Genomic DNA, 57671 nt, shown 5'->3' with positions numbered 1-57671 from the left:
TAAAAGCAATTCATGATTTGTTAAACAATCAATTAATTTATGACCACTTCCAAGCAATTCCGGCATAACCAACATAAGAAATCCTGCCATTATAAATGGTATCATTACTTTTGTGATTTCATTTAAATATTTTGCCTGTTTATACCATGACTGCATTTTTAATGTAAACCAATTGTATACACAGCCTAAAACACCTAAAACGACACCCAAAACTATAATCAACCAATAATAATTTTGAGGTAATGCATGTCCAATTTTAAATTGAAATACTGGTTCAATCCCCATAACTTGCGAAGATAAATAATCAGCCGAAATAGATGCTGTCATTACTGATACAAGAACGGATACCGAAAAATTTTTATGTACTTCCTCAAGTGAAAACATCACTCCTGCAAGAGGTGCATGAAATGCGGCCGATAACCCAGCACTCGCTCCACAAGTTAAAAGAAATTTTTCTTCTGTCTTCCCTCTGTCTAGCATTTTGGAAATTCCTTTACCAGTCATTGCTCCCAATTGGATAGATGGACCTTCACGTCCTAAAGACAAACCTGCCAGCAAAGATAAAAATCCACCAATAAATTTACTTGGTAAAACTTTCCACCATGTTTGGTTTAATTTTCCTACCATTTCTCCTTCTAATTGTGGTATTCCACTTCCCGAAATCATAGGTTCCCATTTAATGAGAAGTCCAACTACAATGGCCATAAGAACTAGTATCCCAAACCATCCTATGATTTTCATCGGAGAATGTCCAATATACTCACGAATTGCGTCACTCCATTGTCCCGCATATTTCAACGCAATTCGATAGGCCAATACAACAAGGCCAGCTATACTCCCTACTAATAATCCTTCTCCTATAAGAATAACATTAAAGTATTGTGCACGTTTTAACGTGTATGATATATCTTTTTTCATTTTCCCCCTCTTTCCTATTTAGTTGCTTTTATCATTATAACATATTTCTCTTTTTTTCCCATATCTTATAACTAAGAAAGATTATTTCGAGGTATTCTCTTGAAAAAATGTAAAAAAATTATCGCTTTAGTTCTTTTATTTACTTTTTCTTTCTTTATAGGAAATTTTACTGCACAAACTGTCCAAACTTTTTCCGATAAGACTGTCACAGCATCTTCTTCAGAAAATTGGGGACTTAGTTTTCAAGAAAATGGTAAAGTTCCTGTGGGGAACGCATCTTTTGATGAGTTAAAGCAATACGATGCCTATTATGCTGAACCGACTAAAGAAAAAGTTTTATATTTGACTTTTGATGCAGGATTTGAAAATGGGAATACTTCCACTATACTAGATGCCTTAAAAAAGCATAATGCCCCTGCCACTTTCTTTGTTGTTGGAAATTTTTTAAAAACAAGTCCTGATTTAGTAAAACGAATGGTAAAGGAAGGGCACATAGTTGGAAACCATACATTACACCATTTAGATGCATCAAAATTTTCTTCAAAAGAAGAATTTCAAAAAGAACTTTCTGGGGTAGAAGATTTATATAAAGATATTATTAAAAAACCAATGAAAAAATTATATCGTGCTCCACAAGGAAAATATAGTATCCAAAATTTACAAATGGCAAAGGATTTAGGCTATAAAACTTTTTTTTGGAGTCTTGCTTATGTAGATTGGTATCAAAATAATCAGCCAACAAAAGAAGAGGCTTTTAACAAATTATTAAATCGAATACATCCTGGTGCAATTGTTCTTCTTCACAGCACCTCTTCTACCAACGCAAAAATTCTAGATGAACTTTTAACAAAATGGGAAGAAATGGGATATACATTTAAATCGTTAAACTCATTTTTATAACTTACACTTATAATATCAATTTAAAAATATTCATAAGCATTTCTTTGATTTTCCTCAAAAATCATGATAAACTTATTCTGTTAAAGACACAAATTTCTTATCAGAAAAAGGAGGATTTCTCATGGGCGGATTTTTTGGTGTCGCCGGAAAATCAAACTGTACACTTGATTTATTTTATGGCGTTGACTACCACTCACATTTAGGAACACGTAGAGGCGGTATGGCTACTTACGGTCCAAATGGCTTCAGCAGAGCCATTCACAATATAGAAAATTCTCCATTCCGTACAAAATTTGAACGGGATGTGGAAGAATTAAAAGGAAATATTGGCATCGGTTGTATTTCTGATTTTGAACCTCAGCCATTATTAATCCAATCACATCTTGGAAGTTTTGCTATTACTACTGTTGGTAAAATTAATAATATGGATGAACTATTAGATAAAGTTTATGGCCATGGACATACACATTTTCAGGAAATGAGTGGAGGGCAGATTAACGCCACTGAATTAATCGCTTCTCTAATTTGCCATAAAGACTCTCTTGTAGAAGGAATACAGTTTGTGCAAGAAATTGTTGATGGATCAATGACACTTCTTGTTATGACAGAAGATGGTCTTTATGCTGCAAGGGATCGTTTAGGAAGAACTCCTCTTGTAATAGGAAAGAAAGAGGATGCTTTTTGTGTATCTTTTGAAGATTTTGCTTATATTAATTTAGGATATTCAACTTATAAAGAACTTGGACCTGCTGAAATTGTATATATTACACCTGATGCAGTTGAAACAGTGAGCCCAGCTAGAGAAGATATGAAAATTTGTTCATTCCTTTGGGTATATTATGGATATCCAACGTCTTCTTATGAAGGAGTTAATGTGGAAGAAATGCGTTATAAGTGTGGAAGTATGCTTGCTAAACGCGATGCTGAGGACAATGTAAAACCAGATATTATCGCAGGTGTACCTGATTCAGGAATCGCTCATGCTATCGGATATTCAAATGAATCTAGCATTCCATTTGCAAGACCATTTATTAAATACACTCCTACATGGCCTCGTTCTTTCATGCCACAAAATCAAGAACAAAGAAATTTGATCGCACGTATGAAATTAATTCCAGTACAATCATTAATTCAAGACAAAAGTCTTTTATTAATTGACGACTCAATTGTTCGTGGTACACAATTACGAGAAACAACTGAATTTTTATATAATAGCGGTGCTAAAGAAGTTCATGTAAGACCTGCTTGTCCTCCTTTATTATATGGTTGTAAATACTTAAACTTTTCTCGTTCTAAATCAGAATTAGATTTAATCACACGACAGGTAATTCAAAAATTAGAAGGAGACAACGCAGAAAATGTGCTTCATGAATACGCTGATCCTACAACTGAACGATATGCCAATATGCTTGAAGAAATTCGTAAACAACAAAACTTTACTACATTACGTTACCATCGCTTAGATGATTTAATCGCTTCTATCGGATTAGAACCATGTAAAGTTTGTACATATTGTTTTAACGGAAAAGAATAATTATATAGAAATAAAAAAGGAGAGAAATTTCAAATTGAAGTTTCTCTCCTTTTTACTATTCTACATCATTTGTTAAATGAAATTTATCTAATATGTAGAATAATAAACTTAATCCCATACCAACCACACAGGCTAATACCATTCCTTTTAATTCTACATTTCCAAATTTCACTGCAATTCCAGATAACCCTGTCACGAAAATAACGGAACTCAATACCAGATTTTTCGATTTTCCATAATCTACTTTCCCATCTACTAAAATTCGTATCCCTGATGTTCCTATCATTCCATATAATAAAAATGAAATACCACCAATTACTGCTCCTGGTATCGTTTGAATAAGAACGGTAAGCTTTCCAATAAATGAACATATGATAGAAAGAATACCTGCTCCTGCAATAACATACACACTATAGACTCTCGTTACAGCCATAACTCCAATATTTTCTCCATAAGTTGTTGTTGGAACAGAGCCAATAAATCCTGATAACATTGTAGAAAAGTTATCACCAAATAACGAGCGGTGTAATCCCGGATTCTTCAATAAATTCCTTCCAATAATTTTTCCTGTCACAATCTGATGCCCTATATGTTCTGAAGTAATAACAAGAATGACTGGTAAAATAATTAAAATCGCTTCTAAATTAAATTTAGGCGAAGAAAAATTAGGTATTGCAAATAAGGATGCTTGTGCTACTTTTTCAAAATCAACCATACCACAAGCAATAGCAGCAACATATCCCGAAACTACCGCTATTAAAATAGGGATAACTGATAAAAATCCTCTAAAAACTACAGATCCAAAAACTGCCATTCCTAAAGTAACAAGAAATACAATTAAATTTTCTGGTTTAATATACTCTTCCAATAACCCAGCTTGATTGGCTGCTGTTCCGGCTAATTCTAAACCAATCAATGCAACTACTGGTCCCATCGCCGCTGGCGGTAATACAATATCTATCCAATTCGAACCAAATTTGTAAATAATAAATGATAATATGCAACCACAAAATCCTACTGCAATAAAACCACCCAAAGCATATTCATATCCAAATTTACTAATAACTACTCCTGCTGGCGCCAAAAAAGCAAAACTTGAACCTAGATACGCCGGTGCCTTTCCTTTCGTTATGAAAATAAATAAAAGTGTCCCCACCCCATTCATAAATAATACAATCGCTGGATTGATTCCAAATAAAAATGGCACAAGTACTGAGGCTCCAAACATTGCAAACATATGTTGAATACTCAACGGCACTAACAGCTTAAATGGTACTTTCTCTTCTACTTGAATAATTTTTCTCTTTTCCACTCACTTTCCTCTCTTTCGTTTTTTCTATTCAGTATAACAAAAGAAGAGTAGATTTTCTACTCTTCTTTCAAAATAACTATTTATTTAAACCCATTTCTTCTCTAACTTCGATAAAGCATTTTACAATGAAATCGATATCTTCTTTTGTATGACTTGCACATACTTGTGTACGAATTCTTGCTTTTCCTTTTGGAACAACTGGATAAGAAAATGCTACAACATAGACACCTTTTTCCATCATGCGCTTTGCGAATTCTGCTGCTGTTACCTCATCATATAACATCACTGGTACACATGGATGTGTTCCCATAATAATATCAAATCCATTATCTACAAGTAATTTACGATAATAAGTAGTTGTTTCCTCTAAGTGATCACGAAGTTCTGTACTTTCACTTAACATATCAAACAACTCGATACTTGCACCTGCAATTGCTGGTGCCAATGAATTAGAGAATAAGTACGGACGACTTCTCTGACGAAGTAAATCAACAATTTCTTTGCGAGCAGATGTATATCCGCCTGACGCTCCACCAAGCGCTTTTCCCAAAGTTCCTGTAATAATATCTACACGTCCTTCTACACCACAGTGTTCTGCAGTTCCTCGTCCGTGTGCTCCAACAAATCCAACAGCATGGCTATCATCTACCATGACTAATGCATTGTATTTATCCGCTAAGTCACAAACTCCTTTTAAGTTACAAATGATTCCATCCATAGAAAATACACCATCTGTTGCAATCAATTTAATTCTTGCTCCTGCTTCATCTGCTTCTTTTAATTTGGTTTCCAAATCTTCCATATCATTGTTTTTGTAACGAAAACGTTTTGCTTTGCACAAACGAACTCCATCAATAATAGATGCATGGTTTAATTCATCACTGATAACAGCATCATCTGCTGTTAAAATTGTTTCAAATAATCCCCCATTAGCATCAAAGCAAGAAGAATATAAAATCGTATCATCCATTCCTAAAAACTCAGAAATTTTCTTTTCTAATTGTTTATGAATATCTTGTGTTCCGCAAATAAAACGAACAGATGCAACTCCATATCCTCTTTCATCATACGTTCTTTTTGCTGCATCAATTAATCTCTGATTATCTCCGAGGCCTAAATAATTATTTGCACACATGTTAATTACTTCTCTGCCATCCTCTAGTTTTACTCTGGCTCCTTGAGCTGATGCAATCGGTGCTTCACCTTTAAATAATCCTGCTGCCTTGATATCTTCTACTTCTTTTGTGTAAATACTTAAAATATCATTTTTACGTGCCATTTCTTTTCACCTTTTCTTTCTAATTTAAAATTTCTGTGATTGTTCTTCTAATTTATCTAAATCTTCCCAATTTAATATAACTTTTCCTGATTGTCCCGAAATCATTGCATCAAAACCAGCTTTATAATCTTTAATATTCATTCTGTGTGTAATAATATCAGAAATATCAAGCCCTGCCTGAAGCATTGTTGTCATCTTATACCATGTATCCCAAACTTTTCTTCCATAAATACCACGAATATTTAAACCATTCCAAATAACTGTCTCCCAATTAATCTGCGCATCTGGTCTTTGTAACCCTAAAACAGCAATTTTACCTCCATGCTTCATGTTTTCAATCATGTCTCGGAATCCCGCAGCCGCTCCTGACATTTCCATACCCACGTCAAATCCTTCTGTCATTCCGATTTCTTTCATTACATCTTCTAATTTCTCATTTGCAAGATTAACTGTTCTTGTTGCACCAAGTTTTTTTGCAAGATCTAAGCGATACTGGTTAAAATCTGTAATAACAACGTGTCTTGCTCCTGCAAATTTAGCAATAGCTGCCGCCATAATTCCAATTGGTCCAGCTCCTGTAATTAACACATCTTCTCCTAACACTTCATAAGAAAGTGCTGTATGTGTTGCATTTCCAAATGGATCAAAAATTGCATACATTTCTTCTGGAATTGCAGGATTTGTTGGCCATACGTTCTCTGCTGGAATTACAAGATATTCTGCAAAAGCACCGTCACGATTTACTCCTACACCCTTGGCATCTTTACAATTTTCCTTATGTCCTTCTAAACAATTACGACATTTTCCACATACAATGTGCCCTTCACCTGATACAAGATCTCCGATTTTATAACCACGTACACCCGAACCCATCTCTACAATCTCACCTACATATTCGTGTCCTGCTGTTTGTCCAAGAGAAATTGTATGCTGTGCCCATTCATTCCACTGATAAATATGCACATCTGTTCCACAAATTGCTGTTTTATGAATTTTAATTTTCACATCATTTGTACCGACTTCTGGAATTTCTACTCTTTTAAGTGCTAATCCAGGAGCTGCTTCTTCTTTTACCAATGCCCACATTTTGTTATCGTTCATCATTTTTTCTCCTATTCTTTTTAGGTATTTTTCTCATTTCTTTAAAAATATCATAGACTATTTTCACGAAAATATCAAGCAAATTTCATCCGTTATAGGCGAACATTTTATATGAATCGTTTTTGTTTCACGAACATGAGCAAATGTTTTTCTAGGACAGACAAAAAGAAAGCAACCCTGTTATGAGTTGCTTTCTTAACATATAATTAATTTTGTTTGAATCGTTTTCGTACTACTATTGTAACCATACTAAGTATACAAATTCCAACCCAAAGCATCCAATTAAATGTGTCTGCTGTTTTCGGAACACTCGCATTTTGATTTGGTTTTTTCAAACCACCTTCTGTATGCTCTCCTGTATTTGCATCTAATTTCTTTCCTTTTTCAACACCTACCATGAACGTTCCCAACGTATTATTTTTCACTAATACATTGTTTTCTTTAACAATTCCTTTATGTGATACTACATCTCCATCTCCACATAATTGTTTTACTATTACATTTCTTCCGTTGTAACCATCTTCAACCGGAATGTTTATATTGATTTCTCCAATATATCCTCCATCATATGAAATTGTATATGGAACAAAAAGTTTTTCCACTTTATCCTTTAATGAAGCAAACTCTTTTCGTAAAATAGATTCTTCTTCTGTGCTTGCTTTCTCTACATGAAGAACAAAGTCATCCATAAATTTTCCACTAACTGTTATGTTACTTTTTTCATCAACTATTGTAATTATTTTCGCATTTGCTTCTAAGTTTTTCCATTCCTTTTCTGCTTTTAGTAAAATACTGTAATTTTTCACTTTTTCCTGCACATTTTTTTCTAATTTGTCATATGCAACTCTTGCAAATAAAATTGCATCCCTTGATTTTGAAGTAAATTGTACCTTGCCTATATTAGAAATTTGCACATCCATCTGTTCTGCTGCTTTTTCTATCTGCTCTTCTTCTGTTAATTGTGCATCTGTTTTTACAGCATCCATTTTTCCCATCACAGTTTTTAAAACTTTTGCAATTTCTTCTTTCGTTGAAGCGTTTGCAATTTCTGTTTTTCCTTCGTTGATTAATTTCTTTAATATTTCTTGCTGTTCTGGTCGATATACAGTTAAATCTTTATACTTTTCTAAAGTATTTTTAGCTTTTTCTTTTTCTTCTCCTAAAAGCAATTGTGCATATTTTTCTTCTGCAGCTTTAAGATCTTTTACTTTCTTTACCTTTTCTTTTTGATTAGGAGTTAATTTTTCAAATGCCTCTTTCGCTTGCTGAATTTGTTTACCACTTTGAACTGTAACTTCTCCGATTTTTTCAATCAATTCATCTACAGCTTTTGCTGCTGCTTGATCTACTTCTTCTTTTTCAGCTTCATCTTTTAATCGAGCATATTCTTTTTCAGCCGCTTCTAATGTGCCTAATTTTGTTACTCTTTCTTTTTGTTTATCTGTCAAAACTTTATAAGCATCTCTTGCTATATCGATTTTAGATTTACTTTCTAATGTGACTGTTCCAATCGCATGAATAAGATCATCTACTTCTTTTGCTTTATCTGTAATCGTAATCTGACATTTTGCAATAGCCTTTGGATTATCTGTAGCAACAACTGTAATCTCTACAGTACCTGATTTTTTAGGGGTTACCATACCTTTTTCATCTACTGTTGCAATTTCTTCATTAGCCGAATTCCATTTTACTGTTTGCACAGTTGCGTTATCTGGTGCAACTTTTGCATTTAATTGTAATTTTTCTGTTACATCTAATTGTGCTTTTTCTTGATCTAATACAAGTCCTGTTACTTTTACAGGCACTTCTAACGTCAATGTATAACTTGTTGTTTTCTCACCATTTTCAGATAAAACATCTACCCTTATCTTTGCTGATTTTGTTTTATCTTTCTTATACACATTCCATCGATCATGTCCCTGTGTTGAAGGATTACCTTTTGCCGTCGTTATCTTATCTATATTTTCTACAGAAGTTACATTCATCTTTGCATTTACATCAGTTGGTTTTAACCACACTCTCCAAAAACTTTCAGGATGTGTTGTGTCTACTTTATATTCTGTAATATCTGAAGAAAATTCAGGTGTCATATTCAAAAAGCCATTGAAGGAATTTGAATTACCTACTTTCATACTTGCAAGCGTAGAAATTGCTTTTAATCTAACAAAATTTAATACATATGTTCTTGTATATTTTTTTTCATTTTGTGTTTTACTAACTTCGATTTGAACTTTTGTGTCGCCTTCTTCAAGTGTAATTTCGTTTTTTCCTGTATATTCCTTTTCATTTACCGTAGCACTCATTCCAGCATTCATTTCCAGTTGAATCGTTGCCTTTTTCATGGAAGCAGGAATTTTTAATTCATATTCTGTATTAGATGAATCAAATGGTGTATTCCATGTAATATTTTCATTTTCTCCACCTTTTACCACTATATTATTTACGTATGCTGGATTATTTTGAATCGCCATTAAATAGCAACTATCATTTTTGTAATATAATGTTCCTTCTCTATCTGCACAAATCGTACTAATACAATATTGCTGTTGTTCTTTTCTCGGTACAAATAATTCCCCATACTGTTCTGGTTTTGCTTCTGTCTGTTCTTGTGTATCGTAGCAGTAATAAATTCCTCCTGGCGTTGCATTGTATGTAAAATACAAATAAACTCTTCCATCTGCTTTTCCATCACCATCAAAGTCTTTATTCGCATATGCTGTTGATGCTAACGCTGCAGCTTGTGGATATCCTTTGATTGGAAGATTATACAAAACAGAATTTTGTGTAAGTTTTCCTCTATTATCAATAACACTAAACGTATGTCCTGCATCTGGATCAAATTGTCCGCCTGCACCTGAAACCCCCATATAAATTTTGTTTTTATATACTAATGGTGCAGCTGTTGCCATTAATTTTTCATTTGTCACAGCTCCTATATCAATAGAACTTGTTTCGCTCAATTTTCCTGTATGATCTACTTTTGTTTTATAAAGCACTCCACCTTTTGTTGCAAAATATAAATATCCGTTATCATACACTGTTGTTGTACGAATATCTCCTTTGATTCCCGAAATAGAATCTATAATTTTCCCTGTACGCGAATCTAATGTATAGAATACCGCTCCTTCTGTGTAATTCCCTTCTTTAGCACCATCATCTGAACCTACTGCTATATAGTTTTCTGTTGCATATGCTCCAGCCCAATAAAAGCCTCTTTTATTTTTTACTTGTTTATCATTTACTGAAGGAGTAAACTTCCATGTTAACTTCTTTTCTTTTCCTCCACCTTTCTTTTCCCCTTCAACTGGCACTGTGTCCTTATCATCTGTTGCTATACAAAAATAACTTCCATCTCGATTTTCATTAGCCCATGTTCCACTGTAAATGTAACCTTTTCCATCTATCTTAGCATAGCTGATAGGCGAAATCGTTTGTCCACCTATTTTTTCACTATACCAAACACTTTTCAATGTCTGATAATCAACCGCCTGAATAACTCCATTTCCAACTTGTACAAATAATTTTCCATCTGCATACGTAATTGGATTCATTGCATATCCAACATTTCCAATCATTTCATCACTTCGGCGAATTTCTTTACCTGTTTCTTTATCAATTTCAATAATTTGGTTTGCAACACCAATATATATTTTTTTGTTTAAAATAAGTGGTGGTGTTGGGGCTGCTGCCCAACCTTCTCCATATTTTTTTGCCCATTTTTGTACAGTTTCCTTTGCTTCAATTGGAGTAGGTCTGTCTGTTACTCCATTATTTTCTGGATTATTTCGAAAATTGTACCATTCTGTATCTACATTCTCGCGAACTGCTTCCTTCGCAAATACATTTGCAGGAAACATTGTCAATAATAATGACACGGCAAGAACTGTTGCTGCCATTTGTTTTAATTTTTTCATCTGTTTTCATCCTTTCTTTTTACTACTTGTTATATGCTCCAATCTTTTTTCACATCACCCCTTTCAATATTACCATTTCCCTGAAAACCATGTCCCGTTATATTCTGCTCCATTATTTAATGTAAAGAGAAGTTCTATCTCAGAACCATCTTCAGCAGGTATCGTTGATAAACCATCTGGAAAATATCCATCTAGTCTGTAAAGCCAACCTGACCAATAATAGAAGTCCTTTTCTCCTAGAGAATTTGTTTCAAATCCTACCCATGAACAATTTTCTTCTTCCAACTTTTTTAAAATCGGAGCTGGAATTTTATATCCATTTGTGATTCCCGGTTTATATATTCTTTGTAAATAAAATCCATAATCAAACGTTCCTGTATATCTATATTTCATTCCTGCTTTCTTAAACGCTCGATCTACTACATAAGGTAGATTTTCCCCTTCATAAAAGACTACCTTTTCATCAAGAAGTGTTCCTAGTCCTAGCACATCTGCTTGCAACTTAACACGCATTGTTCCGGCCTCAACTTGAGCTTCTTCTTTTTTTACTGTAACATGATAATTTTTAGTAGCTGTATTTCCTTCTTTATCCGTAGCTGTAACAGAAATTTCATTATTTCCTTCTTGTAATTCCTTAGAAGTTCTATAGGAAATCACATTGTGTTGCATTCCAGAACTATACAACTTCTTTCCATTTACCTTTACTATCACATAGAAAGAATTTAATGGCTCTTTTTTATAGGTAGTTGCTTGTACTGTAAATCCTAAAAAGTTACCGTTTACTATTTGTCCTTCTTTTAAGTTACAAATAATCTCAGGGAGTTTTGATATTCCTTCATCTCCACCTATATTTTCACCACTTTCTCCATTCCCGCCCTGATTTCCCTGTCCTGTTTCTGGTCTTCCTTGATTCGGCTTTTGCTCTCCCTGACTAGGTTTTGACTCCTCTATATTTCCATTGGGATGTTCTCCTCCATCTTGTGTTCCTGAAACATGTTGCGAAATAATAGATGTTACTTTCTTTTCTTCGCCTTTTTGGTTTTTTTGAATTTCTTCTATTGGTTCTGAAGGTTTTTCTTTTATTTTCGCTTCTTGTTTCTCCTGCTTATGTTTATACTCTTCTTCCTGTTTATAATTTAACGTATAATTTTTGCCTGTCACTGCTATACGCGAAGACTCTTTATTTTCTGTTACCAAGGGATTCCTTCCATGCACTTGCTCTTGCATGGATAAAAATATTCCCGAGAAAAAGGTTAAACTTAGTATAAATACAACTCCCAATAAAGATAGACGATGTTTTTTCAAAAAACACCAGAAACTATTCTTTTCTTTCATATAGCCCTCCTTTCTCCATTTTTTTCATACTGCACAGTGCAAGCAATGCTTTCTCTGTTGCCATTTCATCTGCTGTTTCTCCATTTTCCATATGAAGAAATCCTCCTTTTTTCTCATGATAGTTCATTAAACTTTCACCAAGACTTCCTTCTTTTTTCACAAACCGCTTATCCGAAAAAATATTTATCTTTATTTGTGTCAACGCAATAATCGCTTCAGAAGTCGACTCACAACTTCCCATGGTTCCATTTTCTTGTTGCATACTTGATAAATATTTTATACTATCTCCGATTACTTTTTTTACTGTCCTATCCTCTTGATAAAACGACAATCCTAAAAGTCCCATTGAAACAAAATCAATGTCTTTCTTATTTTGTTCAGTTAACATCTTTTCCATTTCTTTTACAAGAAATTTCACATATGCCTGCTCATGTTCCAAAGAAATATTACATTCATTTATCGCCACAAGTGTATATGCAACCGCATTTACTCCTTGCTTTGTCAATTCTTCATATTCTTCTAATGGTTTTGTAAGATCAAATCCTTCCACATTTTTGGGATCTTTTCCTATTGCTTTTAAAGCAATCATTACTCTAGCATAATCCGAATAATAATCTTCATGGATTTTTCCTTTTTGTGACTTTGCTTTGGCTCTTACTGTATCATAATATACTTCAAAATAATCTTCCTCTACCTGAATACCACTTTCAGCAATTCCTTTTACTGCCCATTCTCCCCCTATAGCCGAAACATTTGGATTTGGAACTCTTTCTTTTACATATTCTGCAGTCTTTTTCGTTTGCTCATCTATATTATCTACTAGATTTTTTGTTCCACATCCACACAGCATCACCGCTAGTATAAGAATGCTAATAAGTATGCTTTTTACTTTTTTTATCATTTTTCTTTTTCTCCTTTGCTGTGCTTTTTAAAGCAATCAACATTTCTTTTCGTTCTTCTTCACTTAATTCCTCTTTACTGTAAGCAGCCTTATTCCCCAATTTTCTAACTTTATCTTCTATCGGATATTCTTTATCTTCCATATATGAATAGATTGCACTAACTGCTTGTTTTGGTATCGCCTTATAAAAAAGTTTTCTTCGCTTTCGATATTCTTTAAAACAAATGAAATATTTCCACAGCAATTTAAGGCATACTACTAATAAAAATAATATGATAAGCATGATAATAATAGCCAGTATTGAAAAAGTAACATGTTTTTTATGATCACCTGCCGACTCCGTTTCTTCTGTTTGCTTATTAACTGCGCCTTTATTATCAAAGGACCTTACCAACGAATTGTTGGATATACCAATCTCCATATCCGCTTCCTCCATAATTTTTCGATAAGGTGGAGATACTTCAATCGGAATAAATCCCGTTCCATCTATATATATTTCTACCCAAGCATGAGCATTAGATTTAGAAATGGTTGTTGCTTTCCCACTTTCCATTTTTTTTGCATCTTTTGGTGTTATTAAATATCCTTCTACATATCTTGCTGGAATTCCATAATACCGAAAGATAAGTGTTGCTGCAGTAGCAAACTGTACATCATATCCTTTTTTTGATGCAAGAAATTCTTCTAACATACTTTTTCCATCTTCAGTTTTTTTCCCTAAATTTTCCGTATATATAAAATTATCTTCTAAATATTTTTGAACACCTTGAATAGCTGGTTTATAATCAATATGTCCCTTAGATTGATCTCCTGCTTTGCCAATGTATGTGTTCAAAATACTCTTTTCTTTTTTCGAAAGATATGTAAAATTTTGATATACATATGCATTGTAATTACTTTCACTTCGCAAATAATCTTTGACTGTTTCTGTCTCTGCCAATAAAAACATTTTTGCCGCTGTATCTGTCCACGTTTTTACGGCATTATCTCCCATACTATACTTATAATTTGTTAATCGATTAAAAGAAGATGTCGAAACAAAACTACCACCCCATGTTTTCCCATCAGAAATTTTACTTATCATTTCATAAGGAATGTATGCATAACGACTATCTGCTTCTTTTACTTGAATAGTAATTTCATTTTCTTTTTTCATTTTTTCTTTATTCACTAAAGTTTTCGCTTGTCCAAGTTGTCCAAGTGCATGGAAATTTTCTTTTTCTAGCCAATAAAAGAAATCATGTTCTTTATAGTAGTTATACTTTGGCAATGTTTCCCAATGATTATCTTTATAACTTTCTCCAACAAAACCTCTGAGATATATTGATTGTGGGTTTTGCATCGTAATTTTAAATGCTTCTTTTTCACTTTTCTCTCGTTTTCTTTGACTTAAATCACCATTTTTCAACAAATTAGAACCATAATAATTTTCTTTCACTTTTGTTTTTAGCACACTTTGTATTTTGCAAATGGTTTCTGATCTTGCATTTATCTTTTTTCCGATTGGTGAAGAAAATATGGTTGCACAAACAATGATCATAAATATAAATAAACATAATTTATTACATACACCATTTGGATTACGAACATATAACACTGCTGCAACCACGGTAATAGCAAAAAACAATATTTTTTCCATAGAAATTTGTAAATTTGCTATTTCGCTAAACACACTCACAAATAACAAAAAAGCATACATTGCCCAGCGATTTCTACTATGTATAAAAAGAAAATATATTATACTAAAAAGAAATAAAAGTATAATTAAAAATATTGTATTTCCTTCTCCTGCTCCCGAAAACTTAGGCAGTAGAATATAATTTTCATTTCCTAATACATCTACAATTTGATTCCATGTATATATAAATCCACTTCTTATGCCACCTCTATATTCTTCAGAAAAATTCAAAGTAAACTGAAACATCTCTTGAAAACATAAAAACGTAGAGATTCCTAAAAATATAGAAAGTAAAATTTCCTTTATAATATCTTTTTTTCTAATTAAATGCTTTTGCTCGATAAATTTCAACGTTTCCATAAGTCATTAATTTCTCCGTCTCTCTCTCTGCTACATTACTCTCTGTCACATACAAATAATTACTGTACTCTTTCCCAGTATCTGACTCTATAAATCTGTCTACCGTGCTTATTTCATCTTTACAATATGGACTTGAAAGGAGTTCTGCAATTATCATATATATATCTTCTGTAGATTGAATACGATATTGCTCAAATTTTTCTCTTTCATAATTGTACCAACCAATTGCGTGATGAATACCATTTTTCATAATTGTATTTGATAACGATAAAAATATTTCTGTCAGCTTATCTTTCTGATCTGCTGAAATTTCTTCGCATTCTCGTTTATCAAGCAAGATCATAACACTATTTTCTATTGGAAGCCCTGCCTCTCGAACAATAAGGTTCTCCATTTTCCCTGTCAATTTCCAATGAATTGCTTTTAAACGGTCTCCTTCTTTATATTCTCTTATCCCAAAAGTCTCACTTGTATCATCTCCACTTTTTAGCGGAGAATATTTATAACTTTCCATATTGTATTGATTTAATTGTTCTATTGTAAAATCAGTTTCTAATAATTTAGGGAAAACATAATATTGGTTTTCCATATGAATCGTTCTCTCTTTGATAAATACACCAAATAGATCTGAAATTCTAATTCTTTCTATACTTATCTCAATGCAACCGCAAAACTGTGATTCTAAATAAAAACTATCTTGCTTCTCTTGTAAGATAAATAAAGAAAATTCTTTTTTTACTTCCAGCTGTTCTCCTGTCAACTTATTTTTAACAGATAAAACTATTTCCATATTCCAAATTGGAATCTTACTATTATTTTTCGTATGCAACACAATCTCAATTTGTTTTCCTTTTTCACATTGTTTTTCTCCCGAAAAAGATACCTCAATTTGTTTTCCCGATATTCTAGATGTAATATACGCTACAATTCCATAAATACATATTCCAATCAAAAATATTGAAGCATATGAACTTTCAGTAAAAAAATAAAGTAGAATTCCTAAAAAACACATACTACCAAATACTATTTTTTCTTTTTTCAACATCATCACTCTTTCTATAGCTTTGGAGCTTTATTTTCATCTAAAATTTGTTGAAGTATACTATCCGAATCCATAGATGTTAAATTCGCCTTTGGTTTCAGAATAAGACGATGCCTGCACACATCTAAAAAACATTCCTGTATATCTTCTGGTATCACATAATTTCTTCCTAAAATATATGCTCTTGCTTTAGCGATGCCACATAATGCCAAAGCTCCTCTTGGACTGATCCCAAGTCTAACATACTCATGTTTTCTCGTTGCCTCTACAAGTATTGTAATATACTCATAAATTTTGTCATCTACATAAATTTCTTTTGCTTCTTTTTTCATCTCAATTACTTCTTCAATAGAAAGAATTGCTTTAATTGTATCAAGCGGTTCTTCTTTCTCTCTGTTTTTCAAAATTTTAACTTGTGCATTAAATTCTGGATATCCCATAGATAATTTAATCATAAAACGATCAAGTTGTGCTTCTGGCAACATCTGTGTTCCTGCAGTTCCTATCGGATTTTGTGTTGCCATAACAATAAATGGTTGAGGTAGTTCATGTGTTTCACCATCCACTGTTACTTTAGCTTCTTGCATTACTTCTAAAAGTGCAGATTGTGTTTTGCTTGATGTACGATTGATTTCATCCGCCAAAAAGAAATTACACATCACAGCACCCTCACGATATGTAAATTCATTTTTTTGTTTATCATATATCATAAATCCGGTAATATCAGAAGGAACAACATCAGGAGTGAACTGTATACGTTTAAACTCTAATCCCATCGTTTTACTAAAAGCTAATGCAAGGGTAGTTTTCCCTACGCCCGGAATATCTTCTAATAAAATATGTCCTCCTGCTACAATTGCCATCAATACTTTTTCAATAATTTCTTCTTTTCCTACAATTACTTTACCTATTTCTTTTTTTAATTCCAAAATTTTTTCTTTCATCATTTTCCCTTCCCTTGCTTTATTTGTAATCGCATACATATTTCCATACGATTTTTTCTCCACCTTTTAACTTATATTGAGAACAGCCATAATTGGTATTTTCTCCATCAACAAGATAAATCCAACCACTTCTTTTTCCAGCATCAAATTCATATAAATACTGTATTCCTTCCACATAATATGAATCATATCCTGCTGCATGACTATATTCTATTTGAATATTTTTCTCCCTACACACCCTATTTAAAATATCAAAAACCGTTTCACCGCTTTTCATCGTACATTTTGTTTCTTTTAGTAAAATTCCATCTTTCGGTATATATTGCCACAATTCCGGCTTTTTCATTTTTTCAGGATGTTGCATAAGTTCATCACAGCGAATTTCTAACGTAACTTCACTTTCCTTTTTTCCCTTCCCATCTTCTAGTTTAAAAGAAAATAAAGTTGTTATCAAAACAAGTGTAATAACAATGGCTACTGAAATCTTCCGTTTTTTCTTATTTCGTATTTGCTTTTCAAATTCTTTATCCACATCTATCTCCTTTATTTTCTACTTATAAATACCATATTTTATTTTTATTCTTTCCAATTTTTGAATAATATTTTCTCCAAGAAAATATACACAAATCGCAGCTGTTAATGCATGAAAAAAATCATACGGTACACCAGTAACATATAATATCCTTAATCCTTCAACACTAAGTCCTTTTGCCTGACTACCATTTGTCGATAACAACGCACTACTTAGATTCATAATTCCACCATATACAATAAATGTTGTACAAAAAGTAAATACCGAAAGTGTAATATGATCTATCGGAAGGCGTTTTCTTTGCATGATTACTCCTAAAAATAAACCAACTGCACCAAATAAATAAAATCTCCAACCAACCACACTATCATTTCCTGGGTATAACAAAAAACTAACATATGCCAATAAAAATGAAAAAAGTATTGTTATTACTGGACCTGCAATAATTTTAAATTTTTTCGATTTTAATGTTTCTTTATTTCCACAATTAAATGCAAATCCTGCCAAAAAACCAAGTATCCCCCAACAAAACATTTGCCATGGGGTCCACGGACCCTGTCCCATATAAAAATTGCATACAAACCTACTTAATGCTCCAATAAAAAAACCTGCCTCTGGTCCAAGCGAAATACCACTAATGATAATCAAAGCCGTTCCTATCTGTATTGGAAATATAATATGAAAAAATAAATGTGTTACAACAACAAGAGCGCTCATCATAACAAGTAAAACAATTTCTCTTGCTTTAGGTTTTCTTGATTCAAAAACCATAAAAAAAGGGGCTATTGTCATTGCTAAAAGAATCCAACTAAGTAACATATACCATTCTTTTGGTAAAAATTTTATTCCTACTATAAGTACAATAGGAATACCTATTAATATCAGTTCTGCTCCCACATGCAGACGTTGTTTTGCTGCCTTTTCCTGCTGTGTTAATTGCAGTTTTTCTGAAGCCATTCCTGAACCTCCTCACAAGTAATCAATTCCTTATTCCAACTTCTCACAATTTTATTTGCCGTTGTCGTATAAAAGCTATTCCCAGAAAAGAATTTTCTCGTGTAATCTTCTGATATAATTTCTCCATCAAAAAACATAGCACAATAATCTGTATAAGCTGCACAAAATTCCACATCATGGCTCACCATAAAAATAGTCATTCCCTTTATCTGTAATTCTTTTAAAATTTTTGCTAATGTTCTTTTAAAAAAAGGATCTAAACTCTTTGTTGGTTCATCTAAAAGGAGAACTGTTGGTTCTAATAACAAAATTTTACCAAGGGCTAATCTTTGTTGTTCTCCTCCTGATAAGTCATATGGATTTGCTTTTCTTAAATGTGCTATTTCCATTTGTTCTAGCATTTCTTCTACTTTTGAAATCTTTTCCCCATCGTTCATCTCCATAAAAGTCATACTTTCAAACAATTCTTCTTCTACCGTAATTTCTGTAAAAATAGCTTGTGGATTCTGAGGAAGCATTGTAATTTTCTCACAAACTTTTTTTCCTCTCTGTATTCCATTAATACAAACCTTCCCTTTTTGTTGTCTTAAAACTCCACATATAATTTTCAGCATTGTGCTCTTTCCACTTCCATTTCCCCCTAAAACACAATACCAACTCCCCTTTGGCACAGAAATAGATACGCCTTTTAATACATCATGATCTCCTTTTTCATACCGAAACCATACATTCTTTAATTCTATAGCACTCTCTGTTTCCTTAAAATTTTCAGATTCTCTCAAAGAGTATTCGACTATCTTTTTTCCTGTCAACAATTTTTCCATCATTTTTCTCCCCTCACGTATGGTAAGAGGGGATTCTCCAATAGAAACTTTTTGAAAAATTCTAATCACTTCTGGAAGCCCATAATACATTGCATGTACTGTTCCTGTTTCCATTCCTGACAGATACTCTCCAATTCGTCTTGGACTATCCATAGCAATAACTTCTCCTTCGTCCAAAACTAGTACTTTATCTGCAATTGGAAAAACTTCTTCCAATCGGTGCTCTGACATAATAATTGTAACCCCTAAATCACGATTAATCTTACGAACTATCTGCAAAAATTCTGCTGCAGCAATAGGATCTAATTGCGCTGTAGGTTCATCTAAAATTAATACTTTTGGCTGCATCACCATTATCGAGGCTAAATTTAATAATTGTTTCTGTCCTCCCGATAATGTATTTGTTTCCTTATGAAACCAGCTTTCCACCCCGAAATACTCTGCCATCTCTGCCACTTGACGTTTAATCGTTTGATTATCATAGCCAAGACTTTCTAGTCCAAACGCCAATTCATGCCAAACCTTATCCGTAATAATTTGGTTATCTGGATTTTGTTGTACATAACCTATTTCCGATACACTTCTTCGTTCTTCTAATTCTTTTATCGGAATTTCATCATATAAAATTTCCCCGTTCAACTCACCATATGGCATCAAATTTTTTTTCATTTGTCTAAGTAATGTGCTTTTTCCACAACCAGACTTTCCACAAATCACAATAAATTGTGCCTCTTCTATTTCAAAAGTAACATTTTTAAGTGCAGGTTGAACTGCAAGTGGATATGTAAATGTTACCTGTTCAAATTTTATCTTTCCCATTTATGTCCTCCAATATATTCTATTACCGATGGCATAAACATTAATACACCAAATGAACTTATACAGATAACTTCTTTCCAACTTATCACTGGTAGAACTACTCGTGGATAATACTGTATTGTTGTCCAACCAAAAATACACCCTACTATAACAATTCCTCCACACATTCCAATCATAAGAAGAAGTACTATATCTTGCACAGTAATTCTAAACAAATGAAAACTACTTCTACCAGGCAAACCATATCCCCTAGCAGCCATAGAATCTGCACTTTCTATAGAGGCTTCCAACGACCATGCAATTAAGATAGAAATTTCTTTTAATAATTGCCTTACTTTCTTAATAATCCCTATCTGCGCATTTCTGCCCATACATGCCTGCCCCATCTGTATTTCTTTAAATCTACAATGCAAAAGTGGGATAAAGCGAAAAATCATTGATACCATTAAACCTAATACCGGAAATATTTTTCCAAATAAATAAATCAACTTTTCTTCAGACATAACTTTATGAAAACATGAAAATAAAACGATTACTGAAGACAACATTGTAGCTGATGCTAATCCAAAAAATATCGCTTCCAACGTAATTCTATTATATCTAATATAAAACAAAACCGTTTCTCCATTATGGGTAAATAATGCATTGATTCCTGTCATTACTATAAGTGTGGTGATAATAATATATGCATTTTGCTTTATACACTTTTTCCCTGTCAACATAAACGAATATGTGAATGCCCCTACTAGAGAAAGCACCAAAAAATATGGTGACATAGAAAATATAGTAACCCCAATAACTACTGCAAAATACATTGCATTGACAATTGGATGAAACTCGCTAAATTTCATATCTTCCCCCTTTTCTCCATTAAAACTACTCATTATAAATGAAAAAAGCAGCCAATCGGCTGCTTTTAAACACATAAAAACTAAGACTTTATTGATAAAGTCTACTTTACTTTCTATGCGTAATCTTATCCTCACCGAAAGATTTCACTCGTTGTAACGGCAGGTCTCCTGACTTAGAACTAACTCCTACTTTCCGCCTTCCCATGTAGACGCATTGCTTCACAGTGGCTTAATGGATTTCGTCATTCCTTACAGTAAAGTGAGCTGTTTCGGATTTTCACCGAATTCCCTTTTAATACTTTTCATTACAAAAGTAACCGAACAACATTTTATTATTCTATTTTAAAATTTATACTGACATGCTAGTATAGCACGTTTTTCTATACACAGCAATAGATTTAACTATTTGCTCCTAATTTATCTCCTTTTAAAAATCAAATAGAGATAGTTGATTTGACTCTGGAAGATTTCCAAACATCCCTAAATCTGCCATAAGATCAATTACTGTTTTACTTACTTTTGTTCTTTGTCTAAAATCATCCCTAGACAAATACGGTCCATCCTTCGACGCTGATTCTACCGCTTCAGCAGCTTTATCGCCCATTCCTTCAATACTATTTAGTGGTGGCATCAATTTACCATCTATAATTTGGAACTTGTCCGCTTTCGCAGTATAAATATCAAGTGGAAGAAATTCAAATCCCCTCGCATACATTTCCTGCACAATTTTCATATCTTTCAATACATCCTGTTCCTTTTTACTTAAAGAATCCGAACGTTTCTTATAATCTCTAAGATAAAATTCTAATTTATCCTTTCCCTGACACATAATTTCATAAGAAAATGCGGATGCACGAATACTAAAATAGGCTGCATAATATGCCAAAGGATAGTTCACTTTGCAATAAGCAATACGGTACGCCATCATAACATAGGCTGCAGCATGTGCTTTAGGAAACATATACTTAATCTTTTCACAAGAACCAATGTACCACTCTGGGACTCCGTGTTCTAACATATGTTGTTTATATTCTGGCCATTCCTTGCATTTTCCTTTTGCAACAATTCCTTTACGAACACGTTCCATTATCGTAAAGGATTCTTCGCTATCTAACCCTTTATTAATTAGATATGTCATAATATCATCACGTGTACAAATCGCTGTAGAAATCGTTGCCTTTCCTTCCTGGATTAAGGTTTGCGCATTGTTAAGCCATACATCCGTTCCATGAGATAATCCAGAAATACGAATCAAATCTGAAATTGTTTTTGGTTTTGTATCTACAACCATCTGAATAACAAAGTCTGTTCCAAACTCTGGAATTCCAAGACACCCTACTGGACATCCTCCTATATCTTCTGGTTTAATTCCCAAGATTTCTGTTCCAGCAAAAAGCGCCATCACATCTGGGTCATCCAACGGAATTGTAGTAGCATCAAATTTTTTTCCAGTAATATCTGTAATCAGATCTTCTAACATACGAATAATTGTCGGATCATCATGGCCAAGAATATCTAACTTCAATAAGTTATGATCAATTGAGTGATAATCGAAATGAGTTGTAATAATATCTGTTGTCATATCATTTGCTGGATGCTGCACTGGCGTGAAAGAATTGATATTCTCTCCATGTGGGAGAACAATAATTCCTCCAGGATGTTGTCCCGTACTTCTTCTAATTCCAGTACACCCGTCCACAATTCTCTCAATTTCACATTTTCTTTTTCGACTATCTCTTTCTTCGTAATAATTTTTCACAAAACCATAAGCGGTCTTCTCAGCAAGTGTACCAATTGTTCCTGCACGAAAAGTTTGTCCTGTTCCGAAAATAACCTCCGTATATTTGTGGGCATTACTCTGATAGTCTCCCGAAAAGTTTAAGTCAATATCCGGCTCTTTATTTCCTTTAAATCCAAGAAACGTCTCAAAGGGAATATCAAATCCATCTTTTGCAAGAAGTTCTCCACAGACCGGACATTTTTTATCTGGCATATCCCAACCTGATAAACCAGAGTATTCACGCACTTCTTCTGATGTAAAATCACTATAATGACATTTTTTACAATAATAATGCGGACTCAATGGATTTACTTCCGTAATACCAGCCATAGTTGCAACAAAAGATGAACCAACGGAGCCTCTGGATCCTACAAGATATCCATCTTCCACAGATTTCCATACAAGTTTTTGCGCAATAATATACATAACCGCAAACCCATTAGAAATAATAGAATTCAACTCTCTTTCAAGACGTTCTACAACCATATCTGGAAGATTTTCTCCATACATGCTATGAGCTTTTTTATAACAAATATCTCTCAATTCTTGATCTGAATTTTCGATAATCGGTGGACACTTATCCGGACGCACTGGAGAAATTGGTTCAATCATATCTGCAATTTTATTTGGATTAGTAACAACAATTTCCTCTGCTTTTGATGAACCAAGATAAGAAAATTCCGATAGCATTTCTTCTGTCGTGCGCAAATACAGCGGAGCTTGATCATCTGCATCTGAAAATCCTTTTCCCGTCATAATAATTCTTCTATACACTTCATCATCAGGATCTAAAAAATGTACATCACAAGTACCTACAACCATTTTTTGAAATTCTTCACCTAATTTGACAATCTTTTTATTTATCTGTATCAAATCTTCTTTTGTATTTACATTCGATATACGTTCACTTTCCAACATAAATGCATTATTTCCTAACGGCTGGATTTCTAAATAGTCATAAAAACTAACAATTTTTGCAATTTGTTCTTCTGATTTATCGTTTAAAATCGCTTGATAAAGTTCCCCTGCCTCACAGGCACTTCCAACAATCAATCCTTCTCGATACTTATTTAATTCACTTTTTGGTATACGAGGCATACGACCAAAATATTTTAGGTGAGACATGGATACCAATGTATATAAATTTACCCTTCCAATATCGTTTTTTGCTAAAATAATCACATGATGCGCTGGCATTTTTCGAATCGCATCTGGATTCATAGCTCCAAATTTATTAACTTCTTTTAAAGTAGTTATTTCACGCTCTTTTAGCATTTCCACAAACTTCACGAAAATTTCTGCAGTAGCTCCTGCATCATCCACAGCACGATGATGATTTTCCAACGAAATTCCTAAAGTTTTAGCTACAATATTTAATTTATATCTCGAAAGTGTCGGAAGCAACACTCGAGCAAGAGCAACGGTATCCACTGATGTCAATTTTCGTTCTATACCAAGTCTTCTACAATTTTCCTCGATGAACCCTACATCAAATCCTGCATTGTGCGCCACAAGCACCGCATCTCCCACATATTCCATAAATTCAGGTAGTACTTTTTCTATCTTTGGCGCATCAATAACCATGGCATCTGTAATACTGGTTAATTTTGTGATTTCAAAAGGAATAGGTACCTCTGGATTAACAAATGTACTATAACGAGAGCAAATTTTACCATTGTCCACTTTCACAGCACCAATTTCGATAATTCTATCCTTTACCGAACTAAATCCTGTTGTTTCAATATCGAATACAACAAACGTATCCTGTAATGTCTGATTATCTTCATTCACCGCAATATCTGTCAAGTCATCTACTAGATATCCTTCCACCCCATAAATAATTTTAAAAGGATCGTCTTTATCCAATGTTTCAATATAATGGTTTGCATCTGGAAAAGCTTGCACCACACCATGATCCGTAATAGCAATTGCTTTATGTCCCCAATCATGAGCTCTTTTTACAATTGCTTTTACTTCTGACACCCCATCCATATCACTCATTTTTGTATGACAATGCAGTTCCACTCGCTTTATTGGACTTGTATCTTTACGTGTTGTTGTAAAATCTGGAATTTTTTTAATTCCCGTCACTGATCCTATCGTCAATTCGCCATCAAATTTGTCAATAGTTGTAACTCCCTTGATTTTCAAAAATGCACCTTTCGTAATCTCACTTAAAATTTCCGGAAGTTGTTCATTCCTTGTAAACATTTTTACCATAATCGTATCCGTAAAATCTGTTACTGCAAACATAACAATCGTTTTCTCATTACGAATTTCTCTCGTATCAAATTGAATCACTTTTCCACGAATAGTAATTTCTCCCATTTCACCGACAACCTTAGAAAGTTCAATCGGATCATCTTCAAAATTTCTACCATAAATAACATTCGGATCCTCTGACCTCTTAATAGAGGAATAAAACTCTTTCTTCTGAAATGTCTTTTTCTCTTCTTTGGATTTTACTATTTTTTCCTGTTTTTTATCAGTATTCTTTTCTTTCTCTTCTTCAATATGTTCTCTTCTTCGACTTTCATTTCCTTCCACAATCGAGCGAATTTCCTGTTGCAAACGCATTTCATTATATTTTTTATGTTTACTTTCTTTTGCCTTTTCATAAAATACTCGAATCTCTATCGGAATATTACACCGCTCACAAAATATCTCTTCCAATAATCGCACGATAGAATCCTGTTTGCCTTTTGCAACAATTGTATCTTCCAATGTTAAACAAAGAATACTTTCCTCTTCAAATGTGCATCTAGCATTTAAAAACATATTATATTCCACAGCACTTTTTTCTTTTAGTTCTTCTAAAATACTATCTCGATATTCTTTCATTAAATTTTCTGGTGTATATTGCTCTGAGAGCTGATATTTTTCCACAATATGAATAGAAATCGGTGTACGTCCAAACAATTGAGTTCTTATTATGTCTTCCATGTGATAAACATAAATTTTAGGAATTAAATGTGTACTTAAAAAATATATTTTTAATCGATCTTTCAAAGAAGTAGTAGTTACTTTTGTTACCTCTACTTCTTCAAATAAATACGCAATTTCTTTTTCTACCTGTAATGTTGGAAAGACATCAAAAAATCGTTTTCCCATTTTATTGTCCCCAATTCAAAAGTTCCTGTCTTAATGTTTCTAAAAGTTCTTCTTCTTTTACCTTTTTCACTATTTCACCTTTTTTGATTAAAAGTCCTTCTCCTATTCCTCCCGCAATTCCGATATCTGCTTCTTTCGCTTCTCCTGGTCCATTTACAACGCACCCCATAACTGCAACTTTAATATCGAGAGGAATATCTTCTACCATGTTTTCTACCTGATTTGCAAGTCCGATCAAATCTATTTTTGTTCTTCCACATGTTGGGCAAGAAACAACTTCTATTCCACCTTTTCTTAATCCCAAAGATTTTAAAATTAATTTTGCACTTTTGATCTCCTCTAATGGATCTCCAGTTAAAGATACACGTATTGTATCTCCCAAACCTTCATACAACATAATTCCAAGACCTACTGAAGACTTAATATTTCCAGATAAAAGCGTTCCTGACTCTGTAATTCCAATATGTAGTGGATATTGACATTGCTCAGAAATTAACTGATGCGCTTTAATACACATTAAGACATCTGATGATTTGATACTAACAACTAAATTATCATACCCCATGTTTTCAATCATGTGTACTTTGTCTAATGCACTCTCTACAATTCCTTCCGCTGTCACACCTCCATACTTTTCAATAAGGTTTTTTTCCAATGAACCACTGTTTACTCCTACACGAATTGGAACGCCGTATTCTTTTGCCTTATCTACAACTGCTTTGACTCTTGATACATCTCCTATATTTCCCGGATTAATACGGATTTTATCTGCACCATTTTCGATGGCTTTAATTGCTAAGCGATAATCAAAATGAATATCCGCAACAAGAGGAATATGTATTTGCTTTTTTATTTCTTTTAAAGCTTCCGCAGCTTCCGTAGTTGGAACGGCGCACCTAACAATCTCACATCCCGCCTTTTCCAACGCTAATATTTGTTCCACTGTTGCCTGTACATCTTCCGTTTTCGTATTGGTCATGGATTGAATAGCAATAGGATTCCCTCCACCAATAACTCTATTTCCTATACGAATCTCTTTTGTTTTTTCACGTCTCATTCTTTTTTCTCCTTTTTTCTTTTATAGTCAAAAAGAACCAAAGCCTCCACCTAGAAAATGTGGCTTTGGTTTATCTTTATTTCTTTACAAAAACAATTTGCTCACCATATTCACGTTCAGACAGAATTAATTTATCTTTTTCCAAACTATAGTCAAAAGTCGTTTCTATCATACTTATTTCTGTTTCTAAAGCTGTCTTTGTCAATCCCGCATCAGAATTTCTCACTGCTTTTTCAATCTCTGCATCATCAACCTTAAATGCAATTGTCTTGTTCTCTTTATCTAAAGTATAATTAATTTTCATCTTCACATTGGAAGCTTCAGCAATTTCAGACCATCGTGCTGTAGCAGAATCACCACTTCGAATTGTTAATTGCAAATTACTTTCCTTACTCTTCCATGTTCCTTTAAGTGGATTACCTGCAAATAAGGAAAACAAAAAATAAATAATTATTATGAGGAGAATAACAGATGCTCCAACTGTGACTATGCGCCAAATTCTACTTCTTTTTTCCTCATCATTCTTTGCTATAAACATTTTACCACAATTCCCTTCTTTATCGTTTACACTTAAATTATACGAAGTTTATCATGGACTGTCAACGCATTAAACTCGAACGAATTTTACAATTTTCTACTATTTTCTCATCATATTTTTTATTTTTTCCTTTGTTTCCTTATTTACTTTCCTTGACTCTCGAATCTTCTGCAAAGCTTTGTGATAAGTGAAATCATCTAAATTGTTCTTTTTTAAATATGTCATTGTTCTTTCAGGCATTTTGATAAAACAAATAGAAACTGCCCATGCAATAGCCATTTTCACATAATAGTCTGTATGGCAAATCCTATCAAAATGAGCAAATACCTTTTCTATATGTTTCTCATCTATATAATAAAAAATAATCATAACAATACTAAAGCGTACAAAATACGCCCTTTGATCATAAATGTATTTACTAATAAATCTCCACATTTCCTCTGGATATTTTTTTGTTTGCTTCAATCCTGCGCAAAAGCTATCACACGTAGACCAATTATCTATTTTAGGTAAAAATTGTTCTATCAGCCTTAAAATTTCTCCAATATCTTCTTTAATATAGCCAATAATCATCCCTTGTAACATTACTTCTTCATAACTTTCAGAAGAATATTTTTCTAAATAATATTTCCAATCTTCTTCCGCTATTTGCTTTGCCATCTTTCTCAAAACAGGTAAACGAACTCCAATTATTCTTTTCGATTCAATATTCGGAATTAACTTCGCCATAAATTGCTGAAAGCCTGGCTCAGCCAGACTTTCTAATTGTTCTCGTATATTCAATTCAATCTACTCTCCACCTAATTTACTTGCAACAAACCAACCTAAGACAAATGTAACAACACTTATAATCAACATTAAGATTGATACACCACTCCAGTCTGTTTTTATCAATATCGCAATCGGAGATGCAATAATTAAACCAATAATTCCATAATATGCGTGGATTTCTGCTTTTGAAAAAATGAACTCAATAAGCTTTGCAATTAAGAAGATCCCAATAACAACTCCAACTCCAAATGGTGCTAAAACACCAATTCCTGTTACAAGTTCTCCCGTATTAAATTTTACTAACGCATCTACAAAGTTATTAATAGCCTTTAATATTGTATCATAATAACCAAGTAACATTAACATCATGGAACCACTAACTCCTGGAACAACCATAGTTGCTGCTGCAACGATACCTACTCCAAATAATTTAATTACATTTACTACTCCAAAAGTAACATCAGCATTGCTTCCGCCTGTTTCTCCTAATAACGCCATGATAATAACCACACCGAAAAAAATTAAAAATGGAATTAATTTCCCAATCGTTACTTTGTGTCCCTTTACTTTTTTGAATATAAACGGAAGGCTTCCTGCAATCAATCCACAAAAAGCAAAGTTCGTTGGAATTGGATATGTTCCTAATAAAAATTCAAATAGTCTTGATAATGCAATAATCGCAATTCCTGCGCCTGCAAAAATCGGAATTAATAATTTCATGCTTTCTTTGAATTCACTTTTTAAATGTGTGATGGCATGAATCAATCTATCATACAATCCCATTGCAACCATCATTGTTCCACCACTGACACCAGGAATAATATTTGCTATCCCAACGACCATTCCTTGTAGTATTTGTTTAATCATCTTTTTACCTCTTTTATTCTCTTTTCCTGTCAAATATACAATTTGACTATGCTCAGAACAGTATCATATTTTATTCTATTTTTCAATATTTAAAAATATTTCTTTGCTAATTTTTCAAATTGCGGAAGTGCTTTTAGAAGCATTTCATAAGAAACACAATACGCAATCCTCACATATCCACCACATCCAAACGCGCTTCCTGGTACAAGAAGAATATGTAATTCTTTTGCTTCTTTGCAAAATTCTTTTTCATCTTCAATAGGAGATTTCATAAATAAATAGAATGCTCCTTTCGGTTTAATACAAGAAAATCCATAATTAGTCAAACTTTTATATAATGTTTCTCGATTTCTATTGTAATATGAAATATCTGTCTTCTCTTCTAAACATTTTTTCACAATTTTCTGCTGTAATGTAGGGGCATTTACAAATCCAAGAATACGATTAGCAACATTCATTGCCGATCTAACCGTCTTACTTTCACTAACTTCATCGGGTACAACAAGATATCCTATCCTCTCTCCTGGAAGTGAAAGTGATTTACTATAAGAATACGCTACTATAGTATTCGCATAATACTTTGTTACATAAGGAACTTTTTCTCCATCATACACAAGTTCTCGATATGGTTCATCTGATAAAAGATAAATATCTGATTTGTATTCTTTTTGTTTCTTATTCAATATATCTGCTATACACGTAATTGTTTCTTCTGAATAAATTACACCTGTTGGATTATTAGGTGTATTTATAATTACAACTTTTGTTCTTTCTGTAATTTTTTTCTCAAATTCATCTAGTTTAGGTTGAAAATTTATGGTGTTTGGTGAAACTTCCACTAAAACTCCATCAAAATTATTTACATAACTTCTATATTCTCCAAAATAAGGTGAAAAAACAATCACTTCATCTTTGGGATTTAATAATACTTTTAAAGCAACATTTAATCCTCCTGCTGCCCCTACTGTCATAATAATATTTTCTTCCGAAAAAGAAGTTTGAAATCTTTTATTCAAGGACAGTGCAACAGCTTGTCGAACTTCTATATACCCTGCATTACTGTTTGTATAACCATGTAATGTAAGTTCATCTTCCTCATCCAAAATCTCTCTAATTGCTTCTTTTACTTTTGCCGGTGCCGGAACATTTGGATTTCCTAAACTAAAATCATACACATTTTCTTTTCCATAAATTTTGGCCATGCGATTTCCTTCTTCAAACATTTTTCGAATTTCAGAACTATTCAACACCATTTTTTTCATTTTTTCAGAAATCATTTATCTCTTCACTCGTCCTTTCCCTATAAGAAACGCAGGTCGATATGACAACTTTGCTTTTCGAAGTCCTTCTACTCCAGCATCATCTTCTCTATTGATGTACTTATATCCTGAACATTCATGTTCAATAAACTGTTGATTAATCATTGGGTATGCTCCCTGTATCCCGGCAAACGCCTTTTCAATATGAACCACAAATGTATCCTCACTGACGGGTTCTCCCATTGTAAAAGCAACAACTTCCCCATCTACACGCAAAATTCCACCTATCATTTCTAATTCTTTAAAAAGTCGTAATGAATTGAGTGCAACGCACATTTCCGCATTTTTTTCCACATCTGCATCACATCCACTTTCTTTTCTCCACTTTAAAGCCATTTGAAAGCATTCCTCTACATTATTCTCTGTCATTGTTTCATACTTCCAATTTTGATGTTCAGCCTTAAATTTATTGATATGATTTCGTTTTCCATGCAATTTTTTCCCAGATAATGTTATTAATTTCTCTGATTCATATACATAATCTGCTATATCTCTATCATATGTAATTTGAAATTCATTCGGATACCACTCATTCAACTGTTTAAATTGTTCCTCTGTCACACAATATAATTCAAAGATTTTATTTTCTTTCTCACAATATTTCATTAGAAACTTTAATGCATTCTTTATATCTTCAATTTCTCCAATTGGATAGGTAAAAGCAATTTCATGATCTTCATTTTTAAATACAAGCGTATTCTCAATCACTGCATATTTTACTTTATAATGTCTTGACCAAAGATATGTATTTATAAATGTTCTCTCACAACTTCTAGATGGATATCGTTTAAAATATCCATCTAATAATTTTCTATCTTCCATTTCAGGACGTCTAAATTCTATATTTTTCATATCCACACCTTCATTCTATTTCTTTTTCTATTGAAATTGCATATGATATAACGATTCATAAATCCCTTTTTTCTGAATCAATTGCTCATGACTTCCTTGTTCTTCAATTCCTTTTTCTGTAAGAACCAAAATTCTTTTTGCATTTTTGATTGTAGATAATCTATGAGCAATAACAAATGTTGTTCTATCTTTTGCCAACATTTCCAACGATTGTTGAACCACTTTTTCGCTTTCATTATCCAAAGCTGAAGTTGCTTCATCAAAGATAAGAATTGGAGGATTTTTCAAAAACACTCTTGCAATAGACAAACGTTGTTTCTGTCCACCTGATAATTTTGCTCCTCTTTGCCCAATATCCGTATCGTATCCATCCGGAAAACTCATAATAAACTCGTGTGCATTTGCATTTCTTGCTGCACGAATAACATCTTCATCGGTAGCATCTGGATTTCCATAACGAATATTTTCCATAATTGTTCCTGCAAATAAGTATACATCCTGTTGTACAATACCAATATTATTTCTCAAATCATCTAATTTCATTTTCCGTATATCAGTATTGTCTATTTCAATTTTCCCACTTGTAGCCTCGTAAAATCTTGGAATCAAACTACATAAAGTTGTTTTTCCAACTCCTGATGGTCCTACAAGAGCAACATATTCTCCAGCTTTCACATCTAAATTAATATGAGAAAGAACTGGCTCATTTGTATCTTGATATTGGAAAGAAACATCTTCAAAACGAATCTCTCCTTTTAATTTTCCGACAGAAACAGCATCTTCTGCATCAGTAATATCCGGTGCAATAGAAAGCATTTCCTGAAATCTATCAAATCCCGAATATCCATTTTGAAACATTTCTGTAAAGTTAATTAATTTTTTTACAGGTTCAATAAAGTTATTAATATAAAGTAAAAATGTCACAAGATCTGCTACTAATACTGTCTTTGTTGTAAGTCCTTTTGCTCCAACAAGCAATACTACAACTGTTATTAAAGTTGTCAATGCAGTTAATGTAGAATGATATCCTGCCATATAACGATAACTTATTTTCTTTGCCGCCAAAAATCCATCGTTTCCTTTATGAAACTTCTCCATTTCAATCTCTTCATTAGCAAATGATTTAACAACACGAATTCCAGACAAACTGTCTTCAATTTGACTATTAATATCTGCAATTCTTGCTCGATTACGTTTAAACGCCGTTTTCATCTTCTTATTATAGTATACCGCAAAAATGACCATTGCTGGAACAAATACAAAAGCAACTATGGCTAAACGCAAATTAATATTTGCTAAAATAATAAAGGATCCAATAATTTTAATAATAGAAATAACAATATCTTCTGGTCCATGATGCAAGAGCTCTGTAATATCAAACAAATCACTTGTGATACGTGAAAGTAATGCTCCTACTTTTTGATTGTCATAAAAAGCAAAAGTTAATTTTTGATAATGACTAAAAATATCACGTCTCATATCTGCTTCCATTTTTGCTCCCATCATGTGTCCATAGTAAGCAATAAAATAATTACACCCAAACTCTACCAAAACCAAAGCAATCATTATGCTTCCCAAAAAAACAATTGTTTCCATCGCCTTATTTTCATTAAAATACACTACTTCGCTTGTAATATAACGAACCATCAAGGGAATTACCAATGTTGCAGCTGCTCCAATGATTGCAAAAAACATATCGCTATAAAAAAGTAACTTATAAGGCTTATAGTACGAAAATAGTTTCTTTAATTTATCTTTCATCTTTTCTCCTCCTTATTCTAAAATAAGGACGAAACTCCGAAAAGTCCGTCCTTATAATCTACTTATTTTTATAATATACTACATCTTTTCTAAAAGCGCAATCTTTTTCACACAACTTCCACCTATTCACAGAAAAGTATTTTTCTATTTATTTTCTTTTTGTCCTAACAATAACAATCCCTGACAATAATATCATTCCACCAAATAAGAAAATCGGCTCTGTATCTGATGTTTTTGGTGTATTTGCCTCTTTATTTTCCTTTTGTGTCTTGTCATTCGGTTTACTTTCTGCTGATACATCTTGGTTTTCTTCTGGTTGAGGCTGTGGTTCTGGCTTTGGTTGAGGTTGTGGCTCTGGCTCTGGTTGAGGTTGTGGCTCTGGCTCTACTTTTTCTTCCAAAGCATTATAGGCTTTTTCCACCTCGTTCTTCACTCTATCAACATCTTCCTGTGTAACCCCTTTTGTAAAGAGTTCTTTTGCTACTTTCAATGCGCTTTCTAATTCCTGCACACTTTCAACTGTATACAAATCTTTATTGATTTGTTCTGCTTGCGAAATCATTTGATCAAACGTTTTTAAATCCAATCCCCTTACTAATAAAATTTTTGCATCTAAATCTGCTTTCGCATTTTCTAGTTCAACTTTTGTACTCTTGGCATTTCCTAATACCTTTTTTGTTTTCTCCAATACTGTTTTTAATTCATTAATAGTCGAAACATCATACAAACGATAATCTTTTTCTGCAGCATCTACTATCTTTTGCGCCTTATCAATAACACTTTGTAACTCATTTCTTATTGCTGTCAAATCCTCTACAACTGGTGTTCCTTTAATTACTTTCTGTACCGCTTCCACAGCTTTATTATTCATCAAAAATTTTCCTGTAGGAAGTTCTCCTTTCAAAAGCATTGTTACATCTTTTGCAGCGTCAAATCCTTCTGTATTCCATTTCGGAAGTACTTGTACGTCAATCTTTTCACCAGATGCTTTTTCCATTTCTACTTGCACAATTTCTGGTAAATGTAACTCTTTCACAGTTGCTGTATTTTCCACCTTAATTTCTTTAAATGTATCTTTAACAGTTGTATAAGTCAATGGAGTCGTTTTTCTAATTCCTTTTACTGTTAATTCCGTAATAGAAACACTTCCGCCTACTGCCTGTGTATTTAATTTTTCTTTTGGAAAATACAAACGAAGATATTTTGCATTTAAAGGTGTTTCAAATGCTTTCTTATCTGAAATACCTTCTTTATTTGCAGATTCTCTTGTAATCGTCTCAAGGGTCACCCAATTTTGTTTGTCATTTGAAGCCTGAATTTGATACTCTGTTGGCCACACTTTTTTATAGAAATCAATTTGAATTTCTTTCATCAACACTGGATTTTCACCCATATCTAAAACAATCCACTGGTCTGCAATATCTCCATAACTCTTATCGTTTAACGCTCCACTACTCCAACGAGTATTTTTATCTCCATCTACAGATAAGTTTCCTGTATATGATGTTTCTGCCCCTGAACCTTTCACTCTTTCCACAGCAGACACCTCTACTTTTTGATTTAAAGCAAGGTTTACTACTTCTTCTACATCTGGTTTTTCTTCTGGTTCTGTAGAATCTACATAAATATTTTCTACTGCAACACCTATATCATCAGATGGATTTTTCCCATAACGTAAAACTAATTCATTTAATTCAACATCTTTTCCTTGTTCAAAATCAAAACGAATTGCATGAACATTTCCTTCAATTCCATTAAAATCTTGTTTGCTTTCTGTTAGTTTACCTAGTTTCTTTTCCGTATGATCTGCATTGATTAAAGTAACTTCTGCATTACAAGGTGTTCCTTGAAATACACTTAAACTATCTAAGTTTACATTGTCTGTCAATCTATATTCCAATTTATTTCCTGTTTTTACATTTTGCACGTGGAATAACGTTGATAAGTTTTTGTCATCCAATGCTTGTACATTTCCTTTTGTATTTGTCACAGCCACTTCAGGAGAAATTGTAGCATGAGATGTTTCCCCTTTATTTACTTCAATTTCATGAATTTTTAAATAATATCCATATTCTCCCGTTACCTGCAAACGAACATATCGTCCTACCTGTCCATTTGCATTAGCGCTATAACTTCTAAGCGGTGGAACTACTTTCCCATTGTCATTAAAACTACCAATTTTTGGGAATTTCTTATTATCTGTCGATATAAACACATCTGCATTTTTTATTCGTGGATTTCCATCTGCTGTCCAAAATGTAATATCGCGAATTGGTTTCGTTTCACCTAAGTCCACTGTAATGTAATCTCCGACCTTTTGTGCACGGTTTGTCCATACAAATGTTTCTGTATTTCCATCTACCATGTTATTCCAATTTCCTTCTCTAATTTCCTTAATATTCGTTTCTTTAAAACGAAGTTTATTTGGAAGATTGTCAACAATCATGGAGAAACGTTTTAAATTTACTGTTATAGTTCCCTCTCCCTTATTGATTAAACGAATATATTTTGCTTCTAAATGTTTTGATTGTGTACCCACTTTCGCAGTCTGCCATTCATCTCCATACAATGAATATTCGAGTGATAAACCATTTGTATTTTCGCCCTCTACAATAATAGAAGAAATTTCTGCAATCGCTTCTTTTTTCACTCCAATATAATCGCCTTTTTTCATTGTAATATTAGAAAGATTTCTTACACCAAACTCTTTTTCCGCAATTGTCAATGGTTGTTTTGCATAAGAAGACATATTCGTATAAATACGATCCGCTTTTTTCTCTTCACCTGCGACATTTACCCATTTATCTAATTCAACTTGCACATCTTTCAAACAAGTATTTACAAATGGAACCAATCTCTTATTTCCAGCTTTTGCTGCTACTCGATCATTGCTTTGCCCAAATTTATATGTACGACTATTATATGCGTTCATTTCTTTTGAAGCTCTTGAAAACGCCTTCCATACTTTAGACATATCTGGTGTTTTTGTTGAAAGTTCAGCCTCCGCTACCAAAATAGATTCTCCTGCTTTAGCTACATTATCAAGTGCTTGAAGCCATCCTTCTCCATTTTCTATTCCACCTGGATTTGATAACTCTTTTACTAGCGCTTTATTTTCACATTTTTTTTGGAAACTGTCTATTGCAGTCTGCATATGTTTAAATTCTGCAAATAATTGTTTTACTTCCTCAGATTGCGCATTAAGCGTATTTTTTTCTACCGCGTTTTTCACTTTTTCTAAAGTATCTTTCAAGTATAGCGATTCCTCAAATCCCTGTGGAATTCTTCCTGAATTTGGACAATCAGATACGTTTCTTGCTATCGTTAAATATTCATCATACACTTCTGGCTGTAAATATTTAAAACATTGTTCCCAAACTTTCTCTACATGTTTAGAATAACCATTTACATTCCAAAAATAAGCCCCTAACTGAAATAAAGGAACTTTATCTGCTTCAGCAAAGAAAATCGGATTAGATACTGCACCAGCAAGTCCTGAAATATTATCACGGATATAATGTGTACTGCTTCCTAAGAAAATTCCAGATTTTGCATGTTCATTGCATGGATAGTTTACCCAAAATACTGGATTATGTCCTGTTTTTTCTTTTACATAATTAATTGTCGACTGTTCAAATGGAGAGTTTACATCTTTCCCTGTCCAAAAAATAAGTACGTCTTTATCAAACTTTTTCATCGCCTCTAATTCAGCAGGTCTAGCCCATGCTTCATTATATCCTTGTGGACAATAAATAATTGGCTTACAACCTTTTTTATTAATATATTCTTTCGTCAAGTCGTTAACCAATTGTACAACTATTTCATTTGAACCTGATCCAAAATCATCATTTAAAATACAGAAACGTCTTACACCTATATTATAAAGTTGATCAAATTTCTTTTTTAACTTTTCTTTTCTGTCCTGATAGGTAGAATCAACCTTTGTTACACCATTTAAAACTTTTGTTAAATGTACAGACCATGAAAATTCCGTTTTTGTTTCAGCCTGTAAATTTGCCAATTCTTTAAATTCATTTAACATGTTTTCTGGATATAATTGATCCCATTTATCTGTATGATACGAATCTGTTTTTGAAGCATATACATACAAGTTCATTTTTGCCTGTGGTGCAAATTTCATTAAACTTTTTCTCTGTTCATGTGTCCAACCACCATAAAATCCTTCTATATATCCCCTTGCATCTATAGAAGCATAATCCATAATTTCAACTGGGTAAAACTTCTTTCCAGCAAAAGAAGAAAACATCATTTCCAAAGTAGACACACCATAGAATACAGCATCGCTATCTTTTCCTAAAATAACAATTTCTCCATTTTTTGCATAAAGCGCATATGCATCTTCTTTTGCAAAGTGATTTGCGTCTATCTTTTTCTCTTTAAACCATTTGTCTGCTTCATCATTTTTACCATATATTCCTAAAATAATTTTAGACTGCTTCTGGTTTGCCTTTCCCTTTTTTTCTATCCTATTATATTTTTTCAATACATTTGCTAAATGTTTATTTGTAGCATCATCTATGTCTTTTCCGCTTACAACTTGAACCTCTTTACTTATTTCAAACTCTTGTTTTGGATCCGAATATTTTATTTGTTGAGGTACTGGATAAATTTGATACTCTTTTCCACTTGTCATCGGATCTCCTTTGTTCCACTTAGAAACCCAAGGCGACTCAACAGTTGAAATATTTTCTTTTTCGTTTTCTACTGCTTTTGTAGGTACAGCTACTGTAAAAACCATAGCAACCGTAAGCATCGCACTTACAACACTTTGCCACATTTTCTTTTTCCGCATTCTTTTTCCTCCTTCTATGCTTTTCGCACTCATGAATATGTCTATTATATCATATATCTTTTTATTTTTATCTATATTTTTGTGCTTTTTAACTATATATATTGATACAATCACATATTTTTTTTGCATTTTTATTGTTTTTTCTGTTATTTTTGTTTCAGCAACATGAGTTTTGTCTAAAAAAACAGAGTGAGTTTTGGAAAGCTCACTCTGTTTTTTCAACTTAAATATAAAATTTTTTATTCATCATTCATATTTGCCAATTTTGCTGCTTGATCTGCCGCAATCAATGGGTCTATAATTTCATCTAAATCCCCGTTCATAATATTATCAATTTTATATAAAGTCAACTTAATACGATGCTCTGTAACACGTCCTTGTGGGAAATTATAAGTACGAATCTTTTCAGAACGATCTCCTGTTCCAATTTGACTTCTTCTTGCTTCTGCTTCTGCAGATTGTTGTTTTTCCAATTCTAATTCATACAATTTTGAACGAAGTAATCTAAAAGCCTTTTCCTTATTTTGTAACTGTGATTTTTCTGTCTGGCTATAAATAACAATGCCTGTTGGATAATGAGTCAAACGTACAGCCGAGTCAGTTGTATTTACACACTGTCCTCCATTTCCAGAGGCACGCATAACATCAATACGAATATCTTTATCATCAATTACAACGTCAACTTCTTCTGCTTCTGGCATAACTGCAACAGTAATCGTAGAAGTATGAATACGTCCACCTGATTCTGTTTCAGGAACACGCTGCACTCGATGCACACCACTTTCATATTTCATTCGTGAATAAACACTTTGTCCACTTACCATAAAAACAACTTCTTTAAATCCACCTATTCCATTTTCATTAAAAGAAATCAATTCTGTTTTCCAACGTTTACTTTCGGCATAATGCACATACATACGATACACTTCTGCAGCAAATAGTGCCGATTCATCTCCACCTGCTCCTGCACGAATTTCTACCATAATATTTTTATCATCATTAGGATCTTTTGGAAGAAGTAAAATTTTAAGTTCATGTTCTAATTCTTCTACTCGCTTTTTCGAAGTAGATAATTCTTCTTTTACTAATTCTCTCATTTCTTCATCTGATTCAATATCAAGCATTTCTTCACTATCTGCAATTGCCTGTTTTGCGCTCTTATATTCATTATACGCATCTACGATTGGCGTTAAATCCGCCTGTTCTTTCATTAATTTACGAAAACGATTTTGATCATTCGCTACATCTGGTTCTTGTAATTCACCCATAATTTCTTCAAAACGAATGATTAAATCTTCTAATCTATCAAACATATTTTTCCTCCTATCCATTTACCCTCTTCTCAAGTATTCTACACGCCATAGACTACACGGTCAAGTCCTGCCAAATCCTTTTTTATCTTTACATTAACAAAACCTGCTTCTTCCATTAGTCTTTTTACTTCTTCACCTTGGGTATTTCCTATTTCAAAATATAACCTACCGTTTTTTGTTAAATATTTCTTACTGTCTTTTATTATTTTTCGATAAAAATAAAGTCCATCTTCCTTCCCATCAAGTGCAAGTAACGGATCATGTAACTTTACTTCTTCTTCCAAATCCTCTATTTCCTTTGTCTTTATATATGGAGGATTAGACACAATTATATCATACATACCTTCCACATCTTCAAATAAGTCACTCTGTATAAATGTAGCATCTACTTTGTGCATCTTCGCATTTCTTTTAGCAACTTCTAATGCTTTTTCAGAAATATCAACGCCAATTCCTTTTGTCCCTTTCGAGTGTTTTAACAAACTAATCAAAATACACCCCGAACCTGTACATACATCAAGAATATTTTCTGTCCCATTTAAGTGTTCTAAAATACTTTCTACCAAGATTTCTGTATCTTGTCTTGGAATCAGCACATTTTCATTTACTTCAAAAGATAATCCCATAAACTCCTGTTCTTTTGTTAGATGTTGAAGAGGGATCCTTTTTATTCTCTGTTCAATAAAATCTTTATATTGTGTTTCTTCCTCTTCTTTTAATTCTTTTTTAGGATTAGCATAATAAATTGCTCTATCAACCTTCGTTACATACTCCAAAAGAATCCATGCATCTACGGAAGCATTTCTAATTTTATTTTTCTCTAATACCTGTTTTCCTTTACGATACGCTTCTTCTAATGTCATTTTCTATCCACTCCAAACACTTCTCTTTGATACTCTTTCCAGTCAAATACTGCTTCAACAGACTGAATAGCAACTTCTATCATATCATCATCCGGTTCTTTTGTTGTTAAATTTTGTAGCCACAAACCTGGTTTACTCAACAAGTTTACTAATATGTTGTCATTATTTCCTGCCCATTTTATTAATTCATAAGAAATTCCTGCAATTACTGGAATAAGTGCAATTCTAAGAACCACCTTTACTAATTGTGAATCTGAACGAATAAAAAATAACACCACACAACTAACAAGCATTACAAACAAAAGAAAACTTGTTCCGCATCTTTTGTGTTGTTTCGAAGATTTTCTTACATTGACCACATTCAATTCTAACCCCTGTTCTATGCAATTGATACATTTATGTTCTGCTCCGTGGTACATAAAAACACGCTTTATGTCTTCCATTCTTGAAATGATTAAAACGTATCCAATAAAAATAAGAATTCGAATAATCCCTTCCAATGCCGCAAGCACTGCACTTGAATGAATAATATTCTCTGCAAAGCTAATCAAATAGTACGGCAATACCATAAAAATGCCTATGGCTAATACTACAGAGATTCCAACAATAATCCCTGTAAGAATAGATTCTTTTTTCTTTTTTTCTTTTTTTTCTTCTTCTGATAAAGATATTTTTTGCTCTTCTTCATCAATAAACTCAGATGAATAGGTTAATGTTTTCATTCCTAAAACCATGGAATCAACAAAATTAAATATACCTCGTATAAATGGGATTTTTGTAAGAACTTTCCACTTTACAACCCCCTTATAAATATCTTTCTTTACTTCTATTTCTCCATCAGACTTTCGTACTGCTACGGCGTATTCTTCTCCATTTTTCATCATTACACCTTCTAGTACAGCCTGACCTCCTATATTGGACGATTTCATAATCTACCACCATCCTTCTCCTTAACGTAATACAGGTTGAAGTTTTCCAACCTCAACCTGTACATACTGGATTCTATTATGCTTGAATTCCGTATTTCTTATTAAACTTGTCAACACGACCACGAGCCTGAGCTGCTTTTTGCTGTCCTGTGTAAAATGGATGACATTTTGAACAAATTTCCACATGAATGTCTTCATTTGTAGATCCAGTTACAAATGTGTTACCACAGTTGCAAGTTACTGTTGCTTGATAATAATCTGGATGGATTCCTTCTCTCATGATTTCACCTCTCTATTTTTATTTGTGTGTAGTTTCCTACACATTAACATTTCCTTAAACATCTTTCTAATTGTATCACAACTTTATTTTTTTTGCAAGTTGTTTCTAAATGATTTTACTTTATTTTTCCTTTTAATGTTACACACATATGCCGAATTGCTTGTACTGGATGAGAAAAAATCATTCTTGGTCCTGCATATTTCATAACAGCCTTTATTTTCTCTTGTTTTTCTTTTGTATAACAATGTACTTTACACGCACTACAAAATGTCTTTTCTTTCATAAACGGGCACTTTTCTGTACGAAATAACGAATATTCCAATAATTCTTTACATTCTGCACAAAGTTCCCCTTGCGTTTTATGAACCCCTTTACAATACATTGTAATCATTGTTCTCAACATTTTTTTTTCATTTTCTCGCTTTTTTTCTATATTCATTTGCTTTCTCCATTTTTACTTCGATTGCAAATTAGTATATACTAACTTTTGTTCTAAGTCAATAACAAGAAGTTTTATACTCTTTATAAAAATTTTGTCTTTCTTACTGTTTGCACTAATTCTTCATTGTTCTTTGTACGAGAAAACATATTAAGAATATTATCCACTGCTTCTTCTGGCTTCAAACCATTCAAAGCTTTTCGCATACTGCTTACCGCCTCTTGCTCATCCGAAGTTAACAAAAGATCTTCTCTTCGTGTACCTGATTTCACAATATCAATAGCTGGGAATACTCTCTTTTCTTGTAGTTTTCTATCTAAGACAAGTTCCATATTACCTGTTCCTTTAAACTCTTCATAAATAACATCATCCATTTTACTCCCAGTATCTACTAAAGCTGTTGCAAGAATTGTTAAACTTCCTCCTTCTCGCATATTTCTTGCTGCACCAAAAAATCTTTTTGGCATATGCAATGCGGCTGGATCTAAACCACCAGAAAGTGTTCTTCCGCTTGGTGAAACAGTTAAGTTATATGCTCGTGAAAGCCTTGTAATACTATCTAATAAAATAGTAACATCTTTTTTATGTTCTACCAATCTCTTTGCTCGTTCAATCACCATTTCTGAAACTCTCTTATGATGCTCTGGTAATTCATCAAATGTAGAATAAATCACTTCTACATTTTGTCCACAAATCGCTTCTCGAATATCTGTTACTTCCTCTGGTCTTTCATCAATCAATAAAATTAAAATATGCATTTCCGGATTATTCTTCAATATAGAAAGCGCTACTTCCTTTAATAATGTAGTTTTACCGGCTTTAGGTGGAGAAACAATCATACCGCGTTGTCCTTTTCCTATCGGGGAAATCAAATCTACAATACGCATGGCAATGCTGCTTCCCCTACCTTCTAAATGTAATCTCTCGTTTGGAAAAATTGGTGTCATATCTTCAAAGCAACTGCGTTTTGATGCTTCCACAGGATTTAATCCATTTACTTTAGTCAAATATAATAATGCGCTAAATTTTTCTGTTGGAGATTTAATTCTTGTATTACCAACAACAATATCACCTGTTTTTAAATTGAAACGACGAATTTGTGAAGGAGATACATATACATCGTTTTCTCCCGGAAGATAATTTGCACAACGAATAAATCCATATCCATCCGGCAATACCTCTAAAATACCATTTGCTACAATTCCACTGTCAAGTTGTTCAATATCTGTTGTTCCAGATTTCTCATTTTTCACTTCTTCTTTTACTGCTTTCGCTTTATCTTTTTCATCTTCTGCCAACATCATTTCAATAATGTCTGCCTTTTTCATTGTCGAAACACCTTTTAAATGTCTTGCCTTCGCTAATTCTCTTAACGTTGTCAATGGTAAAGACTCATATTTTTCTTTCATCATCTTTCTTCCTTCCTTATTCACTTAACATTGTGGGAATTTTTGTCAGAACTGACTTTTTTCTGAATTATGTGCTAATTATACACTATTTCATTTTAAAAAGCAAAGTTTTTATACAGAAATTTTATCATGTTGATTTGCCTTCACAGGAATGGTATATTATGTACAAAGAAACTGTCAATCTTTATTTGACTATGTAAAATTAAGGAAAAGGTGTGAAATTATGACGACAAACGAAAAAGCATTACAAATGCACGAACAATGGAATGGGAAAATCGAAACAATAGCGAAAGCCAAAGTAAATTCCCGAGAAGATCTTGCAATCGCATACACTCCTGGTGTTGCAGAACCTTGTAAAGTAATTGCTGAAAACAAAGATACTGTTTACAAATATACAATGAAAGCCAATACCGTTGCTGTTGTTTCTGATGGGAGTGCCGTTCTTGGTCTAGGAAATATTGGCGCTTACGCAGCACTTCCTGTTATGGAAGGAAAAGCTGTTCTTTTTAAAGAATTTGGAAATGTCAATGCTGTTCCTATTTGCTTAAATACACAAGATACCGAAGAAATCATTCAAACTATAGTTAATATTGCTCCAGCCTTTGGTGGAATCAACTTGGAAGATATTTCCGCTCCACGTTGTTTTGAGATTGAAGAGCGTTTGAAAAAACTTCTTAATATTCCTGTTTTCCACGATGATCAACACGGAACAGCTATTGTTGTATTAGCTGGAATTATAAACGCTTTAAAAATCACTAAAAAGGAAAAAGAAAATTGTAAAGTCGTTGTGAATGGTGCTGGTTCAGCTGGAATTGCGATCACGAAACTTTTACTTACTTATGGTTTCAAACATATTACAATGTGTGACATTAATGGAATAATTTCTAAATCCTCTCCAAATTTAAATTGGGCTCAAAAAGAAATGGCAGAACTAACAAATCTTTCTGAAGACACTGGTTCTCTTTCTGATGCCTTAAAAGGTGCAGATATTTTTATTGGTGTATCTGCTCCAAATATTGTCACAAAAGAAATGGTGCGCTCCATGAACAAAGATTCTATTTTATTTGCTATGGCAAATCCAATTCCTGAAATCATGCCAGATTTAGCAAAAGAAGCAGGTGCAAAAGTTATCGGTACAGGACGTTCTGATTTTCCAAATCAAGTAAACAACGTTGTTGCATTTCCAGGTATTTTCAAAGGGGCTTTAGAAGGACGTGCCACGCAAATCACCGAAGAAATGAAGCTTGCCGCTGCTACTGCCATTGCAGGACTCGTTCCTGACAACGAATTAAATGATACTAATATTCTCCCGGAAGCATTTGATCCTCGTGTTGCTGATGCAGTCAGCAATGCAATTAAATCTCTCATCTAATGAAACGTTGGGATGAAAAAAGATATTATTCTCTCGATTACTATTTAAAAAAAGCTTATGGAGAAAAACTATATAAACTTTCTCTAAATGGAGGCATGACTTGTCCAAATCGCGACGGAACATTGGACAATCGCGGCTGCATATTTTGCAGTGCGGGCGGCTCGGGAGATTTTTCCGCCCCCTCTTCTATCAATATAAAAGAGCAAATTGCCTATGGCAAAAAATTAGTAGAGAAAAAATATAGAGGGAATTCTTATATCGCCTATTTCCAAGCCTATACAAATACATATGCACCTGTTTCTTATTTGGAAAAAATTTTCACTGAAGCAATTGAAGAACCAGAAATCAAAATCCTTTCCATAGCAACTCGTCCTGACTGTCTAGATAAAGATGTTTTAGATTTACTTGAAAAATTAAATCATATTAAACCGGTTTGGATAGAACTAGGGTTACAAACCATCCACGAAAAAAGTGCTTCCTTTATTAGACGAGGATATCCTCTTTCTGTTTTTGAAACTACCGTCAAAAATCTTCGCAATATAGGAATCACAGTTATTGTTCATACAATTCTTGGATTACCAAACGAAACAGAAAACATGATGCTAGAGACTATATCCTATTTAAATCAATTAGATATACAAGGTATCAAACTTCAATTATTACATATCCTAAAGGGAACAGATATGGCTAGATTCTTTAAAAATCAAAAATTTCATCTTCCCACTTTAGAGGAATATATGGTATTATTAAGTAGATGTATATCTTCACTCCGTCCAGATATTGTGGTTCATCGCCTTACAGGAGACGGTCCTAAAGATTTACTAATCGCACCACTTTGGACAGGCAATAAGCGTTTTGTCTTAAATTCCATACAGCGATATTTTAAAACGGAAGACATATGGCAGGGAAAAGAATATTTCTCTAAATAGAAAGGGGTGTTTATATGTCTGAAACCTTTACTTTATACAAACTTATTGTATTATATATGTTGGAAAGGGTGGATTTTCCTCTTACAAACGGTCAAATTTCAGAATTTGTCTTAGATAAAGGGTATACCACTTATTTCAAATTACAGCAAGCACTTTCAGAAATGGTCGATGCTCGATTTATTCAAGAAGAAACAACTCATAACCGTACTTTATATCATCTTACTGAAGAAGGTAGCGAAACTATTCAATTTTTTATTAACAAACTATCTCCTGCTATTCGAGATGATATAGACGCATTTTTTAAAGAACATAAATACGAATTGAAAAATGATGTTTCTATCAAGGCAGATTATTTTCCTAATGCCAATCAAGAATTTTCTGTTCGATGCCAAATTGTTGAAAACAACGCAAGCCTCATGGAACTTCTTCTCACTGTTCCATCTGAACATGAAGCTGAAGCTATAATAAATAATTGGCGTCAAAAAAACGAAGAAATTTATGCTTTTCTTATGAAAAGTCTTTTATAAAATAAAGACACAATCTTTTTGATCTGTACCCTCTTTACTAGTCAACCAGTAAAGAGGGTATATTTTTATTATACTAATATAAGAGTACAGGAAAAACAAAATGGATGCCCCTGTAAAATACAGGGAAACATCCATCGGTGTTGCCTAGTGCATAAATCAATGTATCCAAGATTCTAGGCACATATCGTCTAATAAGAACGCGCCTTTATTCTGTCCAAATATTGTTTTACATCTTTTTCATGCCCATTTTCTGTTGGATGATAAAAACTTATCTCCGCTATTTCATCAGGTAGGTACTGTTGCTTCACATAATGTTCTGGATAATCGTGAGCATATTTATATCCTGTACCACGTCCTAAATTTTTGGCTCCTTGATAATGTGAATCTTGTAAATGTGATGGAACTGTCGTATTTTGATTTTTCACATTATCCATCGCTCTATTTATAGCTATATAAGAAGCATTACTTTTCGGTGCTGTAGCTACATATATCGCAGCTTGTGCCAAAATAATTCTTGCTTCCGGCATACCAATCCTTTCCACAGCCTGAGCAGCCGATACTGCTACAGTAAGTGCATTCGGATCTGCATTTCCCACATCTTCTGATGCGCAAATCATAATACGCCTTGCAATAAATTTAATATCTTCTCCTGCATATAACATTTTTGCCAAATAATATACTGCCGCATCTGGATCTGATCCTCTCATACTTTTAATAAAAGCGGAAATTGTATCGTAATGATTATCTCCCGTTTTATCATAACGGACAACTCTTTTTTGAATACATTGTTCTGCCACCTCTAAAGTGATATGAATTCTTCCATCTTCACTTCTTGGTGTTGTTAATATTCCTAATTCTACAGCATTTAATGCATTCCTTGCATCTCCTCCAGAAATATTAGAAAGAAATTCCAACGCCTCTTCATCTATTTCTGCTCTATATGTTCCCATGCCTTTTTCTGTATCATACACTGCACGTTTCAACAAAATTTTAATATCTTCACTATCTAGTGGCTGCAATTCAAATACACTTGACCGTGATATCAGTGCTCTATTTACCTCAAAATATGGATTTTCTGTTGTTGCACCAATTAATATAACTGTCCCATCTTCCACAAACGGAAGAAGATAGTCCTGCTGTCCTTTATTAAACCGATGAATTTCATCTATAAACAAAATTGTCCTTTTTCCATACATTCCCAAATTATTTTTCGCCTGTTCAATTACAGCTTCCATATCTTTTTTCCCAGCAATTGTCGCATTCATTTGCATAAATTCAGCACTTGTTGTATTTGCAATCACTTTCGCCAACGTTGTCTTCCCTGTTCCCGATGGCCCATAAAAAATAATAGAACTCAATTTATCTGCTTTTATAGCGCGATATAGTAATTTATCTTTCCCTATAATATGTTGTTGTCCAACCACTTCGTCCAATGTTTTCGGGCGTAATCGTGATGCCAACGGAGATTCTTTTTCTTTCTTATTTTCTTGCATATATTCAAATAAATCCATATACTTTCTCCTATATTCCTACTAATTCTCTAATCACTTCTCCAGCAATAATCAAACCTGCTACCGGTGGCACAAAAGAAATGCTCCCAGGAAGAGAACGGCGTTTTCCTAACTCTTCTCCTGTCACTTTTCCAGACGTATCTATTGGTTGTTCATCAGAATACAATACTTTCAATCTTCGTACTCCCCTTGCTTTCAATTCTTTTCTCATCACTTTGCAAAGTGGACATACAGAAGTTTTATAAATATCAGTAATCTTAAATTTCTCTGGATATAATTTGTTTCCAGTCCCCATACTACTAATTATTGGAATATCCTTCTCTTTTGCCAATTCTACCAAGGCAAGTTTTGTAGTTACTGTATCTATAGCATCGATAATATAATCTACTTGCTCTTCAAATAAGGTTTCTATATTTTCAGGTAATACAAACATCTCATATGTAATCACTTCAATTCGAGGACAAATATCTTTAATTCGTTCTTTCATAATTTCTGTTTTATATCTACCTACCGTACTGTGATAAGCAATTGATTGTCTGTTAATATTGGTAACGGAAACAGTATCATTATCTACCAAAATTAGTTTTCCCACTCCGCTTCGTGCAAGTGCTTCTATACAATGTGAGCCTACACCACCTACTCCAAAAACCATTACCGAAGCTTTTTTCAATTTTTCAATTCCTTCTGGTCCAAGCAATAGTTCTGTTCTTGAATATTCATTTATCATTATATTCTCCCATCTATTCTACTATAAGTTTATCAACTGTTACAAATTCATATCCCTCCTTCTGTAAAATATCAATAATTCGAAGGGCTGCATCAACCGAACTTTTATAACAATCATGCAATAATATAATATCATTTTCTTTTACTCTCGTCACTACTTTGTTCACGACTTCATCTGCATTTTCTGTTGTCCAATCTAGGGGATCTACCGACCATGCTACTGGAAAAACATTCATTTTTTCAACCAATTTTTTCTTCCAATTTCCAAAAGGTGCTCGTAAATAATCCACATGCTCTTTTGTTACCTTTTCAATTATTCTATTTGTTTTTTGTATTTCCGTTATTGCAGCTTCATCTGATATTTTGCTTATATCCACATGATTATATGTATGGTTACCTATAAGATGACCTTCGTCTTTTTCTCTCTGAAGTAACTTCATATTTGCTTCCGCCATTTTGCCTATAACAAAAAAACTCACTTTTACATTTCTTTCCTTTAAACCATCTAGTAATTGAGGAGTGTATTTTTCATTTGGCCCATCATCAAAGGTAATAGCTATTTTGGGTTTTTCTTCTAGTATTTTCTTTGTTTCCACTATTTCTGAATTACAAGAAAAATTTTCTCCCAAAAAACGAAACAATATAAACGTATATAATACTCCACATAAACACAATAATTTTTTTGTTTTTTCCACCTTATATAACCCTTTTCTTTGTTTCACTCTATAAAAGATATGAAAATATCCCACAAAAATAACAGGTTGTTACACCTGTTATCTTATTTTTTCTTTCTAACACTATATCCAAAAGTACCGAGCAAATTTCCAATTCCATAATATTCCCCATGAGAATACACAATAGGATTTGATTTCGACAATTCAAACTTATTTTTTTCATTTAAATAAGTTTCATCTATATTAACCGCAACAATTTCTGCTAAAAACATATGGTGAGAACCAAGCTCTTCAACTTTTTTCACTTTACACTCGATATTCACAGGACTTTCCTGAATAAGGGGAGCTTTAACAATACTTGCTTTTTCTTCTGTCAATTTCATTTCCTTAAATTTATCTACGTCTTTTCCCGAACGCACACCACAATAATCTGTTGCATACGCCAACCTTTCTGTTGTAAGATTTACAACAAACTCTCCTGTTCTTTTTAAAATTTCATAAGAATATCTTTCTGGTCTTACAGAAATAGATAGCATAGGTGGATTCGTACATATTGTACCAGCCCATGCCACTGTTATAATATTTGATTTTCCTGTTTCATCTGCCATACTTACCATCACAACTGGTAATGGATATAGCATATTTCCTGCCTTCCATGTCTGTTTTGCCATTCTATCTCCTTAACTCTGCAACGATACTACAATTGCAGGTATCAATTGTTTTTTACGCGATACAACACCTTTCAATATAATCTCTTCTATGTCTGACGATAAATCAAAAGCTTCTATTACAAGATTTTTTGCATTATTTCCAACACAAAGTAACTCTGTAGTTTCTTCAATAATATTTGTCAACATAATAAACATCATATCTATGCCTTTTTCCATAAGTGCAGTTTTTAAATATGGTAAAATTCGTTCCTTAATTTCTTCCAATTCCTCTGCACTCATTGAATTAATCTGACCTACTCCAAATTCCACTCCGCTTACTTCAAACTTTTTAAAATCTTGAAAACAAATTTCTTTCGCCGTTTTATTCACAAGATTACTTCCTGCTTTAAACATATTTCTAGCTAATTCCTCTATATCAATTTGTGCAATCTCAGCTAATTCTCTTCCCGCTTTTTCATCTACAGCTGTACATGTTGGAGAACGAAACATCAGTGTATCCGAAGTAATTGCTGAACAAAGCAATCCTGCTATCGTCTCATCAATTTCAATATTATTTTCTAAATACATTTGATATACAATCGTCGCTGTACATCCAACAGGCTGATTTCTAAAATATACTGGCCCCACCGTTTCAATACCTGTACCTAAACGATGATGATCTATAATTTCTAATATATCAGCTTCTTCTATTCCATCAACAGCTTGTGTTCTCTCATTATGATCCACTAAAATAACTTGCTTTTTTTTCGCATCTAGTAAGCGGCGTCGCGAAATAAATCCTATAAATCTTCCATGTTTATCAATAACAGGGAAATCACGATAGCGCTTCTTTGTCATCACTTCTTTTATATCATCAATATAATCACTAGTCCTAAAAGCCGTAAAATTTTCCTTTGTCATAAAATATTTAACCGGAATACTTTGATTAATTAATCTTGCTACGGTAAACGTATCATGAGGAGTTCGGATGATAACACAACTTCTCTCTTCTGCAATCTTTTTAATCGTTTTAGACACAGTTGCATTTTGACATACAACAAGACAACTTGCATCCATTTCCAATGCACATAACTGTGATTCATATCGATTTCCTAAAATTACCAGATCGTCTTGTTCAATAAAATTCTCCATTAATTCTGGACTTGAGGCTGCAATAACAACTTTCCCTTTGATAAAGTAAGCATGTTCATTTCCTGTTACAATTTCTCCATCTAATGTATTGGCGATACTTCTATATTGTGTTCTTGCCGATGCCAATATATTATTATCATACACTTCCATATATGAAGTAGCAATATCTCCTATTGTAATTAAACCTTCTAATTCACCATTTGCTGTGACTGGCATTGTCTTCGTATTGCTTTCTTTCATTAATGCCCAAACTTTTTTAATGGAAACACTACTTTCCACACCTGTCATTTTATTAATATCTATATCTTTCACTTGCGTTTGTACATTGCTTAACAAACTTGGTGGCGTTACACCAAATCGTTTTAATACATACTGTGTTTCTTCATTAATCTGCCCCGCTCTCTTAGCGACATAATCATCTCCAGTAATCTTCCTTTTTAAATTCGCATATGCTAGTGCAGAACAAATTGAATCTGTATCTGGATTTTTATGTCCCACTACATATACTTTTCTTGCTTTCTTATTCTCCATAAATCTATATTTCTCCTCCGAATCGTCCCTTCATTATTATAGAAAGTATTCTGTAGGGAAAAAGAAACAGCCAAAGAACATATTTCAATGACTGCTTTTTATCAATCAACCTTTCGCTTATAATTGAATGTTTTTGAATAAATCCCCCAAACTTGTTCCTATTTCTTCTGTTTCTGGAATTTCCACCTCTTCAATTATCTCTTCTTCTGGTTCTATTAGTGCTTTCATACTCAAACTGATTTTTCCATCTTTAATTCCGATCACTTTTACTGTGACTGCATCTCCAACTCCCAACACGTCTTTTGGAGACTTAATACGTTTATCAGAAATCTGCGAAATATGAACAAGACCTGATAAACCGTTTTCCAATCGAACAAATGCCCCATAAGTTTGCAACGATTCCACAGTTCCTTCCAAAACACTTCCCACTTCTACTTCTCTTAACTTTTGTTTCTGTTCTTCATTTTCCTTTTCTTTTAAAATTTCTTTAGCAGAAAGAACCAATTTGTTTTCTACTTGATTGACATCAATAACACGGACTTCAATTTCTTTTAACAAATATGCTTCCACGTTCTCAACATATGAAAGAGACAAACGCGAAGCAGGAATAAATCCTCTAAGCCCTTCGATATATGCAATTACTCCTCCGTTAACAATCCCTTCTACTTTGACTAAAAGATTCTCGCCTTCCTCCATGTAGCGTGTAACAATATTCCATGGATTTGCCATATCAAACTGATCCTCATAATCTGCCATAGTTTCTGTCTGTAATTCTTGTTCGTTCATAACATACACCTCTTCATCGCTTAATTCTATACAATTATTGTACCATAAATATATTCTAAATTGCACCCCTACTTTTTCTTTTCACGTTCTTTTACAATCATCGCTATTTGATAAATACAATATGGTATTAATGATAGTAGACCCGCAAGTAAAAACAATGGCATAGTAAACAAAATCATCAATATTTTTATACCCAAGGACATTTTATTAATAACTTTCAAAAAAAGATAAACTCCATTTAGAATTCCAGCAATCAACCATCCTCCTAAAATAGCCGTTTGCAATCCAAATAGTATCTTATTTTCCCAAAACGATATAACCATTTCAGATAAATCTTGATGAATTTTCATCCCTATAGTTCCGTAAATAATAAATCCTACCGAAAATCCTAAAACCATCCACAATAAATACATCATTCTTTGTTTTCTTTTATACTTTTTTCTACTATCAAAAAACTTCAAATCTGGTTTTTCTTTATACAATTGATTTATTTCCCACTCTATTGGTTTTTCTACTTGTGGTTCTTCTACTGTTTTCCCATCTATAATATCTAACAGTTTCTGTGCATTTTTTACATAATATGTACGATTTCCATGTTGTAAAACAAACTGACAGCATTCTTTTGCCTTATTCACATTCCCTCTTCCAAATTCTGCCTTTGCCATTAACATATATACCGAAACTTTTTGAAGCATTCTATTCATTTCAGAATTACACTCTGCAATCAACTTATCATAAACCTCATATTCTTTTCTATTGATTGCCACTTGCAAATCCATATATTTTATCTGCTGGATAATCATTTTTCTTTCCATTGTGTTTGCTTTGGATAATTTATTTTCAAATACAGATTTTATTTTTGCCAATTGTCTTTCATCATTTTTGCAAGAGAAATACATTCTCATAAAATCATAATAATTTAATTCAAATCGTGGTGGCAAATCCGAAAAATCTATTTGATTAATTAGTTCATATGCCGAATCTTCATATCCTTGCATAAAAAGTGCTATGGAAATTTGAATATTATATATATTTTTCACTCGTGTCTTTTTCGTTTTCGCACGAAAATATTCATATATTTCCTTAAAACGAAACGGATCACACTCTTCATACAAAACGTTTTGAATTTTTTTCATCTGACTTCGTTTCCAAAACGCAAACGCTGATTCTATTCCTAGTATCAACACTGTAAAAAGACACCATCTCTTGCTTATACCACTATTTGTATATAATTCAATTCCCGTAAACACTAACCAAATAGCTACAATAACACAAATTACTCCTGCGCTAAAACTTATCTGTTTTCTATAATTTTCAGCCCATTTTTTATCCATAGATATTCAGCTCCTTCTACAATCGCTCTAAATCATCCAACCAAATCGTTACGCACGCATCACTTGGCATTCTCAAATCTCCTCTTGGAGATAATCCTACTGTACCTACCTTTGGTCCATCTGGCAAACACGAGCGCTTAAACTGTTGTGTAAAGAAACGTCTACAAAAACTCTTAAGCCATTTTAAAATAACCTCATCATCATAAATACCCGCAAACGCTTTTTTTGCTAAGCGATAAATTTTTGATGGTTCATATCCATATCGAAGCATATAATACAAGTAAAAGTCATGGAGTTCATAAGGTCCTACTACATCTTCTGTTTTTTGCTCAATTTCTCCTTCCTTCGCTGGAAGAAGTTCTGGGCTAATTGGCGTATCTAGAATATCTAATAATACTTTTTGTAAAACTTGATCTTCACATTCCAACGCACAATATTTTACAATAAATCGTACAAATGTTTTTGGAATAGAAGCATTTACTCCATACATAGACATATGATCTCCATTGTAAGTTGCCCATCCTAGTGCCAACTCTGACATATCCCCCGTTCCAATTACCATTCCATTTTGCATATTAGCAATATCCATTAACACTTGTGTTCTTTCACGTGCTTGTGCATTTTCATATGTTGTATCAAAAAGATCCTCTCTTTGATTGATATCTTTAAAATGGTTTTTCACAGCTTCTCGAATGGATATTTCTCGCAAAGTCACACCTAATTTTTCTATTAAACTACACGCATTCCGATATGTTCTATCTGTTGTTCCGAAACATGGCATTGTTACTGCCATAATATTTTTTCTGTCAACCCCGATCATATCAAATGTCTTTACGGCTACAAGCAGCGCTAAAGTTGAATCTAGTCCTCCCGAAATTCCAATAACAACATTTTTACAATTTGCATGTTGCAATCTCTTTTTCAATCCCAATGCTTGAATCATCAAAATTTCTTCACAACACTCATCTCTTTCCTTTTCATCCTCAGGAATAAATGGCATCTGGGAAATATTTCTTGTTAGCTTTGTTTCTTCCTTTTCTATCTCAAAAGGAACTGTCACTAAGAAATGTTTCCCACTCATTTGTTGAAAAGTTGTATTTTTTCTTCGCTCATTTAACAAACGATGCACATCTATTTCTGAATAAATAACATCGTTCATATAACGCCTTGACTCCTTTAACACAGTTCCGTTTTCTGCAATAATATTATGTCCGCCAAAAACTAAATCTGTAGTTGATTCTCCCGCCCCTGCATTAGCATATACATATCCAGCAATCATTCTTGCAGATTGTCCTGAAATTAAAGAGGTTCTATATCCATCTTTTCCATAAGTTTCGCTACTTGCAGAACAGTTAACAAGAATAGTTGCTCCAGCTGTAGCTGCCATAATACTTGGTGGAATTGGTGACCAAACATCTTCGCAAACCTCTGCCGAAACTATCAACCCCTCCATATCTTTTGCTTTAAAAAGAATCTGCGGTCCGAATGCAACTTGTTCTCCTTCGTACAAAATCACTCTTGCTTCTTCTGGTCCTGCTTGAAAAGTTCTCATTTCATAAAATTCCGAATAATTTGGCAAAAATGTTTTTGTTACGAGTCCAATGATTTTCCCTCTGTTTAGAGCTGCAGCAACATTATATAGTTTTCCATTAATCGCCAATGGTACGCCTACAAAAATCAACGCATCCTTATTTTTTGTATATACTGCAATTGTATTAAGTGCTTCTTTAGCTCTTTCCAATAATATATCTTGAAAAAATAAGTCTCCACAAGTATATCCTGTTATACAAAGTTCTGGAAAAACAACAATTTTGGCACCGTTTGCAACTGTCTCATCAATCAATTTACAAATTTGTTCTGTATTATATGAAACATCTGCCACCTTAATGTCTGGTGTTGCTGCAGCAACTTTTACAAACCCTTGTTTCATAATCTATCTACTCCTTTTTAACATTTCTTTTAATTCTTCCACCGAAAATGTATAATTTGTATCACAGAAATGACAGTTCACTTCTATCTCTTTTCCATCATTGATCATTTCCTGTATATCTTTCTTTCCAATACTAATAATTGCCTTTTCTACTCTTTCTTTCGTGCAATTACAATAGAATTGTGTTGAAACTGTATCCGTAAATTCCACATCTAATCCGGCCAACACTTCTTCTAAAATATTTTCAGGTGTATATCCTTTATCTAACATTGCTGTAACAGAAGAAATCTTCTTAATATTCTCTTCCAATTTAGACAATACAGCTTCTTCAACAAATGGCATAACCTGTACAATAAATCCCCCAGCTTGTTTTACTGTATTATCCTTTTCCATTAACACACCCAAACCAACTGAAGATGGAACTTGTTCTGATGTAGCAAAATAATATGTTAAATCTTCTGCAATTTCACTTGTCTGCAAAATCGTCTGTCCAACATAGGGTTCCTTTAATCCCATATCTTTAATAACACTCAACACACCTAAATCCAATGCACCTGCAACATCTAATTTGCCTTGTTTATTCGGTGGCAACATCACATTTGGATTCTCCACATATCCTTTCACATTCCCATGCCTATCTGCTGTAACAGTCAAGCCTTTAATTGGTCCATCGCATTTTATCTGAATTGTAAGCATATCGGTGTCATTTTTCATCATGCTTCCCATCATTGCTCCACCTGTTAAAAGTCTTCCAAGTGCTGCTGTTGCAACCGGACTTGTGTTATGAGCCTGTCTTGCTTTTTCTACTACATCTTTTGTTGTTGCTGCAAAGGCACGTATTTGATTATTTCCTGCCGTTGCTCTTACAATATAATCTTTCATTTCTATTTTCCTCTTTCTCTTGCTATTACATAAATTCGTTCGCTATTTTTTCTTGGTTCTTCATGAGTAAACGCATCATAAGCTGTTATATATTCTAAGCCTGATTGTTCCACAAGACGCCTAATCTCTTCCAAACTGTACGCTTTTTGATAATGTGTCTCTTCGTATTTTCTATAATACTCTGACTCCGGCTCTCGAATAAACAAACTCAATTCATACTCATTTACCTTCTCTTCTTCATAATAATAATTATCCCAAATAAAACTGCACTCATCTCTTTGCTCTGCAATCGTCCTGTCCCCTAAAAGTTCTTGATACTTATAAATGGTATTAAAATCAAAAACAAATATTCCTTTAGGATCTAAATAATTATTTACAAGTTTAAAAACTGTCATTAATTCATCTTCTTCCATAATATAATTAATAGAATCACATACACTAACAATAGCCTTTACCGTACCATATAATTCAAATTCTCTCATGTCTTGTAAAAGATATAAAATATCATGTCCAGAAGATAATTTCTTTTCAAGGGCAATCTCCAGCATTTCTTCTGAATTATCTATTCCAATCATATCATATCCTGACGCCGATAGTAATTCTGTCATTGTTCCTGTTCCACACCCCAGTTCTACCACTAAGCCGTCTCTCACACCATATTCTTTCAGTAATTCTTCTACATAAACACTCCACTCTTCATATGGGATATTATCCATAAACGTATCATACACAGATGCAAAACTTGTATATGCTTCCACTGGGAAATCACCTCTTTCTAAAATACAATCTGTTTAATTATAACATATCTTTTTATTTAAAATCAATCCCGCTATTTCTCTTGACACACCATTTATTCCGCGTTAGAATAATAAAAGAAATAAATAGACTCGGTAGGTGAGGTTACCATAGGGATTTGGATTTTCCTAAGATTGCTGCCGCAAAATTGTGGAGACACGATTAGTTGGTTAGCAGGCTATGTCGGAACAAGGCATAACCTAATGCAATTTTTATGCCCTATGATACTAAAGCTTGAACGATGCACATTGTGGGAGTATTTTTATACCTTGTCGTTGTTTAAGCAGTGACAAGGTTTTTTATTATAGTCTATATTCAATTTTAAACAGAAAGGCAGGTGAGGGCAATGGATGCTGGGGCCAGTAGGTATATTTTAATATTTTTAAACAGAATAAAAAAATTAAAAAGGAGATATCGTCATGGATACAACTATTTTTATGGAACTCTTATCAAAAAGAGAGTTCAAAGCCATTCGAAGCATTTTAGATGTGATGAATGCAGTGGACATTGCCCTACTTCTTTCTGAATTAGAAGACAAAGAACTTGCTTTAGCATTTCGTCTCATCCCC

45 protein-coding genes and 2 riboswitches (2 of these 47 cut by a window edge) are annotated in these 57671 nt (G+C 33.2%); of the genes, 6 read left to right on the top strand and 39 right to left on the bottom strand.

Annotated features, from left to right (window positions below; translation table 11 throughout):
- Nucleotides 1-918, bottom strand: the 5' portion of a protein-coding gene (locus ACY2U7_RS09225; RefSeq protein WP_461816281.1) for a ClC family H(+)/Cl(-) exchange transporter. 642 nt of this gene lie to the left of the window's left edge; 918 of the gene's 1560 nt are visible here — the first part of the coding sequence; it begins with the start codon at nucleotides 916-918; its stop codon lies off the left edge, out of view.
- A 99-nt stretch (nucleotides 919-1017) separates the two neighbouring features.
- Between ACY2U7_RS09225 and ACY2U7_RS09220 the strand changes: the two genes are divergently transcribed.
- Together ACY2U7_RS09220 and ACY2U7_RS09215 are read left to right on the top strand one after the other, a co-directional pair.
- Entirely contained in the window at nucleotides 1018-1818 is an 801-nt protein-coding gene (locus tag ACY2U7_RS09220; RefSeq protein ID WP_461816280.1) for a polysaccharide deacetylase family protein, read from the top strand.
- A 121-nt stretch (nucleotides 1819-1939) separates the two neighbouring features.
- Nucleotides 1940-3352, top strand: coding sequence for an amidophosphoribosyltransferase (locus ACY2U7_RS09215; RefSeq protein ID WP_461812351.1), 1413 nt, complete (start codon nucleotides 1940-1942; stop codon nucleotides 3350-3352).
- A gap of 55 nt (nucleotides 3353-3407) precedes the next feature.
- On the opposite strand, the gene uraA is transcribed toward ACY2U7_RS09215, so the two are convergent.
- The 28 genes from uraA to rho form a co-directional block, all read right to left on the bottom strand.
- Nucleotides 3408-4664: a uracil permease gene (gene uraA / locus ACY2U7_RS09210; protein ID WP_461812350.1), complete on the bottom strand. Its 1257-nt coding sequence runs from the start codon at nucleotides 4662-4664 to the stop codon at nucleotides 3408-3410.
- A 76-nt stretch (nucleotides 4665-4740) separates the two neighbouring features.
- Nucleotides 4741-5943 carry a glycine C-acetyltransferase gene (locus tag ACY2U7_RS09205; protein WP_461811007.1) on the bottom strand — a complete coding sequence of 401 codons (1203 nt, stop codon included), beginning with the start codon at nucleotides 5941-5943 and terminating at the stop codon, nucleotides 4741-4743.
- A 24-nt stretch (nucleotides 5944-5967) separates the two neighbouring features.
- The gene (gene tdh / locus ACY2U7_RS09200) at nucleotides 5968-7044 is read right to left on the bottom strand and encodes an L-threonine 3-dehydrogenase (protein WP_461812349.1); all 1077 of its coding nucleotides are present in this window, start codon (nucleotides 7042-7044) and stop codon (nucleotides 5968-5970) included.
- A 206-nt stretch (nucleotides 7045-7250) separates the two neighbouring features.
- Entirely contained in the window at nucleotides 7251-10958 is a 3708-nt protein-coding gene (locus tag ACY2U7_RS09195; RefSeq protein WP_461816279.1) for an Ig-like domain-containing protein, read from the bottom strand.
- Nucleotides 10959-11027: 69 nt separating this feature from the next.
- On the bottom strand, nucleotides 11028-12293 hold the full coding sequence (locus tag ACY2U7_RS09190; protein ID WP_461812347.1) for a hypothetical protein: 1266 nt from the start codon (nucleotides 12291-12293) through the stop codon (nucleotides 11028-11030).
- Nucleotides 12277-13194 (bottom strand): hypothetical protein, encoded by a 918-nt coding sequence (locus ACY2U7_RS09185; protein ID WP_461816278.1) that lies wholly within the window; start codon nucleotides 13192-13194, stop codon nucleotides 12277-12279. Before ACY2U7_RS09185 ends, ACY2U7_RS09190 begins: the two co-directional genes overlap by 17 nt.
- Nucleotides 13163-15232, bottom strand: coding sequence for a transglutaminase-like domain-containing protein (locus ACY2U7_RS09180; RefSeq protein ID WP_461816277.1), 2070 nt, complete (start codon nucleotides 15230-15232; stop codon nucleotides 13163-13165). The genes ACY2U7_RS09185 and ACY2U7_RS09180 overlap by 32 nt, the downstream gene beginning before the upstream one ends.
- Nucleotides 15192-16274, bottom strand: a complete 1083-nt coding sequence (locus ACY2U7_RS09175; RefSeq protein ID WP_461812344.1) for a DUF58 domain-containing protein — start codon at nucleotides 16272-16274, stop codon at nucleotides 15192-15194. The genes ACY2U7_RS09180 and ACY2U7_RS09175 overlap by 41 nt, the downstream gene beginning before the upstream one ends.
- Before the next feature lie 14 nt (nucleotides 16275-16288).
- Nucleotides 16289-17218, bottom strand: a complete 930-nt coding sequence (locus tag ACY2U7_RS09170) for an AAA family ATPase (protein WP_461812368.1) — start codon at nucleotides 17216-17218, stop codon at nucleotides 16289-16291.
- 19 nt (nucleotides 17219-17237) lie between these two features.
- Entirely contained in the window at nucleotides 17238-17750 is a 513-nt protein-coding gene (locus tag ACY2U7_RS09165; RefSeq protein ID WP_461812343.1) for a DUF4430 domain-containing protein, read from the bottom strand.
- Nucleotides 17751-17768: 18 nt separating this feature from the next.
- Entirely contained in the window at nucleotides 17769-18707 is a 939-nt protein-coding gene (locus ACY2U7_RS09160) for an ECF transporter S component (protein WP_461812342.1), read from the bottom strand.
- Nucleotides 18683-20350 carry an ABC transporter ATP-binding protein gene (locus ACY2U7_RS09155; protein WP_461816276.1) on the bottom strand — a complete coding sequence of 556 codons (1668 nt, stop codon included), beginning with the start codon at nucleotides 20348-20350 and terminating at the stop codon, nucleotides 18683-18685. Before ACY2U7_RS09155 ends, ACY2U7_RS09160 begins: the two co-directional genes overlap by 25 nt.
- Nucleotides 20338-21201 (bottom strand): energy-coupling factor transporter transmembrane component T, encoded by an 864-nt coding sequence (locus ACY2U7_RS09150; protein WP_461812340.1) that lies wholly within the window; start codon nucleotides 21199-21201, stop codon nucleotides 20338-20340. Before ACY2U7_RS09150 ends, ACY2U7_RS09155 begins: the two co-directional genes overlap by 13 nt.
- Before the next feature lie 141 nt (nucleotides 21202-21342).
- Nucleotides 21343-21534, bottom strand: a riboswitch (cobalamin riboswitch).
- A 94-nt stretch (nucleotides 21535-21628) separates the two neighbouring features.
- On the bottom strand, nucleotides 21629-26092 hold the full coding sequence (locus tag ACY2U7_RS09145; protein WP_461816275.1) for a PolC-type DNA polymerase III: 4464 nt from the start codon (nucleotides 26090-26092) through the stop codon (nucleotides 21629-21631).
- A 1-nt stretch (nucleotide 26093) separates the two neighbouring features.
- Nucleotides 26094-27149: a flavodoxin-dependent (E)-4-hydroxy-3-methylbut-2-enyl-diphosphate synthase gene (ispG, locus tag ACY2U7_RS09140; RefSeq protein WP_461812338.1), complete on the bottom strand. Its 1056-nt coding sequence runs from the start codon at nucleotides 27147-27149 to the stop codon at nucleotides 26094-26096.
- Nucleotides 27150-27225: 76 nt separating this feature from the next.
- Complete coding sequence (locus ACY2U7_RS09135) at nucleotides 27226-27687, bottom strand: hypothetical protein (protein WP_461812337.1); 462 nt, start codon at nucleotides 27685-27687, stop codon at nucleotides 27226-27228.
- A 99-nt stretch (nucleotides 27688-27786) separates the two neighbouring features.
- The gene (locus tag ACY2U7_RS09130; RefSeq protein ID WP_461812336.1) at nucleotides 27787-28470 is read right to left on the bottom strand and encodes a DNA alkylation repair protein; all 684 of its coding nucleotides are present in this window, start codon (nucleotides 28468-28470) and stop codon (nucleotides 27787-27789) included.
- A 6-nt stretch (nucleotides 28471-28476) separates the two neighbouring features.
- Nucleotides 28477-29325 carry a DUF368 domain-containing protein gene (locus tag ACY2U7_RS09125; RefSeq protein ID WP_461812335.1) on the bottom strand — a complete coding sequence of 283 codons (849 nt, stop codon included), beginning with the start codon at nucleotides 29323-29325 and terminating at the stop codon, nucleotides 28477-28479.
- An 89-nt stretch (nucleotides 29326-29414) separates the two neighbouring features.
- Entirely contained in the window at nucleotides 29415-30602 is a 1188-nt protein-coding gene (locus ACY2U7_RS09120) for a pyridoxal phosphate-dependent aminotransferase (RefSeq protein WP_461812334.1), read from the bottom strand.
- Nucleotides 30603-31496, bottom strand: a complete 894-nt coding sequence (locus tag ACY2U7_RS09115; RefSeq protein ID WP_461816274.1) for a DUF2156 domain-containing protein — start codon at nucleotides 31494-31496, stop codon at nucleotides 30603-30605.
- Between the two features lie 27 nt (nucleotides 31497-31523).
- Entirely contained in the window at nucleotides 31524-33257 is a 1734-nt protein-coding gene (locus tag ACY2U7_RS09110; protein ID WP_461812332.1) for an ABC transporter ATP-binding protein, read from the bottom strand.
- A gap of 148 nt (nucleotides 33258-33405) precedes the next feature.
- Nucleotides 33406-38070, bottom strand: coding sequence for a beta-N-acetylglucosaminidase domain-containing protein (locus ACY2U7_RS09105; protein ID WP_461816273.1), 4665 nt, complete (start codon nucleotides 38068-38070; stop codon nucleotides 33406-33408).
- A 239-nt stretch (nucleotides 38071-38309) separates the two neighbouring features.
- Entirely contained in the window at nucleotides 38310-39383 is a 1074-nt protein-coding gene (gene prfA / locus ACY2U7_RS09100; protein WP_461812330.1) for a peptide chain release factor 1, read from the bottom strand.
- Nucleotides 39384-39421: 38 nt separating this feature from the next.
- Nucleotides 39422-40246 carry a peptide chain release factor N(5)-glutamine methyltransferase gene (prmC, locus tag ACY2U7_RS09095; protein WP_461816272.1) on the bottom strand — a complete coding sequence of 275 codons (825 nt, stop codon included), beginning with the start codon at nucleotides 40244-40246 and terminating at the stop codon, nucleotides 39422-39424.
- Nucleotides 40243-41175 carry a DUF1385 domain-containing protein gene (locus ACY2U7_RS09090; protein WP_461812328.1) on the bottom strand — a complete coding sequence of 311 codons (933 nt, stop codon included), beginning with the start codon at nucleotides 41173-41175 and terminating at the stop codon, nucleotides 40243-40245. Before ACY2U7_RS09090 ends, prmC begins: the two co-directional genes overlap by 4 nt.
- A gap of 76 nt (nucleotides 41176-41251) precedes the next feature.
- Nucleotides 41252-41455, bottom strand: coding sequence for a 50S ribosomal protein L31 (rpmE, locus tag ACY2U7_RS09085; RefSeq protein WP_009460583.1), 204 nt, complete (start codon nucleotides 41453-41455; stop codon nucleotides 41252-41254).
- A gap of 115 nt (nucleotides 41456-41570) precedes the next feature.
- Nucleotides 41571-41894 (bottom strand): nitrous oxide-stimulated promoter family protein, encoded by a 324-nt coding sequence (locus ACY2U7_RS09080; RefSeq protein ID WP_461812327.1) that lies wholly within the window; start codon nucleotides 41892-41894, stop codon nucleotides 41571-41573.
- Nucleotides 41895-41977: 83 nt separating this feature from the next.
- Entirely contained in the window at nucleotides 41978-43303 is a 1326-nt protein-coding gene (rho, locus tag ACY2U7_RS09075) for a transcription termination factor Rho (protein WP_461812367.1), read from the bottom strand.
- 223 nt (nucleotides 43304-43526) lie between these two features.
- Between rho and ACY2U7_RS09070 the strand changes: the two genes are divergently transcribed.
- Genes ACY2U7_RS09070 through ACY2U7_RS09060 form a run of 3 tightly spaced genes read left to right on the top strand, consistent with a single transcriptional unit; the run spans nucleotide 43527 to nucleotide 46131 of the window.
- Nucleotides 43527-44675 (top strand): NAD(P)-dependent malic enzyme, encoded by a 1149-nt coding sequence (locus ACY2U7_RS09070; RefSeq protein WP_461812326.1) that lies wholly within the window; start codon nucleotides 43527-43529, stop codon nucleotides 44673-44675.
- Entirely contained in the window at nucleotides 44675-45604 is a 930-nt protein-coding gene (gene mnmL, locus ACY2U7_RS09065) for a tRNA modification radical SAM protein MnmL/YtqA (protein ID WP_461816271.1), read from the top strand. Before ACY2U7_RS09070 ends, mnmL begins: the two co-directional genes overlap by 1 nt.
- 14 nt (nucleotides 45605-45618) lie before the next feature.
- Entirely contained in the window at nucleotides 45619-46131 is a 513-nt protein-coding gene (locus ACY2U7_RS09060) for a DUF4364 family protein (RefSeq protein ID WP_461812324.1), read from the top strand.
- Between the two features lie 188 nt (nucleotides 46132-46319).
- Here the strand turns inward: ACY2U7_RS09060 and ACY2U7_RS09055 are convergent, their stop codons facing one another.
- The 10 genes from ACY2U7_RS09055 to ACY2U7_RS09010 form a co-directional block, all read right to left on the bottom strand.
- Entirely contained in the window at nucleotides 46320-47642 is a 1323-nt protein-coding gene (locus tag ACY2U7_RS09055; RefSeq protein WP_461812323.1) for a replication-associated recombination protein A, read from the bottom strand.
- A gap of 10 nt (nucleotides 47643-47652) precedes the next feature.
- Nucleotides 47653-48369, bottom strand: coding sequence for a tRNA threonylcarbamoyladenosine dehydratase (locus ACY2U7_RS09050; protein WP_461812322.1), 717 nt, complete (start codon nucleotides 48367-48369; stop codon nucleotides 47653-47655).
- Nucleotides 48370-48382: 13 nt separating this feature from the next.
- The gene (locus tag ACY2U7_RS09045) at nucleotides 48383-49063 is read right to left on the bottom strand and encodes a polysaccharide deacetylase family protein (RefSeq protein ID WP_461812321.1); all 681 of its coding nucleotides are present in this window, start codon (nucleotides 49061-49063) and stop codon (nucleotides 48383-48385) included.
- Nucleotides 49064-49146: 83 nt separating this feature from the next.
- The gene (locus tag ACY2U7_RS09040; RefSeq protein WP_461812320.1) at nucleotides 49147-49713 is read right to left on the bottom strand and encodes a flavin reductase family protein; all 567 of its coding nucleotides are present in this window, start codon (nucleotides 49711-49713) and stop codon (nucleotides 49147-49149) included.
- Between the two features lie 9 nt (nucleotides 49714-49722).
- Nucleotides 49723-51375: a putative manganese-dependent inorganic diphosphatase gene (locus ACY2U7_RS09035; protein ID WP_461812319.1), complete on the bottom strand. Its 1653-nt coding sequence runs from the start codon at nucleotides 51373-51375 to the stop codon at nucleotides 49723-49725.
- Between the two features lie 117 nt (nucleotides 51376-51492).
- Nucleotides 51493-52161: a S1 RNA-binding domain-containing protein gene (locus ACY2U7_RS09030; protein ID WP_461812318.1), complete on the bottom strand. Its 669-nt coding sequence runs from the start codon at nucleotides 52159-52161 to the stop codon at nucleotides 51493-51495.
- Between the two features lie 68 nt (nucleotides 52162-52229).
- Nucleotides 52230-53495, bottom strand: a complete 1266-nt coding sequence (locus ACY2U7_RS09025; protein WP_461812317.1) for a hypothetical protein — start codon at nucleotides 53493-53495, stop codon at nucleotides 52230-52232.
- Nucleotides 53496-53511: 16 nt separating this feature from the next.
- On the bottom strand, nucleotides 53512-55425 hold the full coding sequence (locus ACY2U7_RS09020) for an NAD(+) synthase (protein ID WP_461812316.1): 1914 nt from the start codon (nucleotides 55423-55425) through the stop codon (nucleotides 53512-53514).
- Between the two features lie 3 nt (nucleotides 55426-55428).
- Nucleotides 55429-56307 carry an Hsp33 family molecular chaperone HslO gene (gene hslO, locus ACY2U7_RS09015; RefSeq protein ID WP_461812315.1) on the bottom strand — a complete coding sequence of 293 codons (879 nt, stop codon included), beginning with the start codon at nucleotides 56305-56307 and terminating at the stop codon, nucleotides 55429-55431.
- A 2-nt stretch (nucleotides 56308-56309) separates the two neighbouring features.
- The gene (locus tag ACY2U7_RS09010) at nucleotides 56310-57065 is read right to left on the bottom strand and encodes a class I SAM-dependent DNA methyltransferase (protein WP_461812314.1); all 756 of its coding nucleotides are present in this window, start codon (nucleotides 57063-57065) and stop codon (nucleotides 56310-56312) included.
- Nucleotides 57066-57186: 121 nt separating this feature from the next.
- A riboswitch (M-box (ykoK) riboswitch) is annotated at nucleotides 57187-57356 on the top strand.
- A gap of 165 nt (nucleotides 57357-57521) precedes the next feature.
- On the opposite strand from ACY2U7_RS09010, the gene mgtE reads away from it, so the two are divergent.
- On the top strand, nucleotides 57522-57671 hold the 5' end (the start) of the coding sequence (mgtE, locus tag ACY2U7_RS09005; protein WP_461812313.1) for a magnesium transporter. It continues 1182 nt past the right edge of the window; only the first 150 of its 1332 coding nucleotides appear in the window; its start codon is at nucleotides 57522-57524; the stop codon falls past the right edge of the window.

It is taken from the genome of Faecalimonas sp. (genome assembly GCA_029264305.1).
In the GTDB taxonomy this organism is placed as follows: domain Bacteria; phylum Bacillota; class Clostridia; order Lachnospirales; family Lachnospiraceae; genus Faecalimonas.
This window is presented reverse-complemented; position numbering and strand designations above follow the sequence as displayed.

Coding starts and splice junctions, on each gene's coding strand:
- ACY2U7_RS09215 (WP_461812351.1), top strand. CDS start 1,940: ATGGGCGGATTTTTTGGTGTCGCCGGAAAATCAAACTGTACACTTGAT.
- ACY2U7_RS09205 (WP_461811007.1), bottom strand. CDS start 5,943: ATGGCACGTAAAAATGATATTTTAAGTATTTACACAAAAGAAGTAGAA.
- tdh (WP_461812349.1), bottom strand. CDS start 7,044: ATGAACGATAACAAAATGTGGGCATTGGTAAAAGAAGAAGCAGCTCCT.
- ACY2U7_RS09195 (WP_461816279.1), bottom strand. CDS start 10,958: ATGAAAAAATTAAAACAAATGGCAGCAACAGTTCTTGCCGTGTCATTA.
- ACY2U7_RS09190 (WP_461812347.1), bottom strand. CDS start 12,293: ATGAAAGAAAAGAATAGTTTCTGGTGTTTTTTGAAAAAACATCGTCTA.
- ACY2U7_RS09185 (WP_461816278.1), bottom strand. CDS start 13,194: ATGATAAAAAAAGTAAAAAGCATACTTATTAGCATTCTTATACTAGCG.
- ACY2U7_RS09180 (WP_461816277.1), bottom strand. CDS start 15,232: ATGGAAACGTTGAAATTTATCGAGCAAAAGCATTTAATTAGAAAAAAA.
- ACY2U7_RS09170 (WP_461812368.1), bottom strand. CDS start 17,218: ATGAAAGAAAAAATTTTGGAATTAAAAAAAGAAATAGGTAAAGTAATT.
- ACY2U7_RS09160 (WP_461812342.1), bottom strand. CDS start 18,707: ATGGCTTCAGAAAAACTGCAATTAACACAGCAGGAAAAGGCAGCAAAA.
- ACY2U7_RS09155 (WP_461816276.1), bottom strand. CDS start 20,350: ATGGGAAAGATAAAATTTGAACAGGTAACATTTACATATCCACTTGCA.
- ACY2U7_RS09150 (WP_461812340.1), bottom strand. CDS start 21,201: ATGAAATTTAGCGAGTTTCATCCAATTGTCAATGCAATGTATTTTGCA.
- ACY2U7_RS09145 (WP_461816275.1), bottom strand. CDS start 26,092: ATGGGAAAACGATTTTTTGATGTCTTTCCAACATTACAGGTAGAAAAA.
- ispG (WP_461812338.1), bottom strand. CDS start 27,149: ATGAGACGTGAAAAAACAAAAGAGATTCGTATAGGAAATAGAGTTATT.
- ACY2U7_RS09135 (WP_461812337.1), bottom strand. CDS start 27,687: ATGTTTATAGCAAAGAATGATGAGGAAAAAAGAAGTAGAATTTGGCGC.
- ACY2U7_RS09125 (WP_461812335.1), bottom strand. CDS start 29,325: ATGATTAAACAAATACTACAAGGAATGGTCGTTGGGATAGCAAATATT.
- ACY2U7_RS09120 (WP_461812334.1), bottom strand. CDS start 30,602: ATGATTTCTGAAAAAATGAAAAAAATGGTGTTGAATAGTTCTGAAATT.
- ACY2U7_RS09115 (WP_461816274.1), bottom strand. CDS start 31,496: ATGAAAAATATAGAATTTAGACGTCCTGAAATGGAAGATAGAAAATTA.
- ACY2U7_RS09110 (WP_461812332.1), bottom strand. CDS start 33,257: ATGAAAGATAAATTAAAGAAACTATTTTCGTACTATAAGCCTTATAAG.
- ACY2U7_RS09105 (WP_461816273.1), bottom strand. CDS start 38,070: ATGCGGAAAAAGAAAATGTGGCAAAGTGTTGTAAGTGCGATGCTTACG.
- prfA (WP_461812330.1), bottom strand. CDS start 39,383: ATGTTTGATAGATTAGAAGATTTAATCATTCGTTTTGAAGAAATTATG.
- prmC (WP_461816272.1), bottom strand. CDS start 40,246: ATGACATTAGAAGAAGCGTATCGTAAAGGAAAACAGGTATTAGAGAAA.
- ACY2U7_RS09090 (WP_461812328.1), bottom strand. CDS start 41,175: ATGAAATCGTCCAATATAGGAGGTCAGGCTGTACTAGAAGGTGTAATG.
- rpmE (WP_009460583.1), bottom strand. CDS start 41,455: ATGAGAGAAGGAATCCATCCAGATTATTATCAAGCAACAGTAACTTGC.
- ACY2U7_RS09080 (WP_461812327.1), bottom strand. CDS start 41,894: ATGAATATAGAAAAAAAGCGAGAAAATGAAAAAAAAATGTTGAGAACA.
- rho (WP_461812367.1), bottom strand. CDS start 43,303: ATGAAAGAAAAATATGAGTCTTTACCATTGACAACGTTAAGAGAATTA.
- ACY2U7_RS09070 (WP_461812326.1), top strand. CDS start 43,527: ATGACGACAAACGAAAAAGCATTACAAATGCACGAACAATGGAATGGG.
- mnmL (WP_461816271.1), top strand. CDS start 44,675: ATGAAACGTTGGGATGAAAAAAGATATTATTCTCTCGATTACTATTTA.
- ACY2U7_RS09060 (WP_461812324.1), top strand. CDS start 45,619: ATGTCTGAAACCTTTACTTTATACAAACTTATTGTATTATATATGTTG.
- ACY2U7_RS09055 (WP_461812323.1), bottom strand. CDS start 47,642: ATGGATTTATTTGAATATATGCAAGAAAATAAGAAAGAAAAAGAATCT.
- ACY2U7_RS09050 (WP_461812322.1), bottom strand. CDS start 48,369: ATGATAAATGAATATTCAAGAACAGAACTATTGCTTGGACCAGAAGGA.
- ACY2U7_RS09040 (WP_461812320.1), bottom strand. CDS start 49,713: ATGGCAAAACAGACATGGAAGGCAGGAAATATGCTATATCCATTACCA.
- ACY2U7_RS09035 (WP_461812319.1), bottom strand. CDS start 51,375: ATGGAGAATAAGAAAGCAAGAAAAGTATATGTAGTGGGACATAAAAAT.
- ACY2U7_RS09030 (WP_461812318.1), bottom strand. CDS start 52,161: ATGAACGAACAAGAATTACAGACAGAAACTATGGCAGATTATGAGGAT.
- ACY2U7_RS09025 (WP_461812317.1), bottom strand. CDS start 53,495: ATGGATAAAAAATGGGCTGAAAATTATAGAAAACAGATAAGTTTTAGC.
- ACY2U7_RS09020 (WP_461812316.1), bottom strand. CDS start 55,425: ATGAAACAAGGGTTTGTAAAAGTTGCTGCAGCAACACCAGACATTAAG.
- hslO (WP_461812315.1), bottom strand. CDS start 56,307: ATGAAAGATTATATTGTAAGAGCAACGGCAGGAAATAATCAAATACGT.